Below are 54707 nucleotides of genomic sequence, written 5' to 3'. Positions count from 1 at the left end.
CGTCCTTGGCGAGCGCGGCGTCGGCGGCCTCGCTCTGCAACTGGTACACCATGCCGCCGACCAGCCGGGCGGTGATCGCCTGGCGGGCCCAGTTCATCGCCCAGGCCAGCACCGCCGCCGCGACCACGAACAGGCACAGCAGCAGGCCCGGCCCGCTGCCGCCGCCGGCCTGGTCGATCAGGCGGGAGACGACGATCGGCACCGAGGCGGTCAGCAACACCGAACCCGCGACGAGCAGGGCAGAGCCGACCATTCCGGCGCGGTGGGCGCGCAACTGGCGCAGGATGCGGGCCAGCAGGCGGCGGTTGCCGTACACGCGGTCGTAGGCGTCGGCGTGCAGGCCCGCGAACAGGTCGCTCACGGCCGCCGCCGATCCTGGGCGTCATCCACTGTAGATCTCCCGGTAGAGCGCGCAGCGCGCCATCAGTTCGTCGTGCGATCCCTGGTCGACGACCCGGCCGCCGTCCAGCAGCAGGATCACGTCGGCGCGGCGGATCTGGCCGGGGCGGTGCGAGACCAGCACCGTCGTACGGCCCGCCGTCGCGTGCTCGATCGCCTCGGTGATGGCCGCCTCGGTACGGGCGTCCACCGCGCTGGTCGCGTCGTCGAGGGTGAGGATGCGCGGCTCGGTCAGCAGGGCCCTGGCGATGGCCAGCCGCTGCCGTTGCCCGCCGGACAGCGTGGTGCCGCCCTCGTTGAGCGTGGTGGCGTAACCGTCGGACATCGCCTGGACGAACTCGTCCGCGCACGCCTGCTTGGCGACGCGCTGGACGTCCTCGTACCCGGCGGCGTGCGGCGCGCCGAAGGCGATGTTGTCCAGCACGCTCTTGGAGAACAGGAAGATCTCCTGGTCCACGTGGCCGATCTGGCGGCGCAGCGCGCCCGGCTCCCACTCCCGTACGTCCCGACCGTCGATCAGCACGCGGCCGCCGGTGGCGTCGTACATGCGGTTGACCAGCTTGATCAGCATGCTCTTGCCACTGCCGGTGGGGCCGACGACGGCGAGGGTGCGCCCGGCGGGCAGGTGGAAGGAGACCTCGCGCAGGATGTCCCGGCCCTCGTGGCGCAGCGAGACCCGGTCGAAGGTGATCGCCCCCTGGACGGCCTGCGTCGTGCCGTGCGTGTCCTCGCGCTCGCCGGGGGCGCCGTCGATGATCTGCCGCATGCGGGCGGCGGCGGCGAACCCCTCCTGGATGACCGGCACGGCCTGCTCGGACATGGTGACGGGCTGCGCGAACAGCAACAACCAGCCGAGATACGTCACCACCTGGGCCAGGGTGAGCTGCCCCTGTGAGTAGAGGTAGAGCGAGTGCAGGGAGCCGGTCACCATCGCCAGCGCGAAGCTCAGCGCGGGCAGGTAGACCGCCTGCGCCCGGCCGCGCCGGACGAACGCGTCCCGGTAGGCGGCGGCGGCCGATCTGAGGGCGTGCCGCTCGTGGTCCTCCTGCGTGGCCGCCTTGACGGTGGCGATGCCCGAGAGCGTGGTGGCAAAACGTTCGTTGAGGTCGGCGAAGGTCTCGCGGGTGCGCATGACCAGCGGGTAGAGCCGCCGCAGGTGGTAGCGCAGCGCGTAGGCGAACACCAGGACCAGTACGCCGGGGGCCAGCAGCAGCCGCGGGTCCAGCGAGGCGATGAACAGGATCGGGACCAGCAGGGCCAGGACTCCGTTGGCGGCGGTGGCCGCGCCTGGGCTGAGCATGTAGTCGACGAGCCTGGCGTCGTTGATGGCGCGGGCCAGGATGTCGCCGATGCGCTGCTGGTCGTGGAAGGACATACGTTTGGCCAGCAGGCTGCGGTACAGCTCGTCCCGCAGGTCCCGTTTGACGCGCTGGGCGACGACCTCCATCGAGCCGTTCGACAGCAGGTCGGCGACGAACCGGCCGGCCGCCAGCAGCGCGGCGGCCACCGCCGCCGCCCCGACCGCGCCGAGGTCGTGGCGGGGGCCGGTGGCCTCGGCGAACGCCGCGCCGATCTGGACGGGGACGAGCGTGGAGCACAGGCTCGCCGCCACGGCCGCCACGGTGAACAGCAGCAACGACGGCCGCTGCCGCCGCAGGTGACCGGCGACCCATCGCCCTGCGCGCGGTGACGCGACCGGCCGCCCGCTCGCAGCCGGTCGCGCCCGTTCAGTCATGCCTCCCCCTCTTGGTCAACGGCCCCCGCCTAGGCCGAGGCCCGGACGGAGTCGGTCAGGTAACCGAGGCCGTTCGTCGCGGCGGCGTCCAGCTCCGCCATCACCCGGTCGCACAGGGCCGAGGCGGCGAGCGCGTCGGAGATCGACGGCACGCCCTTGACCGGGGCACGACCGCCCGTGTGAGGCTCGGACTGCTGCCCGGCGCAGGCGTCCACGAACGCCTGGAGCTCCGGCCCGAAGCCGCTGCGCCCCCACCCGTGGTCCAGGTTGCGGGTGGCGTGCAGCTCCTGCCCGTACGGCAGCCCGTCGGACAGTTCGAGGGTCACCCGTTCCAGGGACGGCGCGCTGTACCTGCTGCCGTCCATGCCCTGCACGGTGACGCCCACCAGGAACCGCTTGACGTGGTTGCCCATGCGCAGCGTCGACAGCGAGCCGTCGTGGTGCCGCAGGAACAGGTTGACCTGGAACCGGTCGGCGTCGCCGATGGCGTGCGCGTCCAGCTGGACGACCGGCGACGGCGTGAACCACCGGGCCAGGTCGAGGGCGTGCACCCCGTTGTGCCGGATCCACGCCTCCAGGGTGGTGTCCACCCCCCACTGCGGCGCCGACGGGTGGCGGCTGTAGAAGTCGACGGTCACCGAGCACGGCGTGGCCCGGATCTCCTCGCTCAGCTCGTGCAGCCGCTGGAGCGTCTCGGCGTAGCGGAAGTTGAAGCCCACCTGGACGTGCCGCCCGCTGCGGCGCACCACGTGCTCCAGGTCCTGGAGCGCGGGTGTGGACGGCCCGGCCGGCTTCTCGACGAAGCAGTCGATCCCGCTCTCGGCGAGCTGCCGGACCAGCCGGTACGACGGCTCCGGCGGTACGGCCAGCACCGCGGCGTCCACGGTCTCCAGGTCCAGGTCGTCCACCGACGACGCGCAGGTCGCCCCGCCGGCCAGCGACTGGACGTCGGCGGCCAGCGACAGGTCGGGGTCGACGCAGGCCACGACCTGGTGGCCGCGGATGCGTTGCAGGAACGGGAACAGGTTCTGTTGCATCTGGCGGCCGCAGCCGACCAGGGCCAGGCGCAGGAGGTCAGCCACGGCCGGCCCCCGCGGTCGCGTTCCACGCCTCGAACGCCTGGCGGGCCCGCTCGCGCAGGTCGCCCCAGTCGATGTCGCGGTGCGCCAGGCACACGAAGGACGGGTGGCCTTCGAGCAGCAGGATGCCGACGGCGGCCAGCTCGGCCAGCAGCGCCTCACGGCGCTCCTTGTCGCCCAGCAGCTCCACGTCGTGGTAGACCAGCTCGAACATGCCGCCGCCGAGCACCGGGCGGGCGCCGACCAGGGCCTCGACCCCGGCGTCCGCGGCGGCCGCGGTGAAGGCGGCGGCCGTCTCCGTGCCGATCCGGCCGATCTCGGTCCACCCGTCGGGCGCGTCGCCGACCGGCTTCTCCAGGATGTCGCGGGTGGCCAGCGCGGCGTAGACCGCGATCATCTCCTTGGAGAACGTGCCGCTCAGCCGGGCCCGCTCGGCGAGCGCGAGCAGGTCGGCGTCGCCGGCCAGGATGCTCAGCGGGGCGCCGTTGGCCAGCGCCTTGCCGATCACGATCAGGTCCGAGCCGAGGGCGTTGTCGTGGTCGTAGCCGAGCGCCGAGATACGGCCGCCGGTCTTGGTCTCGTCGAAGACCGTGAGCAGACCGGCCTCGCGGCACATCGCGACGGCCTGGCGCAGCACGTCGGGCGTGGTGAAGGAGGCCAGGTAGGCGTCGAAGACGAAGCAGCCCAGCCGGCCGCGGTGCCGTTCGAGCAGCTCGGCGAGGGACTCCAGGCGCAGGTCCACCCAATTGGCGACCGGCTCGGTGTCGCCGATGCCGCGCATGCCGTCGGTGTAACGGAGCTTGTTCCGCAGCGGGGAGTGCAGGGGCTCGTGCCACTTCAGGGAGTCGGCGATCTGCGCGTCGTGCCAGCCGACGTAGCCGCTGCGGATGATGCCGAGCCGGCCGGTGCGCATCGCGGCCAGCCGGAAGGCGGCGGTGACGGCCTCGGAGGCGGTCTTGAAGAACGCGCCGCGGTCGCCGGGCCGCTCGCCGAGCAGCCGGTCCAGGTATTCCTGGTGGAACGTGGTGTAGCCCGGCAGCATGACGCCGTTGCCGAGATAACCGCACAGAATTTCGTTGAATTGGGCGTCCGCGTGACCGATTATCACTGGGCCATAACCCATGACGAAATCGATGTACGGCACGCCGTTCGCGTCCGAAACCTCGCCCCGCCGCCCCCGCGAGAACAAGAGCTGCTGCCCCGCGGACCGGAACTTACGAGTGATCTTCGAATGAGCGATGCGCTCATATTCTGACAACGATCCTCCCCCCATTGGGATTCTTAATAAGATCGGGAATTTCAATTTCTGAAGACAGTACCGTCAGGCTGCCGGGCTCCGTCAAGTACTCTTTCTTCCAGGAGTCACGGGCCGGACCGGCGACATATCAAGACCGCGAGAGCCCCGTCAAGTGCACCTTTTTCCAGGGTCACGTCTCCTTGACAATCGGGTACCCGCAATATCAAGTTGTGTGGGCCATTGTCGGTGGATGGAGGCGACGTGGATTACGGATCCGATCCGGGAAGTCCGGCCGGTGCGGGAGAGCCGGATATCGTCGGACGCAGTAAGCGTCTGTGGCTGCTGCCCGGCGGGCGGTGCCTCGTGCAGATAATCCCCAGCCTGCGCAGTTTCACGTACCACCGTGATGAAATCGTCGAGCGCACCGGGCCGCTCCGGCTGGATTTCTATGAAAGGGCGGCGGGCCGGCTGGCCGACGCCGGGGTGCCCTGCGCGTTCAGGGAACGTGTCTCGGCCGACTCGTACGTGGCCGACTACTGCCCGGCGCCGCCGTTCGAGGTGATCGTGAAGAACCGGGCCACGGGATCGACCACCCGCAAGTACCCCGGCCTGTTCGAGGACGGCGCCCCGCTGCCGCGCCCGGTGGTGAAGTTCGACTACCGGACCGACCCGGAGGACCAGCCGATCGGCGAGGACTACCTGCGGGCGCTCGGCCTGCCGGTCGAGGAGATGCGTGAGCAGGCCCTCGCCGTCAACGACGTGCTGCGGGCCTGGCTGAGTCCGCTGGAGGTGTGGGACTTCTGCCTCATCTTCGGGCAGACGGAGGACGGCGGGCTGACCGTCATCTCCGAGATCTCCCAGGACTGCATGCGCCTGCGCCACCAGGACGGCTCCCCGCTGGACAAGGACCTGTTCCGGGACGGCGTCGCGGGCGAGGAGATCGTGAACCAGTGGAGCCGCGTCCTCGATGTCATCACATGAGACCCCGCCCGCCGAGAGGCCGGGCAGCGGGGGGCCGTACGGGAAGAGGCCGGGAGCCGGGAGGCCGGTCGCGTTGGTCACCGGGAGCAACCGCGGCAGTGGCCGGGCCATCGCCGAGGAGTTGCGCGAGCGCGGCTACCGCGTCTTCTCCCTGAACCGCTCGCTCGCCGGCGAGGACTGGCTCGGCGAGCGCGAGTGCGACCTCGCGGACCCCGCGCAGATCAGGGAGGCGGCCGGCCAGGTGCTCGACGAGGCGGGCCGGCTCGACGTCTGCGTGTCCAACGCGGTGGACCGGGTGCTCGACCCGATCGCCGACCTCAGCGGCGAGGACTGGGAGCGGCTGGTCGCGATCAACCTGAGCGCCTGCTTCCACCTGCTCAAAGCCGTCCTGCCGGCGCTGCGGGCCGCCGGCGGGATGTTCGTCGCGATGGGCAGCCACGCCGGCACCCGGTACTTCGAGGGCGGCGCCGCCTACAGCGCCACCAAGGCCGGGCTGAAGGCGCTGGTCGAGACGCTGCTGCTGGAGGAGCGCCGCAACGGGGTGCGTGCCTGCCTGGTCTCGCCGGGCGCCATCGCCAACCTCGACGGCGACGGTTCGCCGCACAAGATGAGCACCCGCTCGGTCGCCCGCTGCGTGGGCACCATCGTCGACTCCTGGCCGGGCGACCTCGTGGTGGGCGAGATCGAGGTGCGGCCGTCCTGCCTGCCCGAGCCGCCGATCATCGGCATCGACCGGCTGCTGCACGTGTGAGCCCGTGTCCCCTTCGCCCCCGCCGCGCCCGCAAGGAGGAACCATGATCTCGCTCGCCCTGCCGAAGGGGTCGCTGGAGCGGCGGGCCCTGGAGCTCTTCGCCGCCGCCGGGCTGCCCGTACGGCGGCGCTCGGAACGCTCCTACCGCGGCACGGTCGACCACACCGGCGTGTCGCACGTGGCGTTCTACAAGCCGCGCGAGATCCCCCTGGTGGTCGGGGACGGCACGTTCGACCTGGGGCTGACCGGCGCCGACTGGGTGGAGGAGACCGGGGCCGAGGTCGAGGTGGTGGAGTCGTTCGACTACTCCAGGAACACCGAACGGCCCTGGCGGCTGGTGCTCGCGGTGCCGTCCGGCCATCCCGCGCGCAGCGCCGCCGACCTCGACGACGGCGTCCGGGTGGCCACCGAGTACCCGAACATCGGCCGCCGCTTCTTCCGCGAGGCGGGCCGGCGGGCCGAGGTGATCGTGTCGTACGGCGCGACCGAGGCCAAGATCCCCGAGCTGGCCGACGCCATGATGGACGTCGTCGAGACCGGCCATTCCCTCCGCCAGAACGACCTGCGCGTCATCGAGACCGTACGGACCTGCGGCGCGCAACTCGTCGCCAACCCGGCCGCCTACGCCGACCCGGCCAGGCGCGGCGTGATCAGGAACGTCGCCCTGCTGCTGCGCGCCGCCTGGGTGGGCCCGGCCCACGTCCTGCTGACGGTCCGCGCGCCCGCCGACCGGCTGGCCGAGGTGGTGCCCGCCATGCCGGGGCAGTCCTGGCGCGCCGGGCCCGGCCTGGCGGACGCGACCATGGTCGTCCTCCAGGGTGTCCTGCCCAGGCGGGACGTGCCGGAGACGATCGACGCACTGCTGTCGGCGGGGGCCGTCAACGTCACCGAGTCGGGTATCGGCATCTTCGCCACGGGAGAAGCGGGTTGATCGGCGCCGCCCGCATGGCGAAGATCGGACGTGGGAACCCTGGCCCGCGCGACGCAGTGCGAAGGAGACTCATGGACCCCCGGCCGGTGGCAGACATCTCGGAGGCGCCCCCTCGGCGCTCCCCTTGGCTGACGATCCTCATCGTCTACGCCGGCGGGGTGGTCGCGGCGGTGAGCCTCGGCAAGTTCTCCTCGGTCGGTCCCGACGTGGCGGCCCAGCTCGGGTTGTCGCTGTCGGAGCTGGGCTGGGTGATCTCGGCGGTGGTCGGCGTCGGGGCCGTCGTCGGCCTGCCCGCCGGCTACCTCGTCCGCCGTTTCGGCACCGAGAGGTCGCTGGTCGCCGGGCTGGCCACGATCGCCCTGGCGGGCGCGGCGAGCATGGCGGCGAACGACTTCGCCTGGCTGCTCATCGCCCGCGGCGTCGAGGGCGTCGGCTACGTCCTGGTCACCATCTCCTGCCCGGCGCTGATCCTGCGCCTGGCCCACGAACGTGACCGCGGCACCGCCCTGTCCGTGTGGGCCACGTTCGTCCCGGTGGGGCTCGGGGTCGCCACGCTGGCCGGGGGCGCGGCGGGCTCCGCGCTGGGGTGGCGCGGCTGGGTGGGGCTGATCGCCGGGCTCACGCTGCTCATGGCGGTGGTGAGCTGGGTGCGGCTGCCGCGCGCCGCCGGGGGGCAGGCCGCCGGGCCGGTCCCCCGGGCGCGGGAGCTGGCCTGGCCGGGCGTGCTCGCCGGGGCCTTCTGCCTGACCGCGCTGGTGACCATCCCGGTGGTCGTGCTCCTGCCCACCCTGCTCATCGAGCAGTACGGCCGCTCGGCCGCCGCCGCGGGCGCGCTGACCTCGGTCATCTCGCTGCTCGGCGTGGCCGGCGGGCTGGCGGTGGGCGTCCTGCTGCGCAGGGGCGTACGGGTTGGCGTGCTGGCCCTGTCGGGGCTCCTCGTCGTACCGGCCGCCTGGATCCTCTACTCCGGCGGCTCCTCCAGCGAGGCGCTCACCGGCGCCGGCGTCATCTCCATGGAGAACGGCTTCCTGGGCGCCCTCGTCTTCGCCGCGCTCCCCCTGGTCCTGGAGCGTCTCGACCACGCCGACGTCGGCAACGGCGTCATCGCCCAGGCCGGCAGCCTCGGCTCACTGCTCGGCCCCCCGATGTTCGGCCTGGTGGCGGGCGAGCTGGGCTACCCGGCGCTCATCCCCGTCATCGCCGTCGGCAGCCTCGCCGCCGTCGGCGCCCTGCTGCTGATCGGCAGGCGGGCGGCCCGGCCGCTCCCGGCCGCGGACTGACACGGACCGACGCGGACCGACCTCGGCGGGGCAACCCATCGCGGAGTACGCAGGAAGGTGCGACCATGCGCGGAGACGACCCGCTCGACGACACCGAACAGGCCCTGCTGCCCGCCCCCGCCCGGGGCCTGGCGGTCGCGCTGCTGCTGATCGCCGTGGCCGGCGTGGCGATCCTGCTCGTGTTCGGGCCGGGCGCGCAGCCGGCCGGGCACGCTGCCGCGCCGGCCCCGCACGCGGGGGTGGCCCCGGCCCAGGCGATCCTGCGGTTGTCCCTCGCGGTGGCGGTCATCGGCGGGCTGGCCTCGCTGGGCGGCGTCCTGGCGCGCCGGGCCGGGCAGCCGTCCGTGGTGGGTCAGATGGTGGCCGGGCTGCTGCTGGGGCCGTCCGCGCTGGGGTCGCTGGCGCCGGGCGTGTCGGCGCTGATCCTGCCCGGGTGGGTCGCGCCGCAACTCGAACTGCTGGCCCAGGCCGGGCTGGCGATCTTCATGTTCACCGTGGGCCGGGAGTTCGATCCCGCCGCCCTCGGCCGGCAGCGCACGGTGGTGGGCGTCGCCGCGCTGGCCATGATGGTCGTGCCCTTCGCCCTGGGGACGGTCGCCGCGCTCCCGTTCGCCGACGCGCTCGCCGGGCCGTCGGCCTCGGGCACGGCGTTCGTGTTGTTCGCCGGGACCGCGTTGAGCGTCACCGCGTTCCCCGTGCTGGCCAGGATCCTTCAGGAGGCGGGGCTGACCGTCACCCGGCTGGGCTCGCTGGCCATCCTCTGCGCGGGCCTGGCCGACGTGCTCGCCTGGTGCGCGCTGGCCGCGGTGATCGCGCTGGCCCACGCCGGCTCCCCCGCGGGCGTGCTGACCTCGCTGGCGCTGGCCGCCGCCCTGGTGCTCGTCGTGGTCCTCGTCGTACGCCCCGGGCTCGCCGCCCTGGCCGCCCGGTACGACGGGCGCAGGCTGCCCACCCCCGCCGCGCTCGCGATCGTCCTGGGCCTGATCTTCGCCCTGGCGGCGGCGACCGACGCCATCGGCGTGCACGCGATCTTCGGCGCGCTCCTGGCGGGGGTCGCGTTCCCGCGCGAGACCCGGGTCCTCGGCACGGTGCCGGAACGCCTCGGGTCGCTCAACCGCGCGCTGCTGCTGCCGGTGTTCTTCGCCTCGATCGGGCTGCGCACCGACGTGCACCTGGCCTTCGGCCACCCGGTGGTGCTGCTGGGTGGGGCCGTCCTGCTCGCCGCGGCGGTCCTCGGCAAGCTGGGCGCGGCCGGGGTGATCGCCTGGGCGGGCGGCATGCCGGGGCGGCTCGCGCTCGGGCTCGGCGTGCTCATGAACGCCCGCGGCGTCACCGAGATCGTCGTGCTCAGCACCGGGCTCAGCATGGGACTGATCGCGCCCGGCACGTTCACGGTGCTCGTGCTGATGGCCCTGATCACCACCATGATGACCGCCCCGGCCCTTCGCCTGCTCGACCTCTACGCCCCGGCCAGGGCCGAACCGAGGACGCCGCAACCGGCCTGAGCAGCGGCTACTCGGCCCCCGCGGCCCGGACGGCGGTGAGCACCAGGACGTCGTAGTGGACGGTGAACGCGCCGCCCGCCGCGTCGACGGCGGCGCCGAGGCCGTCCAGCAGTTCCCGAAGCTGCTCCGGCGGCAGCCCGGTGGCGGGGCCGTGCGTGGGCACCTGCTCCAGCCACTCGTCACGGGTGTAGACCCGCTCCCAGTCGTACCGCCACTCCTCCGGCTCGCCGAACGCGCCCGCCGCCCGGATGCCGTCGGCGATCTTGTCGAGCAGCGACAGGTACATGCCCACGGCCGGACCGGCCTGGGCGAGCGAGGGCATGCCGGGCAGCACACGGCGGTAGACCTCGGCGAAGGCGTCGCCCAGCGCGGCGGGCGGCTGGAACACGTTCCAGAACAGCGCGAGCCGGCCGCCGGGCCGCAGGACCTCGGCCGCCTTGGCCGCGCCCGCCACCGGGTCGATCCAGTGCCAGGTCTGCCCGGCGACGACCCCGTCGAACGTGCGCCCGGCCGGGTCCCACGACTCGAAGGCGGACACCTCCACCTCGATGCCGTCACGGCGGGCGAGCCCGGCCATCCGGGCGTCGACATCCACCCCGAACACCTCACAGCCGGCCGCCTGGAACTGCCGGGCCGCGATGCCGGTGCCGATGCCGACGTCGAGCACGTACGGGCCGGGCAGGGACGCGGCGACCCTGGTCACCATCGCCTCCGGGTAACGGGGGCGGGTCCGGTCGTAGCGGTCGGCGTCGGCGCCGAAGGACTCGGCCATCCGGCGCTGCTGGTGTGGCTCGTTCCGGGAGGGCTCTGGGGCCCCTGTCGCAGTAGTGGGCATGCGCCCACTCTAATGGGCACGCGCCCACTCGTCTAGGCTGGGCAGGGGTTCGCCGGAAGAAGGAGACAGGCTCGGTGCCCACAGGCGTAGCGCTCCGCGACGTGCGCGAGCAGCTCTTCGACGCCGCCGAGCGCATCCTGCTCAGAGACGGCCCCAACGCGCTGACCAGCCGCGCGGTCACCGCCGAGGCGGGCTGCGCCAAGGGCGTGCTCCACCGGCACTTCGCCGACTTCGACGCCTTCCTCGCCGAGCTGGTGACCGACCGCATCCGCCGGGTCGAGGCCCAGGCCGCCGCCCTGCGCGAGGACGCCGGCACGGCCACCGTCGCCGAGAACCTCACGCTCGCGCTGCTGGAGCTGTTCGGTTCGGTCGCCGTGGCCGTCGTCAGCCTCGTCATCGCCCGCGACGGGCTGCGCGCCCGCCTGCGCCTGGCCGGGTCCACGGGCATCCCGGTCCTGTCCGAGGCCACGTCCATGATCGCCGCCTACCTGACCGCCGAGCGCGAGATGGGCCGCATCGCGGTCGACGCCGACGTCGACGCCCTGGCGCTCACCCTGATCGGCAGCGGCCACCTGCTGTTCGCCGGCCGCGAGGACGATCCGCCCGACGCCGCCGCCGTCCAGTGGATCGTGACCACGGCCATCGCCGACGTGGTGCAGAGACGCCTGCTCTGACCCGTCCGGATCAGGCCGGCCGGACGGGGGCGCCGGAAGGGATCTTGGGGCTACGATCTTTCAGGTAGTCCCTTTCGTCCGGAAGGCGTCGCGATGAGCGAACGTTCGCTGAACACCGATGTTCCGAGCCCAGCCCGCATCTACGACCTGTGGCTGGGTGGCAAGGACAACTACGAGATCGACCGGGTGGTGAGCGAGCAGATCCTGGCCGCCGTACCGGACCTGCCGGTGCTGGCGCGTACGAACAGGGAGTTCCTCGGGCGGGCGGTGCGGTACATGGCCGGGGAGGCGGGCATCCGGCAGTTCCTGGACATCGGCACCGGCATCCCCACGGCGGACAACACCCACCAGGTCGCCCAGGCGGTGGCCCCCGACAGCAACGTCGTGTACGTCGACAACGACCCCATGGTCCTCGCGCACGCGCGGGCGCTGCTGCGCGCCGCGCCCACGGGCACGACCGCCTTCATCGACGCCGACCTGCGCGAGCCCGGCAAGATCCTGGCCGCCGCCGGCGAGCACCTCGACTTCGACCGGCCGATCGGGCTGACGCTGCTCGGCGTCGTCGACTTCCTGCCCGGCACCGACCAGGCCCGGTCGATCATCGCCGAGCTGCTGGCCCCCATGGCCCCGGGCAGCCACCTGGCCATCTCCCACGGGCTCGTCGGCAGGCAGCTCGAAGAGGGCGTCCGCCACTGGAACGAGAGCGGCGGCGCGCCCATGACGCTGCGCACCCTGGAGGAGGTCACGAGCTTCTTCGACGGGCTGGAGCTGCTGGAGCCGGGCGTGGTCCCGCTGCCGCGCTGGCGTCCCGCCCCCGAGACGCTGTACGCCGACCGGGAGGCCGTCTACTACGCGGGCGTCGGCCGCAAGCGCTGAGGCCCGCGTTTTCCGGCCGTACCCGGGGTTCTCGACCGGCGGACGCCATCGAGTGGGCGCGCGTACCCTGAGTCCTCGATCGACTTCGCTGGGTTACGGGACGGGTGCGCATGGACGAGGGGTTCGGGGCAAGGCTGGGGCGAGCGTGGGGGCGATGCGCACGGGATCCGTGCCTGTTTCCCGGGCCGTTCGCGGCGGGCGGGACCGGGTGGTTCGCCGTCGTCCGGGAGGTGCGGGGGCTGCTGCTGGCGCTCGCGGCGCTGGTGGTGGTGGCCGGGGCGGCGGCCGGGCTGGCGTGGCGGGAGAGCGGGCGGGCCGACGCCGCGCGCGTCACGGCGCTCGCCGAACGGGCCGCCGACCAGGCACGTGCGCTGCGGGCGACCGATCCGGAGCTGGCCGCGCAGGTGTCGGTGGCCGCCCACGACCTGGCCGACACCCCGCGGACCCGCGGCGCGCTGCTCAACAGCGCCGAGCCGTACGCCACCCGGCTGCGTTCCTCCGGCGACCGGCTGCGGATGATCGCGTACAGCCAGGACCGCGCCGTGCTCGCGACCGGCGCCGACAACGGCGTGGTCGAGTTGTGGGACGCCGCCGACCCGCGCCGCCGCACCCCGCTCGCCACCCTGCCGCGCACCGCCGGCGGGCCGGTGGGCGCGCTCGCCTTCCGTCCGGCCGGCGGGGACCGGGTGCTGCTCGCGGCCACCCGGCGCGGCGTCGAGTTGTGGAACGTCGTGAACCCCGCCCGCCCCCGCCACGTCGCCGCCCTGCCCGGCGCGGCCGCGGCGGCGTTCACGCCGGACGGCCGCACGGTGCTCGCCGCCGCCGCGCGCGGCGTCCGGCGGTGGAGCCTGGCCGGCAAGCCGGTCCCGCTTCCTTCGGTACGCACCTCCGCCCGGGTCACCCGCTTCGCCGTCGGCGACGACACGGTGGTCACCGGCCACGGCGACGGAAGCGTACGTGTGTGGGATCCCGCCACGCCCGCCACCCCCGCGGACACGATCAGGACCGGCGCCAGGAACGGCCCCGCCGCGCTCGCGATCAGCCCCGACGGCGGCACGCTGGCCTGGTCCGCCCCGGAACGCGGCACCTGGCTCTGCCGCCTCGACGCCCGCCGCTGCGGCAGGCCCACCCGGTACGGCGCCCCCGCCGGCGCCCTGGCGTTCAGCCCCGACGGCGCCACCCTGGCCACCGCCGGCGACGACCGGACGGTCCGCCTGTGGAGCCTCGCCACCCGCGCGCAGGTCACCTCGTTCCGGCACCCCGACCGGGTCCTCGGCCTGGCCTTCGCCTCCGACGGGCAGGCGCTGGCCGCCGGGTCCGTGGCCGGCGCCTTCTACCAGTGGCACCACGCGGCCCGCGTGCCCGACCCGGCGACCGGCCTGGTCCTGAGCCGGGACCGGACCTTGATGGCCACGACCGGCGCACGCGGCGGCGCGCTGTGGGACGTCCGTGACCCCTGGCACCGCATTCTGCTGTCGCGCTGGAACGTTCCACCAACCACCCGGATGGCCATGAGCGGCGACGCCCGCCGCCTGGCCACCGTCGAGGACGGCGAGGCCGTGACCGTGTGGGACCTGCGCGACCGGTACGCCCCCGCCCGGCACGCCCGCCTGCCGGTACGTGGGCTCGCGGCCGCCGCGCTCAGCCCCGACGGCCGTACCCTCGCCACCGGCGACCACGCCGGCCGGCTGCTGCTCTGGGACGTCGCCGCCCGGCCCCGCCGCCTGGCCGCCCGGGACGGCTTCGGCGACGTCGGCGCCCTCGACTTCAGCCCCGACGGCAGCCTGCTGGCCAGCGGCGGGGCCGACCGCGGCGTACGGCTGTGGGACGTACGCCGGCGCGCCCTCGACGAGGTCGCCCACCACGAGGAGCACGAGGACGCGGTGGCCGGCGTGCGCTTCGGCCCCAAGGGCGACGTGCTCGTCAGCACCGGCCGCGACCGGACCGCCCGCGTCTGGAGCATCGCCGACCCCCGGCACGCGCCGCGCCCGGCGGCCCTGCGCGGCCACGGCGACACCGTGGGGGTCGCCGGGTTCAGCCCCGACGGCGCGGCCCTGGCCACCACGGACGTCTCGGGCACCACCCGCCTGTGGGACCTGCGCGCCGGGCGGCTGATCGCCGAGCTGACCCACCCCGACCTGGGCACCGTCCTGTACGCCGACGACCGCACGCTCGTCTCGGCCGCCGGGCGCGACCTGCGGTTGTGGGACCTGCGGCCGGAGGGGGTGGCCGCGCGGGTGTGCGAGGTCGCCGGGGTGCCCCTCACGCGGGTGGGGTGGCGGCGGTACTTCGGCGACGTCCCGTACCGGCCGCCCTGTCCCTAGGTTCGGCAGGGCGCTGACAGAGATCTGGCAGCGGGCCCTGGCACGGTCGCCGCATGACAGACAGGACGGACGTGCTCATCGTCGGCGCCGGACCCACCGGCCTCACCCTCGCCGTGGAGCTGGCCAGGCGCGGGATCGCGCACCGCGTCGTCGAACGGGCGGCGGCGCCCTCGCCGGGTTCCAAGGGCAAGGGCCTGCAACCGCGTACGCAGGAGATCTTCGACGACCTCGGGATCATCGACCGGGTGCTGCCGGCGACGACGCTCTACCCGCCGATCCGGGTCAGGATCGGGCGGCTGCCGGTCTACCGGGGACGCATGCACAAACCGGCGGCGGCGACGGACGAGGTGCCGTACCCGGCGGTGCGCATGCACCCGCAGTGGCGCACCGAGGCGGTGCTGCGGGAGCGGCTGGCCGAGCTGGGCGGCACGGTCGAGTACGGCGTCGAGCTGGCCGGGTTCGAGCAGGACGCGCAGGGCGTCACGGCCCGGCTGGGCTCCGGGGCGCGGCTGCGGGCCGGCTATCTGGTCGCGGCCGACGGCGGCAGGAGCACGGTCCGCAAGGCGCTCGGCGTCGGGTTCACCGGCGAGACCCGCGAGGAGCAGCGCATGGCACTCGGCGACGTGCGCGTCGAGGGGCTGGACCGGGAGCACATCCACGCCTGGGTACGGCCGGGGAAGGGGATGGTGGCGCTGTACCCCATGGCCGGCACCGACGCCTTCCAGTTCATGGCGCCGCTCAAGCCGGGCGCGACGCCGGACCTGACGCTGGACGGCTTCCGGCGCATCCTCGCCGAACGCTCGATGCTGCGCGGGCTGCGCGTGACCGAGTTGTTGTGGTCCTCCCTCTACCGGGTCAACATCCGCCTGGCCGACGCCTACCGTTCGGGCCGCGTCCTCCTGGCCGGGGACGCCGCCCACGTGCACTCCCCGGCGGGCGGCCAGGGGCTCAACACCGGGGTGCAGGACGCCTACAACCTGGGCTGGAAGCTCGCCCGCGTGCTCACCGGGGGGCCGGCTTCGCTGCTCGACACGTACGAGGAGGAGCGCCGGCCGGTCGCGGCCCTCGTGCTCGGGCTCAGCACCGACCTGCACGACAGGAAGTCCTTCAAACGGGACGAGGAGACCTACCAGCTCCGGATCGGCTACCGGGGCGGCTCGCTGGCCCGCCACGGCGGCGAACGGGTGCCCGACGGGCCGCTGCGCCTGGCCGACGGCTCCCGCGTGCGCCTGTTCGACCTGCTGCGCGGGCCGCACTTCACGTTGTTGTCGCCGGATCCCGCGCCGCGCGTGCCGGGCGGGCCGGAGGTGCGGGCGTACGCGCCGGCCGGACCGTACGGCGGGTTTCGGCACACGCTCGTACGGCCGGACGGCCACGTCGGCATCGCCACGGACTCGGCCGAGGAGCTGGCCGCCTATCTGGAGCTGGTGTGAGCCCCCCCTGCGGCTCAGCCGCAGACGGGCCGGTAGGGCAGCGCGGGCACGTACGTGCGCCACTCCCGTTCGGTCAGCGCGCGCCCGGCGCGGTCGCAGACCATCCGCTCGACCAGGCCGGCGGCGGCCGGGACCCGCCCGACGGTGCCCCCCGCGTCCACGGTCAGGACGTGCGAGCCGTCGGGGGTGAAGGCGACCGACAGCAGCTCGCCCTCGTCCCGGTCGAGGCCGCCGCCGGGGTCCGCGGACCGGCCGAGGTCGGCGCCCGTACGCGGGTCGATCAGGCGCACGCGCCCCTCCCCCGCGTCGACCGCGACGAGGTCCTCGGCCGGCGAGTACGCGGGCGTCCCGGCGTAGGCGAACCCCTCGGTCTCCTCGACCAGGCGCCGGCCGCCCGCGTCCCACGTGCTCATACGGCCGCGCGAGTCGAACACGACCACCCCGTCCCCCGCGTGCGTGAAACGCACCCAGTTCCCCAGCACACCCTGGCCGTACGCGCCGAACGGCGAGCCGGCCGCCTTGCCGTCCGCCGCCCGCAGCAGGCGTACGTCCAGCCCGGTCAGCGCCAGCCGTCCGCCGTCGGGGGAGAACGCCAGGTCCACGACCCCGCCCGCGCGCGTGCTCCACAGGCGGCGCCGCGCCTGCCAGTCCCAGAGCTCGACCGCGTCCGTGCCGCTTCCCGGGCCGTCGAGCACGAGCGCGACCCGGCCGCCGTCGGGGCTGAAACGGACGACCTGGGGCCGTGTGCCGCCCGTACCAGCGGTGAAAGCGGCCACGGGCTTCCTCGTCGCGGTGTCCAGGACGGTGACGTCGTGCCCGGACAGCAGGGCGAGCCGCCGGCCGTCGCGGCTGAAGCCGAGCGCGTCCGAGGCGGGCAGGCGTCCGGACGTCCCGCCCTGGACCGGGCCTCCCTTGCCGACCGGGTGCAGGGTGCCGTCCATGACGAGGTGCAGCCCGTCCTCGCCGAAGTCGGCCCGCTCGTACGGCGGGCCCTCGGCCGGCTCGGTCAGCAGGTCGGCGACGTCCACGGCGAACACCTGGTCGCCGACGAGGTAGCGGAAGGTCGTACCGTCGAAGGCGGCGGCCGGCGGCGTCCCGGTGTCCCCGTCGCCGCGTACCGGGACGGCGCTCAGCAGGTGGGTGTCGGGCAGGCGCCAGAACTGGACGGTGGTGTCGGTGACGGTGGCCAGCAGCCGGCCGGAGCGGTCGAAGACGGGGCCGCCCTTGTTCCAGGCGCCTTCCGTGCCCTCGCCGACCTCCTCCGTCCAGCCCTCCTTGAGCTGGGTCAGGGTCAGGGTCCCGTCGCCGGACATGGCCAGCCACCGCCCGTCGGGGCTCTGCGTGCCGCGTCTGGCGGCGGGATCGGCGGCGTCGGCGACGTTCCACTGCCCGCTGTCGTCCGGTCTGACGATCACCTTCCTGCCTTCGTGCCGGCGGACGGCGTCCGTCCAGCCCTCGGTCAGGTCACGGGACCGGCGGCGCGGCCAGGTGGAGATCGGCCGTCCGGTGGCGGTGTCCCAGGCGCGGGCGCGGCGCGCGGTGGCCGCGACCAGCGTGCGGCCCGAGGGGGACAATCCGATGTCGGTCACCCGCTCGCCGCCGAGGCCCAGGCCGGAGATCAGCGTGGTGCGGCGGCCCGTGCGCACGTCCCACAGCCGGGCCGCGTCCTGGCCGACGCTGACCAGCGTGCGCCCGTCGGCGGCCAGCGCCCGCAACGTGCCGCGCGCGGCGGCCGGGTCGCGGAACATGCCGCGCTCGCGCCGCGCGAGCGCGGCGGTCAGCGCCGCCCTGGCCTGCGGTGTCGCCCGCAGCCGCCAGGCGGCGACGGCGAGCAGCCCGGCGAGCACGGGATCGTCGCGCCCGGCCGCCTCGGAGCGCGCGGCCAGGCGCGTGGACTCCGACGTCGTCAGGCGGTCGTGCAACTCGTCGGCGCGGGCGGCGGCGACCCGGCTCTGCTGGACGGCCATGCCGCCCGCGGCCAGCGCGACCACCAGCAGCCCCGCCAGGCTCAGCGTCAGGAGCCGGGCGCGGCGGGCCCGGCGTTTGCCCAGCCGCGCCGACGACTCCAGGAAGTCGCGCTCGGCCTGGGACAGCCTGATGTCGCGGCGGACGGTGGCGGCCCAGTTCAGGGCCTCGTCGAGCATCGTGCCGTGGAACAGGCCGCCGTCCCTGCGGCCGCCCTCGTCCCAGCGCCGGACGGCGGCCAGGATCGGCGCGTGGACGGCCAGTCCTTCCCTGTTGGCCTCGATCCAGCGCCGCAGCCGCGGCCAGGCGTGCGGCAGGGCCGGGCGGGCCAGCCAGACCTGCTCGCCGTCACGGCCCAGCAGGTACGCGAACACCTCCAGGATCCTGGTCACCGCCGGGACCTCGCCCGCCGGCCTGCCCGCCACCAGCTCGTCCAGGCGGGCCCTGCGGATGGTCAGCTCGCCCTGCCCGTCCACGGTGAACAGGCGCAGGAACACCTCGGGCGCCAGCTCCCGTTCGGCCGGGGCGAGCAGCTCGTAGGAGTCCTCGGCCAGCGTGCCGAGCGCGGGGTCGCCGCCGGTCCCGGCCACGCGCGCGGCGGCGCGTCCCCGTTCGAGCAGGCGTCCGGTGTCCAGGCCGCCGTCCCCGCTGACCAGCGCGAGCAGCAGTTGGCGGGCCTCGGGACGCAGGCCGGGCTCCTTGCTCAGCGCCGCCGACACCAGCGGGCGCAGCGACTCCGGCACCGCGGACAGGTCGGGGGTGGCCGACAACACCCGGTGCATGACCCCGCCCAGGCTTTCGGCCTCGAACGGGTCGGTGCCCGTGGCCGCGTACAGGACGACGCAGCCCCAGGCGAACACGTCCGCGGGCGCGCCGGCCCGCTGCCCGCCGAACACCTCGGGCGCCATGTACGTCGGCGTGCCGGTGACCAGGCCGGTCGCGGTCAGCGACATCTCGGCGGTCCGCGCGATGCCGAAGTCGATGACCCGCGGGCCGTCCGGGCCCAGCAGCACGTTGTCCGGTTTGAGGTCGCGGTGCACCACGCCGGCCTCGTGGATGGCGGTGAGCGCCGTGGCCACCGCCGTGGCCAGGCGGTGCAGGTCGCCGCCGAGGAACCGGCGGCCCCCGGCGATCGCCTGGCGCAGGCTCGGGCCGGCGACGTACTCGCTGACGATGTAGGGCCGCGGGCCGTCCAGCTCGGCGGCCAGCACGCGGGCGGTGCAGAACGAGGCGACCCGGCGCGCCGTCTCGGCCTCCTTGGCCAGCCGTCCGGCCTCGTCGCCGTGCAGGACCTTGATCGCCACTCTGGCGCCGTCCTCGGCGTAGCCCTCGTAGACGACGCCCTGACCGCCGACGCCCAGCCGTCCGGCGAGCCAGTAGTCGCCCAGGCGTTGCGGATCTTCCGCGGTCAGCACGTTCACGGCACGTTGGATGCGGTGATCGACCAGAAAGTTGCGATCATTTTTCCCGAAATATCCGCCCTTGACAGGGTTCTCGGAGCGTGACCTATGATCACCGCCGTGCTCATGACCTTGACGCTCAGCGCCGCGCTCGTCCTGACCGGAACGCCCGCGCAAGCCACGAAGTCCGTATCGTTCCAGGGGTTCACCATCCAGATCCCGGCCGCGTGGAAAGTGAAGAAAGACCCGGTGGGCGGCCTGGAGGTGGTGACCGGCGCCTGCTCCAAGCGGGCGACGGAGTGCCCCGGGTTCTCCATCGGCGGGGCGCGGGACATCGCCTACGCCTCCGAGGGCGGCCCGTACAAGGTGGGCGCGCCGTACCACCCCAGCAGCGGGGTGATGGAGTGCGTCCCCGACAAGCGTTACTGGGAGGGGGTTCAGCCCGTCAAGCCCGCCCGTACCTCGACCGTCGCCGTGGGGGCCGGGCGTACGGCCCGCTTCACGGAGTGGAGGCTGACCTGCCAGACGAAGACGAGCAAGCCGACCTCGGTGGCCTACACCCAGCGCATCTGGTACCTGCGCAAGGAGAAGGTGCTGGTCGTCGACCAGTGGAAGACGCCCGGACTCGGGAACATCCTGGCCAAGGCCGTCTGGAAGTGACCGGGTTGCCCGCCCGCCCTGCGGGCAGGGGTCCGTCATGCGCAGCAAGCGGCTCTCGACGGTCGAGGAGCAGACGTACGCGGTCGTCCTCGACCGCGGCGACGAGGTGGTCGAGAGCCTGACGGAGTGGGCGGCCGAGAACGGGATCCGCGCCGCCCGGCTCACCGGCATCGGCGGGTTCCGGCAGGTCACGCTGGGTTTCTTCGACCCGGAGACGCTCGACTACCGCCGGATCCCGGTGGACCGCCAGACCGAGGTGCTGTCCCTCATCGGCGACTTCGCCATGGCCGAGGACGACGTACGTCCGCAACTGCACGCCCATGTGGTCGTCGGCCTGCCCGACGGCACGACGCGCGGCGGCCATCTGCTGTCCGGCGAGGTCTGGCCGACCCTCGAAGTGCTCGTCACCCAGTCGCCGCGCTACCTGAAACGCCGCCACGACCCCGCCACCGGCCTGGCCCTCATCGACCTCGGCTGACCCCCGCCCCCGGGGGTTCAGCGAGAGCTCTGGCGCAGCCCCAGCAGGGCCAGGACCACCGAGACGAACGGAATGAGGTCCGGCCAGGCCAGGACGATGACGATCACCGTGGCGGTGAGCACCGCCTGCGTGACGTCGGGGCGTTCCCTCCGCGGCTCAGGAGGGAGGGGGTTGCGGGGAAGCGGTTCGTTCATGATGCCCGCCCGTCATTTCTATATAGAAGTTGGAGGACAAGCGCACCACACCCATCGCAGAGCGGTCTATATCTAGCAGGTCAGGGTGATGTGGACGAGAAGACTGGAGAAATCGTCCAAGAGGTCTACGATCGGGGGAGCGTCCACTTCTGTAGAGAAAAACTGGGAGCCTCCACTCGTGACGGCAAGCCGTACACCTCCTTCTCGGCGTGCGATGTACGAGCGCATCGCGGACGACCTGCGCGACGCGATCCGCAACAACACCCTGAGAGACGGCCAGAACAATCCGACCGATCAACTGCCCGGCGAGATCGCTCTCGCCGAGCAGTACGGCGTATCTCTCGGTACCGCCCAACGCGCCCTCAACCAGCTGAGGGACGAGGGCCTCATCGATCGCACCCCCAAGCGGGGCAGCCGGGTCAGGCAGGCCCGCAGGAAGTTCCTCCGCGACGGCATCCGGCGCCTGGAAGGGGACTCCGAGCACCGGTTCATGCTCGCCGACATCGACACCCGCCAGTTGCAGGTGCGGCACTTCGAGTCCGGCAGCCGTACGGCGGAGGTGCACGAGGAGGAGATGGTCCGCTGCTTCGGCAGCCACATGCGGCTGCTCTACCGGCATCGCGTGTACGAGGTGGACGACAGCCCCGCCTCCCTGGCCACCAGCTACCTGCCGCTCTACCTGTTCCCCGACGGCGGCGAGGCCCTTCTGCGGCCGGACTCGGGCAGCGGCGGCATCTGGGCCCGGCTGGCCGAGGCCGGACACGAGGTCGTGGACGCGGACGAATATCTCGACTGCCGCATGCCCACCGCGGAAGAGGCCCAGGAACTGCGGATCCCTCCTCGTACGCCGGTCTTCGTCCTCTACCGGGTCGCGGAGAACAGCCGCGGGCAGGTCGTCGACCTGGCGGTCATCGTCCTGCCGGGCGACCGGTGGCGACTTCGTTACAAGGTCCTCCAGCAGGTGCCGGCCAGGAACGCCGAAGCCCGCGGCTGACCGTCGGACGGGGAAGGGGGCGTCCTGACACTGGGTGAGACGCCACAACCTCGGGACGCCCCCTTCTTGCCCGAACTGTAGGCAGAAGAGCGTTTTCCGACAGGGCCCTCAAGGGCGACATTCGCCTGGCGGCCTTCGCGCGGGCCCGCGGCTACTCGAAGTCGTCCGGGTTCAGTTCCTTGAGGTGTTCGAAGCGTTCGCGCTCCTCGTCGTACGGTTCCTCGTCCTGCGGACCTTCGAGGTCGGCCGCCGGTGTCTCCGGCTCCTCGGGTTCCTTGCGTCGCATCATCGTCATCCCCCCGGAAGATGGGCGCGGGGGCGCCCCCGTGCCCTCGTTCCGGCTACCCCCGCGACCTGCGGGCAAACGGGTACGCCGCCGGATGCCGACCGGCGCTTGTTGACCGGCTCTTGTGCAGGCTCGTGGGGGCCCTTGGCGCGGCGGAGGGGAGGTTTCCGGGCGATTGTTCCGACTATCTGAGGAGATGTACGTGCCAACCAAACGTGCCACCAAGCCCACCCGGTCGAAGCCCGACAGCCAGCCGTGGCTGCACGTCAACGGCGTGGAGATCCAGGAGTTCGGCAGCGTGCGGATGTTCCCGCTCGGCCTCTCCCGCGACGCCCGCGAGTACTCCTGCCAGCGGCTCAACCAGATCCTGGCCGACACCCAGATCCTCTACAGCCTCTACAAGAAGCACCACTGGCTGATGCGCGGCCCGACCTTCTACCAGCTCCACCTGCTGCTGGACAAGCACGCCTCGGAGCAGGTCGAGCTGGTGGACGAGATGGCCGAGCGCGTCCAGACCCTCGGCGGCGTCGCGGTGGGCGACCCGCGCCACGTGGCCGAGATCACGGTGATCCCGCGTCCGCCGAACGGCTGCGAGGAGGTGCCGGCCATGCTCTCGCGCCTGATCGAGGCGCACGAGACCATCCTCGTGGCCGCCCACGACGCGGCGAACCGGGCGCAGGAGATGGGTGACGACGGCACCAACGACCTGCTGGTCTCCGACGTCATCAGGACGAACGAGCTGCAGACCTGGTTCCTGATCGAGCACCTGGTCGACACCCCGCTGGTGGAGAAGCCGGGGAGGTGATCGGGGGCCCCGGTAAGCCGGGAGCCGATCGCAGGTGAAGGAAATGTCTGGATTTCTGTGGACATCGCCCTCCGGGCGTAACGGTTCATTCCGGGCGCAGTAAGGCACCGCATCGAGCCTGCGCCCCCGGGTACGGGAGGAGCGCGGGCCTGTGGGGGGCGCCGGCGAAACCGCCCGCGCCACCACAGAGGCACGCCCACGAGGCGGGGACGCCCTCCGACCAGGACTGCCCCGGACCGGGGGCCACTTCCGACCGGGAGCGACGGAGAACGACATGACCGAACCGCTGACCTCACCGCCCGCCCCCGCACACGGCGTCGCGGAACGGGAGCGGCGGCCATGAGCCTGTCGGACCGCGAACGCCGCATCCTGGCCGAGATCGAGCAGGATCTGCGCTGGCAGGACCGCGACTTCGCCTGCCGCATCGACGCGCTCAACGCCAAGCCGGCCCGGCGCCGCCGCTGCCCGGTGACCCGGCGGGAGATGGCGTTCGTCCTGATCATCGTGGTCGCCATGTCGCTGTTGTCGGCGGTCGTGTTCGTCGCGGCCGGCCGCCCGCGTACGCCGCCCGCGCCGCGTCCCACCCGCGAGGTGGTGACCACCTCGCCCCAGGTCACCTGGCATTGACCGGACGCCGGGGAAGCACGCCTCCGGCCCGCGTCCCGTGGCGGAGCGCCGCCCGGCCTCCGTACGGGCAGCGCTCCCGGGGGTCTCACAACCCGGCGGCTCCGGGCACGGCCTCGCTTGACTTCCCAACCCCGGAATACTCGGTCACCAGCCGGGTCCCGCCGGTGCGGACGTCCACCGCGTAGGCGCGGACGACCTGCCCGCGCTGGACGAGGAGCGTGACCTCCGACGGGCTCTGCCAGATCGTGGTTCCGCGGATGCCGGCGCCCTTCGGCAGGCCCTTCACGGCCACCTTCCGCAGGGTGCGGCCGGACCGGGCGTCGAGCAGGGTGAGCCTGCGGGTGATGTATTCGGGCGTGCCCTTCCCCTTGTCCGGGAACTCGAAGGCGGCCACCGTGCGGCCGTCCGGGGCCAGCTCGCTGAACATGATGAAGACGCCGTCGAAGCGCACCGGCCGGCCGCCGCCGGTGACCGGCATCAGCAGCAGGTCGGTCTTGACGTACCGGACGAGTTCGGCGACGCCGTCCTTGATGCTGACCGGTTCGTACACGCCGGGCACCGACACCGTCTTGCCGGTCCGCATGTCGATCAGCAGGCCCGGGTCCTTGGTGCCCTCGCGCGGGTCGAAGGCCACGTAGCGGCCGTCGTCGGAGACCACGAGCATGGAGCCGCGGCCGATCCGCTCCTCCGGCACCGCGACCGGGGAGACCGTCTCCGCGCCGGTCACCATGTCGCGGACGACGTGCGCCCCCGCCTCCCTGCTGTAGTAGGCGAGCATGCGCCCGTCGCGGCTGATCGCGACGGGCACCTGCCACCTCTTGGTCTCCGCGAGTGCCTGGGGCATCCGGTACGTCACGCCGTCGCGCGTGACCACCAGCCATTCCGCCGCCGTGCAGTCGGCCGGCCCGCCCTTTCTCTCGGGCGGCCGGCAGCCCGGCCTGTAGGCGTGGCTGAGCACCCCCACCTGGCCGGTGGGCAGCGTCGGCACGGCGGCCGGGCTTCCCGCCGCGGCGCTCTCCATCCGCCGCGGCATCGCGAGCAGCACGGTCGCCGTCACCCCGGTCAGCACCGCGACCGTCGCGACGGCCGCCAGCGTCGCCGTGGCCCGGCGTCTGCGCCGGTATCCGGTCACGGCCAGCTCGGCCAGCTCCGCCAGGTTCGCCGGAGGGGCCTCCCCGGCGATGCCGTCGAGTGCGTCACGCAGTCTGGTCATCGGGCCATCTCCTGAGCGGCTCGTGAGTCCATCAGGTCGGGAGCGAGTTCGCGCAGGCGTGCCAGCGCGTGGTGGGTCTGGCTCTTCACCGTGCCGACCGCGCAGCCGAGCACGTCTGCCGTCTGGGCCTCGGTGAGGTCCTCCCAGAAACGCAGGACGATCACCGCGCGCTGCTTGCGGGTCAGCTTGCCCAGCGCCTGGCGGAGCACGATCCGGTCGAGCGCGGCCTCGTCGTAGCTGATCCCGTGCTCGGGCGGGTCGGCGCTCGGCAGCTCGCGGCTCGGGCGCCGCCGCCACGAGATGTACTGGTTGACCAGCGCCCGGCGGGTGTACGCCTCCGGGTTGCCGTCCCGCGCCAGCCTGGGCCAGTGCGCCACGATCTTGACCAGCACGCTCTGGAGCAGGTCCTCGGCCTGGTGGGGGTCGCCCACGAGCAGATAGGCGGTCCGCATCAGCGCCTGTTGCCGGGCGATGACGAACTCGCGGAAGCCGTCATGAGCGTCCAAAATAGTGATCTCCCTTCGCCCGTTCCCAACGCGGACGGCGGGGCAAAGGGTTGCAGAAGTCACCCAGGTTTCTACGGCCTCACGGGACCCGCTGGGCGGGCCGGCTCCCCCACGTGGCCCAGCGCCACAACCACTCCATCGGGCCGAAGCGGTACCGGCGCAGCCAGAGGGTGGACCACACCCATTGCAGGACCAGGATGACGGCGGCGATCGACACGATCGTGGCCAGCGACCAGCCCTCGGGCCTTCCGCCGACCACCTTGCCGACGATCAGGACCAGGGCCGTGGCGCTCAGGTAGTTGGTCAGCGCCATGCGGCCCAGCGGGGCGAACAGGGTGCGCAGCACCGGGCGCAACGGGGTCCTGAGCAGGACGAGCAGGGTGCACACGTACAGGCCGGCCATGGCCAGGCCGGACGCGGCCATCGGGAGGCCCTCCGCGCTGCCCTGAAGGACGAGGGTGGCGGCCGTGCCCGCGCCGAAGAGCAGGGCGAGGAGGGCCGGGACGAGGGTGGAGCTCTCGATCCGGGCGATGACGCCGTACCTGGTCAGGGCCGAGCCCAGCAGGAACAGGCCAGGAACGATCATGGTGCCGCCGCCGAAGACGATCATCGCCGCGGCGACCAGCACGACGGCGAGCCCGGCCACGGCCCAGCGCGGCAGCCAGGTCGAGGGCAGCAGCACCACCAGTCCGACGAGCGCGTAGATCGTCAGGATGTCGCCGCGCCACAACAGGAACATGTGCGCCAGACCCATGACGAGCAGCACGAGGAGCCTGCGTACGAGCAACACCCGCGGACGGGGTACGCGCCGGCCCGCGGAGTCGAGCAACAACGAGAAGCCGACGCCGAACAGCAGCGAGAAGATCGGGAAGAAGCGCTGCTCGACCAGCAGGCCCAGCCATCGGGCGGCGTCGTCGATCGTCGCCTGCGCCTCGGTGACGGCGGTGGTGCCGATGTGGGAGATCGGCTGGACGTTGGCGAGCAGGATCCCGCACAGGGCGAACCCGCGTACGACGTCGAGCGCGATGATGCGCGGACGGCCGGGGGCGGCGGGCGGGGGCAGGGTGCGGGCGTGCCGCGGGTCTTCTTGGGGCATGGGGCCTCATCCTGCGGTGGCGGCGCGGGGCGCGGGGAGGGTCGAAAGCAGGGTTCGGGCCGGCTCGACCGTACTTTCGGCCGGTGTGGCGGACGGGCCCGGCTCCCTAGCCTGGAGACGTGAACGTGGGGAACCTGCCGGCGTCCGCCTGGCCGGGCGGGCGGGCCGGGCACGGCGGCGCGGCCGTGACGGCGGAGGTGGCGCTCGGGGTCGCGGCCGTCGTCGTCCTGGTCTTCTGGGCCCGCCTGATCGCCGCGAGCTGGGGCGGCGGCTACTGGGTGTTCGACATCGCGGCGGGAGCCGCGGTGTGCGCCCTGGCCCTGACCCGCCGCCGCGGCCGGGTGTGGACGGCCGCGGCCGGGCTGGGGATCGCGGTGGTGGCCGTCGTGGTCGCCGCGGCCGCCGATCTGCCGAACGAGCCGGGGCCGGGCATGGCGCTGGGCCTGTCCGTGCTGGTCGGGTCGGCCGTCAGGACGCTGCCCGCGCGGCCGGCCGGCGCCGTCGCGGCCGGTGGGCTCCTCGTGGCCGCCGCGAGCGCGCCCATGGCGCACAACGGGTCAGTGGTGGTGCTCAACGCGGGCGGCTGGCTGGCCGCCGTGACCGTGGGCGGCGGCCTGAGGCTGCTGGCCGAACGCCGCCGGGCGGCCGCCGACCGGGTACGCCACGACGAGCGCCGCCGCCTGGCCAGGGAACTGCACGACGTGGCCGCGCACCACATGACCGGCATCGTGCTGCAGGCCCAGGCCGCCAGACTGCTGGCCCGCAGGCGTTCCGGCCTTCTGGAGGAGTCGCTGGAGGACATCGAGGAGGCCAGCACCGGGGCCCTGTCCGCGCTGCGCCGCGTCGTCGGCCTGCTCCGCGAGGCGGCCGACGACGTACCCGGGCCGCCCGGCCGTCTCACCGACCTGATCGACCGCTTCGACGGCCCGCCCGTGACCCTGCGCGGCCCCGCCGACGCGGAGGACTGGCCGCCGGAGGTGACCAGCACCGTGTACCGGATCGTCCAGGAGTCGCTGACGAACGTCGCCCGCCACGCCCCCCGCGCCCGCTCGGTCACCGTCGAGATCGCCGGTGGGGGCGGCACGGTCGTCGTCGAGGTCGCCGACGACGCCCCGCCCACGCCGCCGTCCCGGAACCGCGGCGGCTACGGCCTGCTCGGCATGCGCGAACGCGTCGAGGCCCTCGACGGCACCCTGCGCGCGGGCCCGCGCCCGGAGGGCGGCTGGTCGGTCCGGGCCGCGCTCCCCCTCGGAGCACGCCGATGACGATCGGCGTGCTGCTGGCCGACGACCAGGCGATGGTCCGCCGGGGCCTGCGGCTGATCCTGGAGGACCAGCCCGACATCCGCGTGGTCGCCGAGGCCCGGGACGGCGAGGAGGCCGTGGAGCTGGCCCGGCGCGTACGCCCCGACGTGTGCCTCGTGGACATCCTGATGCCCGGCATGGACGGCATCGCGGTCACCCGCGCCCTGGCCGGCCCCGGCGTGCCCGACCCGCTGCCCGTGGTCGTGGTCACCACCTTCGACCTCGACGAGTACGTCTACGACGCGCTGCGCGGCGGCGCGGCCGGGTTCGTGCTGAAGGACGCCGGCCCGGCCCTGCTCGCCGAGGCCGTACGGGCGGCGAGCGGCGGGGACGCCCTGATCTCGCCGTCGATCACGCCGCGCCTGCTGGGCCGACTGGCCGGGCGGGCGCCGCGGGCCGAGGGGGCGGTGCGTCCGCTGTCGGAGCGGGAGACCGACGTGGTGCGGGCCGTGGCGGCCGGGCGTACCAACCGGGAGATCGCCGGGGACCTGTGCATCTCGCTGAGCACGGTCAAGGGCCACATCTCCGCCGTCCTGGACAAGCTGGGCGTGCGCAACCGCGTCGAGATCATCGCGTGGGCCTGGGAGAACCGGGTGGCGGGCTAGCGGGACTCGTCGCCCAGCCGCACGCTCGCCCCGGCGATGTCGGCCAGGGTGATGTCGGCCAGCATCATCTCCTCGTGGTCGCGCAGCGCGCTCCACACCTCGGCGAGCGGGCTGGCGACCCCGGGGTATCCCCCGTGGTCGCCGCCCTCGGAGACCCCTTCGACGATCACCACGATGTCGGCGAGGGTGATCTCGCCGGCGGGCCTGGCCAGCCAGTAGCCGCCGTCGGGGCCGCGCTGGCTGTGCAGCAGACCGGCCCGGCGGAGCTGGAGCAGGATGTTGTCGAGGAACTTGCGCGGGATGCCCTGGGCCGTGGCGATCTTCTCGGCGGGCATGGGGCCCGGCGGCGCGGCGGCCAGTTCGGCCGCGGCGCGCAGGGCGTACTGAGTTCTGGCGGAGATCCGCATGACCGTCTACTGCTCAGGTGCTCACCTGGTGCAGGCCCCAGCGGCGGCGCAACGCGCCGTCGGCCACGCCGAAGACGCGGTCCACCACGATGCCGATGACCAGAATGACGATCATGGTGGCGAGCAGGCCGGGTGAGTCGGCCAGCTCGCGGGCGTAGTGGAGCTGCTCGCCCAGCGAGGCCTGGTTGGCGATGATGACCAGCAGCTCGCCGGCCATCAGGGAGCGCCAGGCGAAGGCCCAGCCCTGCTTGAGCCCGGCCAGGAACGACGGCAGCGAGGCCGGCAGGATGACGTGCCGGTAGAGCGAGATCCGGCGGAAGCCGAGCATGTGCCCGGCGCGCAGCAGGATCGGCGGCGTGTAGTCCACCCCGGCGATCAGGCCGTTGGCGATGGACGGCGCGGCGCCCAGCACCACCACGAACAGGATCGCGCTCTCGGACAACCCGAACAGCAGGATGGCCAGCGGGAACCAGGCGATGGACGGCATCGTCTGCAACCCGGTGATCAGCGAGCCCGTGGCCCGGCGCAGCGGCCCGATCCGCGAGACCAGCGCGCCGACGACCAGCCCGACGGCGATGGCCAGCGCGAACCCGGTCACCGCGCGGCGCATGGTGACCGTCAGCGCCGTGTAGAACTCGGGGTCGCCGAGCCGGTGCCCGAGCTCGGAGAGCGTGGTGACCGGGCCGGCGAAGACGTACTCGGGCCACCAGCCGGCCCACACCACGGCCTGCCAGATCGCCAGCACGATGACCACCGCCGAGGCGATCGGCCACAGGCCGGACCACAGCCGGGAGGCCAGACCGGCGCGGTGGCCGGTGCCCAGTTCCAGCGCGTCGAGGCCGGCGAGCTGCTGGGCGTGGGTGTCCGTCGTCGTCATGCGGGCTCCTCCTGGCGGGCGTGGCGCAGGACCTCCTGGCGGAGGCGGCCGGTGATCTCCCCCGCCAGCTCGGCCACCTCGCCCGAGTCGGTACGGCGGGGCCGCTGCAGCTCGACGGGGAAGTCCTCCACCACCCGCCCCGGCCGGCTGGACAGCAGGACGACCCGGTCGCCGAGCCGTACGGCCTCGCGCACGTTGTGGGTGACGAACAACACCGACAGAGAACGTTCCCGCCAGATGCGTTCGAGCTCGTCGTGCAGCAGGTCGCGGGTCATGGCGTCCAGGGCGCCGAACGGCTCGTCCATCAGCAGCACGTCGGCGTCCTGGGCGAGCGCCCTGGCCAGGGCGACGCGCTGGCGCATGCCGCCGGACAGCTCGTGCGGCCGCTTCTTGCCGAACCCGCCCAGGTGGACGATGTCGAGGAACTCGGCGGCCCGGTCCCGGCGTTCCTGCTTGCCCACGCCCTTGGCGCGCAGCGCCATCTCGACGTTGGCCGAGACGGTCAGCCAGGGGAACAGCGCGGGCTCCTGGAACATGAGCGCGACGCGGCTGTCGTCGGCGTCGATGTGGCCGGCCGTGGCCCGGTCGAGCCCGGCCACCAGCGAGAGCAGCGTGCTCTTGCCGCAGCCGGAGGCGCCGAGCAGGCAGACGAACTCGCCGGGGGCCACCGACAGCGAGACCTGGTCGAGGGCCAGCAGGGCCGTCCGGCCCTGGCCGTAGATCTTGGAGACGGCCTCCAGCCGGATCGCGGGACGCTGCCCCTCGATCCGGCCGGTGGCCTGCTCCGTGAGCGGAGCGGACATCGTGTACGCCTCCTACTTGTCGGAGATGGCCTGCTGGCCCTTGGCGGCGAGGACCTCGTTGAGGACCTTGAGGTCGTAGATGCCGTTCAGGTCGACCGGGTCGAGGAGGCCGACCTTCGTCGCGTGCTCGGCGCTGCCCACCAGCGACGAGGCGATCGGGTCGTTGGTGAAGGTGATGTTCTTGAACGCGCTGTCGAGCACCTCGGGCTTGAGAGCCTTGCCGGTGAGCTTCTGCAGGGCGGCGTTGGCGGTCTGCGCGGCGCCGGCCGGGTCCTTGGCGATGACGTCGTTGGCCTCGACGTGCGCCTCGATCAGCTTCTTGAGCAGGTCGGGGTGCTCCTTGGCCCACTCCTGGCGGACGATGAGGTGGGTGATCACGAACTGCTTGTTCGGCCACAGGTCACGCTCGTCCACCAGCACCTTGCCGCCGCTCTCCTTGATCAGGCGGCTGGCGAACGGCTCGGGCACCCAGGCGCCGTCGATGTCGCCGGTGGCGAAGGTCTGGATGGTCTGGGAGTTCTCCTGGGGCACGATCGAGACCTCGCCACCGCCCTTGGTGTCGGTCTTGATGCCCTTCTCCGTCAGCCAGTAGCGCAGGGCGACGTCCTGGGTGTTGCCGAGCTGCGGCGTGGCGATCTTCTTGCCCTTGAGGTCCTCCACCGAGTTGATCCCGGGCTTGACCACGAGGAACACGCCGCCGGACGCCGCGCCCGCGACGATCTTGATGGCCTGGCCCTTCGACTTCGACCAGGCGTTGATGGCCGGGTTGGGGCCGACATAGGTGGCGTCGATGGCGCCGGAGAACACGGCCTCGATCGCGGCCGGACCGGCGTTGAACGTGCTGGTCCTGGGCGCGGTGCCGAGGTACTTGGTGAAGATGCCCTTCTCCACGCCGACCAGGGCGGTGGCGTGGGTGATGTTGGGGAAGAAGCCGAGACGCACCTGCGTCGTGTCGGCCCCTCCGCTCTTCGCGCCGGTGTCCGCAGGGCTGCCGCTGCCCCCACAGGCGGCCGCCATGGTCGTGAGCGCCAGGGCGGCCAGGGTGGCCACCGTTACGCGAACCCTGCGAGCGTTCATTGCTTCTCCCTATTTCCCACTTATTTAGTGGCTTTAGAGTGTTTATAGGAGGAAGGGAGGAGGCCCGTCAAGCCCACCGAGGGTCACAGACTCGCCACGAAAGGCAGCCGCCCGCCGGCGTTCACCCCTTCTGGCGCGGCAGGCCCGGCGGGTTGATCCTGGACTCGGGCACCGCCTCGTTGCCCAGCCCCCACCGGTCGAGCACCTGCTGGTACGTGCCGTTCCTGATCACCGTGTTCAGCGCCTCGCCGACCGGCCCGATCAGGCCGTTGCCCTTCTTCGTCATCGCCGCGATGAGCCCCTGGAGGCCCGGCCCGGCGCCCGAGGCGGTGCCCACGATCCTGGAGTCCCCGCTGATCGCGACGTTGTAGGCGATGGTCGGATTGGGCCCGAAGTACGCCTGGACGCGCCCCGACTTCAGCGCGAGCAGCACGTCGCCGTACTTCTGGTAGTAGAGGATCTCGACCGGTCTGCGGCCGGCCTTCCTGTTCTGCTCGTCCCAGTCGAGCAGGATCTTCTCCTGGTTGGTGCCCGAACGGACCGAGACGCGCAGCCCGGCGATGTCGGCCGGTACGGAGATCTTCCTGATCGGGCTGGAGCCGGGCACCTGCCAGCCGAGCTGATCGACGCGGTACGTCGCGAAGTCGTAGACGTCCTTGCGCTCCTCGGTGACGGTGACGTTGTTGAGGACGAGCTCGTACTTGCCGGACCTGGCGCCGAGGAACAGGTTCTCCCAGGACGACCGCTCCGACCACAGCTCCAGGCCCAGCACGTCGGCCACGAGCTGGGCGAGGTCGGTCTCCACGCCGATCAGCGTGGTGTCGTCACTGGCCGGGAAGACCAGCGGCGGCGTGCCGTCGCCGCCGCTGAAGCCGACGGTGAGCAGGCCGTCCCGCGCGATCTCGGCGGGCACCCGGGCGGCGATGCCCGCGACCTCGGCGGTGCGCACCCGCTTCTGGTCGGGACCGGTGTCGATGGTGCGCCCGGCGGGGGCGGGGACGGCCTCGGGGACGAGCGCGGGCTCGCCCGCGCAGGCGGCGGCGGACAGGAGCAGCAGGAGTGCGGGCACGGCGATGAGACGCATGGCGGTTCCTTGGGTCAGAGGACCTTGCCGATGAAGGCGCGGGTGCGTTCGTGACGCGGGGCGTCCAGGACCTGGGCGGCCGGGCCGCGCTCGACGATGCGGCCCTCGTCCATGAACACGACGGTGTCGGCCACCTCGCGCGCGAAGCCGAGCTCGTGCGTGACGACGATCATGGTGGTGCCGCTGCGGGCCAGGTCCTTCATGACCTCCAGGACCTCGCCGACGAGCTCGGGGTCGAGCGCGGAGGTGGGCTCGTCGAACAGCACCACCTTGGGCTCCAGGGCCAGCGCCCTTGCGATGGCGACGCGCTGCTGCTGGCCGCCGGAGAGCGTGCGCGGATAGGCCGCGGCCTTGTCGGCCAGGCCGACCCGGTCGAGCAGGCGGGCGGTCAGCTCGGCCACCTCGGCGCGCGGGCGGCGCTGGGCCGACAGCGGGGCCTCGGCGATGTTCTGGCTGACGGTCAGGTGGGGGAAGAGGTTGAAGTTCTGGAAGACGAAGCCGATGCCGGCCCGTTGGCGGAGGATGTCGCGTTCGGGCAGCTCGTACAGCCTGTCGCCGGACCGGCGGTAGCCCAGCAGCTCGCCGTCGACCGTGACCGTCCCGCGTTCGATCTTTTCCAGGTGATTGATCACGCGTAGCAGGGTGGACTTGCCCGAGCCGGACGGGCCGAGCACCACCGTCACCTCGCCCTGACGTACGCGCAGGTCGATGCCCTTGAGCACGTGCAGCGCGCCGAAGCTCTTGTGCACGCCGGCCAGCTCGACCATCATGAGCGGCCCCTGCCGTAGTGGCGTTCCAGGAAGTGTTGCCCGATCGAGAGCGTGGTCGTCAGGACGAGGTACCAGATGGTCGCGACCAGCAGCAGCGCCATCACCCTGCCGTTGCGGTTGTAGATCACCTGCACCTGGTAGAACAGCTCGGGCAGGGCCATGATGTAGACCACCGAAGTGCCCTTGACCAGGCCCACGATCTCGTTTCCGGCGTTCGGCACGATCGTCCGCATGGCCTGCGGGAGGATGATCCGGAACAGTCTGCGGACCCTCGGGATGCCCAGTGCCGCCGCGGCCTGCCGCTGGCCGGGATCGACCGACAGCAGGCCGCCGCGGACGATCTCGGCGGCGTAGGCGGCCTGGTGCAGCGAGAGCCCGAGCGCGGCGGCGGTGAGCGGCCCGATCAGGTCCATCGTCCCGACGTCGAAGAAGGCGGGCCCGAACGGCACCCCGAACGACAACCTCGGGTACAGCAGCGCCAGGTTGTACCAGAACAGCAGTTGCAGGATCAGCGGCACCGACCGGAACAACCACACGTACCCCCACGCCACCGACGACAACAGCCGGTTGGGCGACAGGCGCATGAGGGCGAGCACCGTGCCGAGCGCGAACCCGAGCCCGATGCCGAGCGCGGTCAGCTCCAGCGTGAGCAGCACCGAACGCACCACCGAGGGCGCGAACAGGTACGCCCCGACGACGTCCCACTCCCACGCCGGGTTGGTGACCAGGGCGTTGGCCGCCATCGCCAGCAGCACCAGCACGCCGAGCGCGGCCAGCAGGCGTGACGGATGGCGGGCGGTCACGACCTTCGGCGCGGGCTCCTGCCGTCCGGCCGCCGGGACGGCCTCGGCCGTGTCATGCAGCGTCATGGTCCGCACGCGCGGCGTCGCGCCTGGCCACTTCCGCGCGGACGAGCGGGATCACGTGGCGGCCGAAGTCGACGGCGTCGTCCAGGATGGCGTAGCCGCGGGCCGAGAGGATCTCCACACCCAGGTCGTAGTAGTCGAGCAGGGCCTGCGCCACGGTCTCCGGGGTGCCGACGAGGGCCGTCGAGTTGCCCGCGCCGCCGGTGGCCGCCGCGGTGGGCGTCCACAGGGCGCGGTCGTGCCGCTCGCCCCTGGCGGCCACCTCCAGAAGCCGTTGCGACCCGGCGTTCTGCGGCGGTCCCGCGGGACGCCGCCGCGGGTTCGCGCCGGCCTGCCGCAGGTCGCCCAGGATCCGGTACGCCTTCTCCCAGGCCAGTTCCTCGGTGGGCGCGATGATCGGCCGGAAGGCCACCTGGATGCGCGGCACGTCGGAACGCCCGGCCGCGCGGGCCGCCTCCTTGACCGCCTCGATCTGCTGCGCGGTCTCGGCCAGCGGCTCGCCCCACAGGCAGTAGACGTCGGCCTCGGCCCCGCCCGCCGCGTACGCCGCCGGCGAGGAGCCCCCGAACGAGACCTGTGGCCGCGGCTGCTGGACCGGGAATACGTCGGAGACGAAGTCCCTGAAGGAGTAGTGGGCGCCCTCGTGGTCGAACGGCTCCCTGGAGGTCCAGCCGCGCTTGACGATCCGGATGTACTCCCGCGTCCGGGCGTACCGATCGTCCTTGGTCAGGCGGTCGCCCTCCCTGCCCTGCTCGTGGTCGTTGCCGCCGGTGATGAAGTGCACGGTCAGGCGGCCGTCGCTGATCTGGTCGAGGGTGGCGAAGGTCTTGAGCGCGTACGTCGGGTAGGACACGTTCGGCCGGTGGGCCAGCAGGATCCGCAGGTCCTCGACCCGGCTCGCGACGTAGGCGGCGACCTGGGCGGGGTCGGGCGCGCCGGAGCCGTAGGCGAACAACACCCGGTCCCAGCCGTACTCCTGGTGGGCCCGTGCGAGCCTGAGCGTGTACTGCTTGTCGAAGGACGGGCCCGAGCGGGGCGTGGTCTCCGAGCCGTCGTTGGTGCCGCCGATACCGAGAAACTCCACAGGCATGTCGAGCCCTTTCTCGCGTCCGTGAACGCCCTTCACCCCAGCACGGTGATCGTATTCCGTCAAGCCCTACCAATTTAGTTGGTTTTTATTTACGGTGGAGGCGTACGGAAGGAAGGACACCATGCCATCCCTGACCATCACCCCCGTCGCAGGCCGTATAGGCGCCGAGATCACCGGCGTGCGGCTCGGCGGCGACCTGCACCCCGACGTCGTCGCCGAACTCCGCCAGGCCCTCCTCACCCACAAAGTGATCTTCCTGCGCGGTCAGGACCACCTCGACGAGCAGGGCCAGGTGGGCTTCGCCCGGCTGATCGGCGAGCCGACCGCCGCCCACCCGACCGTCCCCGCGCTGCACGGCAACGCCCACATCCTCGACCTCGACTACAGCAACGGCCACAAGGTCGACCGCTGGCACACCGACGTGACCTTCGTGGACCGGCCGCCGCTGGCCTCGGTGTTGCGGGCGGTCATCGTGCCGGAGGCCGGCGGCGACACGTTGTGGGCCAACACCGTCAGCGCGTACGAACATCTGCCCGTCGAGCTGCGCGACCTGCTCGACCGGCTGCGCGCCGTCCACACCAACCAGTACGACTACGTCCGCGCGGCCACCGTGGACGAGCGGGCCCGCGAGCACGCCGAGGTGTTCACCTCCACGCTGTTCGAGACCGAGCACCCGGTGGTACGCGTGCACCCGGAGACCGGGGAACGCTCGATCCTGCTCGGCGACTTCGCCAAGCGCCTGAGCGGGCTGTCCGCGCACACGTCCGGCTCGGTCATCCGGCTGGTCCAGGAGCACGTCACCGAGGTGGAGAACACCGTGCGCTGGCGCTGGTCGCCCGGTGACGTGGCGATCTGGGACAACCGGGCCACCCAGCACCGCGTGGTGCACGACTTCGGCGACCGTCCTCGCCGCCTGCACCGCGTCACGATCGCCGGGGACGTCCCGGTGGGCGTGGACGGCCGTGCCAGCACCGTGCTGTCCGGGGACGCCGCCGCCTACTCGCCGATCGCCGCCTGACCCTCCACCGGGCCGCCCCGGCCGCGAACGTCGCCGTGGCCGGTGCACGCGATCGGCGTCAACCGTGCGGGCGGGGTTGGCTGGGCCCCGCCCGCACGTTCCACCCCCCACGAAAGGCACGTACATGAGCACCGACGAATCCCCCACCGCACGCGAGAGCCGCGTCGCGATCAGCGAGGACTGGGCCGCCACGGCCGTCGGCCTGATCCTGCTCGTCCTCGTCCTCACCGGCGTCGTCCCCGTCGGGCTGGTGCCCTGATGAGCGCCGGAACCGCCACCAGGGACCGCCTCACCTGGCAGGAGACGGCGCTCGGCGTTCTGGTCGTCCTCGTGCTGGCCGCCGCCACGCGTTTCCTGGAGAAGGGCGTACCGGGCTGGTTCCCGGACTCCGGCCTGGCCAAGGCCGTCGAGTTCCCGGTCTACGCGATCGCCCTCGGGCTGCTCGGCAACGCGCTGCTCACCGCCACCGGCCTGCGGGACCGGCTGGCCGGCGGGTTCCGCACGGAGTTCTTCATCAAGACCGGGCTGGTCCTGCTCGGCGCCTCCATCAACCTCAAGGTCATCGTGACCGCCGCCGGGCCGGCCGTGCTCCAGGCGATCGTGCTGATCAGCGCGGTGTTCCTGTTCACCTGGTGGCTCGGCGGCCGGCTCGGGCTGGACGACCGGCTGCGCGCGCTGCTGTCGTCGGCCGTGTCGATCTGCGGGGTCAGCGCCGCCATCGCGGCGGCGGGGGCCGTACAGGCCAGGAAGGAGCAGCTCGCCTACAGCGCGAGCCTGGTGATCGCGTTCGCGCTGCCGTCGATCTTCATCCTGCCCGCGCTCGCCTCGCTGTTCGGGCTCTCGCCCGAGGTCGCGGGGGCCTGGATCGGCGGCAACATCGACACCACCGCCGCCGTCACGGCGGCGGGCACGATCGCGGGCGAGGACGCCCTGGCCATCGCCACGATCGTCAAGGTCACCCAGAACGCGCTCATCGGCGTCGTCGTGGTCGTGCTGACCGCCTGGTTCGCCTTCCGCGTCGAGCGCCGGGCCGACGCCGAACGGCCCGGCCTGATCGAGTTGTGGCGGCGTTTCCCGAAGTTCGTGCTCGGGTTCGTGGCCGCGTCGGTGATCGCGACCTGGTGGCTCACGACCGTCCCGGCCGCCGAGGGCAAGGCGGTCATCGGGGTCGCCAACGACCTGCGGACCTGGTTCCTGATCCTGGCGTTCGTCAGCATCGGGCTGGAGTTCCGGGTGTCGGCGCTGCGGGAGGCCGGGTGGCGGCCGGTCGTCGTGTTCGCCACCGCGACCGTGGTCAACGTGGTCGTCGCGCTGGCCCTGGCCCTGGCCCTGTTCTCCGGCTTCACGGCCGGCTGAGGGCCGGCCCCGCCTTCGGGGGGCGGGGCCGTCCTGCTACGCGACGGGCAGCCCGGCGGGGTCCGCCACCCGCACGATCGAGCCGCTGATCTCCTGCGGGTTGCGGATCAGGTTGAGGATCGGGCACACCCGTTCGACCTCGGCGTGCAGCCTGGCCAGGTCCTCGTCGGAGGCGGGCGAGGCGATCTGCACCTCGTAGGCGAAGTTGTGCGGGTGGACCGGGACGCCCTGGTCGCCCGGGAGCTGGGCCCTCGGGTCGTACTCGGCGCGTACGTCCACCTCCAGGGAGTCGATCGGCACCTCCAGCTCGGCCGCCTTGATCAGGAAGATGTGGGTGACACAGCTTCCCAGCACGCCGGCCTGCAACTCCGGCGAGCCGGGGCCGAGGTCGTAGCCGGCGAAGTCGGGGCCGCTGTCGCTGATGATCTGGAAGTCCCTGATCCTGATCCGCCGGATCCCGCTGCGGCCCTCGGCCGTGACGTGGGCGTGCAGCGGCACCGGGCCGTTCGACGGGGCCTCGCGGCGGGCCAGCAGGGCGGCGCGCTTGTGCGCCAGGTACTCGCGAAGGGTGCTCATTGGTCTTTCTCTCTCGAAGGGTTCAGCTCAGGGTCACGTGGCCGAGCGGCGTGTCGATCACGGCCCGCAGACGGGCCTCGGGCCCCTCGGAGACGTCGAGCGTCACGCCGAGCGCGGCCAGGTCGCGCCGCAGCGCCTCGGGGTCGGGATGGACGGCGGCGAAGGAGACCAGGCCGACCTGCGGGAGGTCCGTGGCGGCCGGGTGGGTGGTCGTGCCCCAGTCGATGAGGAAGGGCACGGGCCGGACCGCCGCCGGGTCCTCGCGCCGGGTGAGCCGCCACTCCAGCAGCTCCCCCGACGGCGTACGCCGGGACAGCGGCTGCACGTCGCCGGGGTCGTAACCGCGCTCGCGGGCCAGCTCCACGGTCTTGTCGATGTCCTCGGGATGCACGGCCCAGGCGGCCAGGCGCGGCTCGGTCAGCGTCTCCAGCCCGAACGCGCGCGGCCGCACATCGGCCTCCGGGTCCGGCCCGATGATCTCCAGGTACTCGGTGGGCCCGAAGCGCACCAGGTAGTTGGCGGTGCCGCCGGGGTGGCTGCCGCCCGCGACCGGCCGTACCCCGGTGCGCGCGGCGAAGTCCTCGACCCCCGCGAGCAGGTCGGGAACGGCGTAGACGAGGTGGTCGAGGTGACGGTCGGTCATCGGTGGTCCTCCGGTTCTCCGAGTGAGAGCATGAGCCGGTTCGCCCAGTTGAAGAAGGCGGCGGCGTGGATGGTGTCGCTGATCGCCAGGTCGTCGAGCCCGGCCGCGCGCAGCGCCGCGATGTGCTCGGGCCCGAACTCGACGGGCGTCGCGGCGAGCGCGACCGAGGCGTCGATGACGGCCCGCCAGCGGCCTTCCTGCGGCGCGTCCACGCCGTCGTCGAGCAGCCGCTGCACGTCCTCGTGGCGCTTGGAGTGGTGCGCGGCGAAGCGGGCGTGCACCGACGCGCAGAACACGCAGCCGTTGCGCCGCGAGGTGGCGGTCGCGGCCAGCTCGCGCTCGGCGCGCGGCAGGCCGCCGTCGGCGTTGTAGAAGATGTCGTTGTCGGTCTTGGTACGCGCGTGCAGGATCTCGGGGTCGCGGGCCAGCAGCAGGAAGTACGGCGACGACGCCCGTGCCCGATCGACCAGCGCCTCGTAGTGGGCCTCGGTCAGCTCCTCCGGCGCGAGCGGCGGCAGCCAGGGCTTCCAGCCGAGCTGTTCCTGGGTGAATCCGGTCGTCATGCCGCGACCTCCGCGTTCAGCAGCCGGAGCCCGCCGACCACGCGTACCTGGAAGGCGAGGAAGGCGACGAGCTGCGACAACGTCACCACGCCCGTGGGGCCCCAGCCCGCCGCGGCCAGCGCCTCCAATGCCTGCCCGCTCGCCTCGCGCGGCCGGAAGACCAGCAGGTGCGCGTGCTCGAACGCGGCGGTGAGCCGGACGCCCAGATTGCCGGGTTCGCGCACCTGGTAACGCAGGCCCTCGTCGCTCTCGGCGGCCAGCGGCGCGGGATAGACCCCGTACGGGCCCGCGGTGGCGCCCGCCTCGATCTCGGCCTCGACGGCCTTGAGCAGGCCGGGGGCCAGGTCGGCGAGCCGGTCGGCGTAGAAGCCGGCGACGACGGCGTCGCGGTGGAGTCCGGCCACGAAGGCCGCGACGGCGTCGCGTTCGACGAGGGGGACCTCGCCCTCCTCGTCGGGCGTGAACAGCGCGTCGAAGCCGCGCTGGGCGTGCTCGCGCGCGGCCGGCCGCAGGTCGCGCAGCTTGTCCAGGCGGGAGCCCGGTCTTATCCCGGCCAGATGGTCGATGACGTCGTTGATCATGTCGAGCTCATTTCGGTGGAGGGGAGCCAGCCGAGCGCGGGCGCGACCTCGGTCGCCAGCAACTCGATGGAACGCAGGACGAGCGGATGCGGCGGGTCCACCGAGTGCACCTGGAAGACCAGGTCGGTGGCCCGTTCGAGGGTCGGGTCGGCGCGCAGGCTGTCGATGACGTCCTGCGGGGTGCCCACGTGCACGTCGAAGGCGGCGATGCGGCTGTCGAGGTCGTCGGCGGGCAGCTCCCACGGCAGCCGGCCGCGGCCGAGGCCCAGCTCGGCCAGGCGCAGCGCCTCGGCGCGGCTGTCGGCCACGAACGCGGTCCGCGAGGCCACGATGCGCGGGACGGCGCCCTCGGGCAGGTTCTCGTGGTACGCGTCCACGATCGGCCGCTGGAGATCGGCCAGCGTCGCCTGGGGATCGTCGGCCGGCCGCGGCTGCGTGCGCGACAACATGAGCCCGTTGCCCGCCCGGCCCGCGCGTGCTCCCCCGGAGGCCGAGAACGTCGCCTCCCAGATCGCGCCGAGCAGCCTGGGCGCGGGCGGGTAGAGCCGGCTGCCGCCGCCCAGGTCCTCGCCCGACCAGGCCCTGACCAGCACCGACAGGTGCTCGGCGTACAGGGTGGCGCGGTCCGCGCTGTCGTGCCCGAACGGCCCGAACGACGACGGCGTGCCGCCGCTGCCGACGCCGACCTCTAGCCGCCCGCCGGTGAGCAGGTCGAGCACGGCGGTGTCCTCGGCCACCCGTACCGGATGCTCTAGGGGCAGCGTGATGATGCCGGTGCCGAGGCGGATGCGGCTGGTCCTGGCCGCCACGTGGGCGAGGAAGACCAGCGGCGCGGGCAGCCCGCCCTCCGCGCCGTCGAAGTGGTGCTGCGCCACCCAGGCGGTGTCGAACCCGAACGACTCCGCGTGCGCGATCTGCTCGGCGGCCAGCCGGTAGCGCTCCGCCGGGGGCGCCTCGTCCAGGACCCGGGTGAAGAAGCCGAGCCTCATCGGACCGGCTCCGGGATGGCGGCGAGCAGCTCGCGGGTGTAGTCGTCGGCCGGGTCGGTGAAGACCCGCCGGGTGGATCCTGATTCCACGATGCGTCCTTTGTTCATGACGGAGACGGTGTGCGAGATCTGCCGCACCACCGCCAGGTCGTGCGAGATGAAGAGGTAGGTCAGGCCGAGGTCGCGCTGGAGCTGTTCGAGCAGGTCGAGGATCTGCGCCTGGACCGTGACGTCGAGCGCCGAGACGGCCTCGTCGAGGACGAGCACCTCCGGGCCGGCGGCCAGCGCGCGGGCGATCGCCACCCGCTGCCGCTGCCCGCCCGACAACTCGCGCGGCCTGCGGGACAACACGTCCTCGGGCAGCGCCACCCGGTCCAGGAGCTCCCGCGCGCGGGCCCGGCGGGCGGCCCGGTCGCCGAACCGGAAGTTGCGCAACGGCTCCTCCACGATGTCGGCGACCGCCTGCCGGGGGTCCAGCGACCCGTACGGGTTCTGGTGCACGAGCTGGACGTGGCGGCGGAAGCCGCGGCCCTCGGGCGCCCCGGCGACGGTGACCGTGCCCGAGGTGGGCTCGGCGAAGCGTACGACCATGCGCGCGGTGGTGGTCTTGCCGGAGCCCGACTCCCCCACGAGCGCGTGCGTGGTGCCGCGCGGCACCTCGAACGAGACGCCGTCCACGGCCCGGAAGGCCCGCGGCCCGGACCGGAACTCCTTGACCAGGTCGCGCACCACGATCGCGGGCTCGGCCGCCACCGGCTCGCGGAAGGGACGGGCCGACAGCGCGGGGGCGTCGCGCAGCAGCCGCCCGGTGTAGGCCGCGGCGGGCGCCGCCAGGATCTCCCTGGTCGGGCCCTGCTCCTCGACGCGGCCGTCCTTCATGACGACCAGCCGGTCCGAGCGGCTCGCGGCCACGCCGAGGTCGTGGGTCACCAGCAGCACGGCCGTGCCGAACTCGGCGCGCAGGTCGTCGATGAGGTCCAGGATGCGCCGCTGCACGGTGACGTCCAGGGCGCTGGTGGGCTCGTCGGCGATGATCAGACGGGGTTCGAGGGCGACGGCGATGGCGATCAGCACGCGCTGCCGCATGCCGCCGGACAGCTCGTGCGGGTACTGGCGGGCCCGCGTCTCCGGGTCGGGCAGGCCGACGCGGGTGAGCAGCTCGACGACCCGGCGCCGCACGGCGGCCCGGTCGCCGCGCTTGTGGATGCGCAACACCTCGGCGATCTGCGCCCCGACCGTCTTGACCGGGTCGAGCGAGTTGGACGGATCCTGCGGGACCAGCCCGATCTGCGCCCCGCGTACGGACTCCATCCGCCGCGGCGACCAGGTGGCCAGGTCGTTCTCCCCCAGCAGGACACGGCCGCCGTCGAGGGAGGCGTTGCGCGGCAGCAGGCCGATGATCGAGTGCGCGGTCGTGGTCTTGCCGGACCCCGACTCGCCCACGACCGCGACGACCTCGCCCGGCTCGACGGTGAAGGAGACGCCCCGGACCGCCGGGCGGCCGTCGTAGGAGACCGCGAGGTCGCGGACGTCGAGCAGGCTCACGAGGACTCCTTGGCGATCGAGCGGCTGATCCGGCCGGCGGCGAGCACGACCGCGACCACCACGGCCCCGGGCAGCGTGGTCAGCCACCACGAGGTGGCCAGGTAGTTGCGGCCCTCGGCGATGAGCAGGCCCCACTCGGGCGTGGGCGGCTCGGCGCCGTAGCCGAGGAAGCCGAGCGTCGAGATGGCCAGGATGGCCACGCCGAACTGGAGCGCGGCCAGCGCGATGACCGGACCGAGGGAGTTGGGCAGCACGTGCCGCCACAACACGGCGGGGAAACGCCCGCCGCTGCCGAAGGCGGCCTCGACGTAGTCCGTACGGCGCACCCGCACGACCTCGGCCCGCGACAGCCGGGCGAACGCGGCGACCGAGCCGATCCCGACCGCGACGGCCACGTTCACCGTGCCGGGACCGAGCAGGATGATCACGACCAGGGCCAGGAGCAGCCCGGGGACCGACAGCAGCACGTCCACGACCCGCATGACGGCGGCGTCGAGCACCCCGCCCGCCGACCCGGCCAGCAGCCCGAGCAGCGTGCCGAGCAGCAGGCCGACCGCGACGGCGACGAACGCCCCCGACAGCGAGTGCACGGCTCCGTACACCACCCGCGCGAACACGTCGCGCCCGACGGCGTCGGTGCCGAACAGGTGCTGCCCGCTCGGCGCCCGCAACTTCTCGACCGGTACGCCGGCGATCGGGTCGTAGCCGGTGAACAGGCCGGGGACGACCGCCCACAGCAGCACCACGGCGATCACCGTCCAGGACAGGATCAGGCCGGCCCTCACGACGCCGCCTTCAGGCGCGGGTCGAGCACCGGGAACAACACGTCCACCACCAAGTTGACCAGGACGAACACCGCCGCGGCGAGCACCACGACGGCCAGCATCACCGGCGTGTCCTGCGCGGTCACGGCCTGCTCGGTGAGCCGGCCGACGCCGTTGCGGCCGAAGACCGTCTCCGTCACGACCGAGCCCGCGATCAGCTCGCCGAACGTCAGGCCCGCCACGGTCAGCGTCGGCAGCACGGCGTTGCGGGCCACGTGCCGCCACAGGATCCACCAGCGGGTCGCGCCCTTGGCCGCGATCACCGGCACGAACGGCTGCGCGTACACCTGGTCGATGCCGCGCGCCAGCACCTGCGCGATGGGCGCGGAGATCGGCACCGCCAGCGTCAGCACGGGCAGGACGAGCTGTTGCAGCTCACTGCCCCCGATGACCGGCACCAGCCGCAGCCGGAACGAGAACACCTGGATCAGCAGGATCCCCAGCCAGAACGCCGGGACCGAGATGAACAACGACGGCACCGACAGCAGGGCCCCGCGCAGCCACGACGTCCTGCTGTAGCTCGCCACGAAGGCGATGACCACGGCGAGCAGCACCGCCAGGACGAACGCCGCCGAGGCCAGCCGGGCCGTCTCGGGCAACGCCTCGCCCAGGCGCTCGACCACCGGGGCGCCGGTGTCGATCGAGTAGCCGAAGCCGCCGGACAGGAAGCCGGACAGGGTGCGGAAGTACTCGGCGACGGGCGAGCCGCCGCTGTAGTACGCCCGGATCTCGGCGATCTGCTGCGGCGACAGGCCGAGCTCCGGGTTCTGGAACTTGATCAGGATCGAGTCGCCGGGCAGCAGTTGCAGCAGCGCGTAGCTCGCCGTGAAGGCGGCCCACAACACCAGCACCGCCTGCCCGGCCCTCGTCAGGACGTACCTGGTCATTGCTGGGTCTTCCAGGTCGAGTAGAACCACGGGCGGGCGACCGCCTCGAAGGCCACACCCTGGACGTACGGCGCGCCGCCGTACACCTGGGGCTCCTCGAACAGGGGGATGGCGTAGCCCTGGTCGATCACGTACCGCTGGATCTCGCCGACCTTGGCGTTGCGCTTGGCGTTGTCGGGCTCGGCGGACTCCTCCTCCAGCAGGCTGTCGAGCTTCTTGTCCTTGGAGAGGATGACGTCACGGTTCTGGCTGTGGAAGTGGCTCTTGATCACGTCCTGGTCGGCGCGGCCGACCATGCTGTGGGCGACACCGGTCTTCTCGGCGTCCTTGATGTCGACGGCCTGGGTCCCGGCGTCGGCGGGACGGATCTCCAGTTGCACGCCGAGCTTGGCCCACTGCTGGCCGACGAGTTCGAGTGTCTGCTTGGACAGCGGCTGCGGGCCGGCGACGAAGACCCCGAGCCGCAGCTTGGCGCCGTCCTTCTCCCGGACGCCGTCGGCGCCCTTGGCCCAGCCCGCCTTGTCGAGCAGGGCGTTCGCCTTGGCGGGGTCGTAGACCAGGTCCTTCGACAGGTCGGCGTACCCCTGGGCGAGGTGGCTGAGCACCGAGGTGGCGCGCGGGTAGCTCGCGGTGAACAGGGTGTCGACGACCTCCTTGACGTCGGTGCCCGCCTGGAGCGCCTTGCGCACGTCGAGGTCCTTCAGGATGCTGTTGGACGGCCGCAGGTACAGGCCGTTGTTCACACCCCTGGTCGGCTCGGCGTAGATCTGGAAGCCGGCGTCCTTGACGGTCTTCTCGTCGTACGCCTGGACGTAGCGTACGAAGTCGGCCTGACCGGACGTCAGCGCACCGACCCGCACGTTGTCCTCGGGCGTGACGATGATCTTGATCTCGTCCAGGTACGCCCGCCCCTGGTGCTTGGAGGACGGCGGCGCCCAGTTGTAGTCCTTGCGCGCGGCCAGGTCGATCTCCTTGTCGACGACCTGGTTCTTCAGCGTGAAGGGCCCCGAGCCGACGATGTTCTTGAGCTGGCACTGCTGCTCGTACGGCAGCGAGATCGTCTTCTTCGACACCAGCCCCGCCCCGATGACCGAGGTGCCCTGGAGGAACCCGGGCGAGGGCTTCTTGAAGTGGAACTTCACGGTCAGCGGGTCGACGACCTCGCTGCGCTCGTAGTTGTTGACGAACTCGGCGACGGGCAGCTTGAGCGCGGTGTCACCGAGGCCGTAGACGTCGAAGTTGGCCGCGACGGTGGCGGCGTCGAGCGGGCTGCCGTCGCTGAAGGTCACGCCCTGGCGCAGGTGGAAGGTGTACTCGGTGGCGTCCTCGTTCACCTCCCACTTGGTGGCGATCCACGGCTCGATCTCCAGCGTCTGCGGGTTCTGCCAGGTCAGCTTGTCGGTGATCTGGTTGAGGATGCCGCCGTTGGGATAGAAGCCGGCGGCCGGCAGGTAGAGGCAGGTGGGCGGCTGGTGCTCCAGGTAGGTCAGCGTGCCGCCGTAGACCGGCTGACCACTGGTCGGGGCCACGCCGGCAGCACCCCCTTGACCGCCACAGGCGCCGAGGAGCCCCACGACGGCGAGCATGACGGCTGCGGTGCGCAAGTTGGATGAGGACATGGGGGTACTGCCTTTCAGACAAAACATACCTAAAAAGTAGGAAAAGGCTACAGCAATCGTGGGACCGAAGCCACCAGGGCCCTCGTGTAGTCGTGCCGCGGCCGGGTGAACACCTCGCCGACCTCGCCCTCCTCGACGACCTGGCCGTCCTTCATGACCAGTACGCGGTCGCTGACGTGGTGCACGACACCCAGGTCGTGTGAGATGAACAACATCGCCGTACCGTCCTCGGCCTGGATGTCGGCGAGCAGGTCGAGCACCTGCGCCTGGATCGAGACGTCGAGGGCGGAGACCGGCTCGTCGCAGACCAGCACGTCCGGGCGCGGGCCCAGGGCCCGCGCGATGGCGACGCGCTGACGCTGCCCGCCCGACAACTCCCGGGGACGGCGGCCGGCCGCCTCTGGGGGCAGGCCCACGCGGGCCAGCAGGTCGAGCACGCGGGCCCGGCGCTCGCCGGGCGGCAGCCGTAACGGCTCGGCGACCAGGCGGCCGACGGTGTGGCGGGGGTCGAAGGAGTCCAGCGGGTTCTGGGAGACGAGCTGGATCCTCGGCCGCAGCGGGCGGCGGCGGCTCTCGGGCAGGTCGCTCCACGGGCGTCCGTGCAGGCTGACCCGGCCGCCGTCGGGCTCCAGCAGGGCCAGGGCCAGCCGGGCGAGCGTGGTCTTGCCGGAGCCGGACTCGCCGACCACCCCCAGGGTCTCGCCCTCGTGCAAGGTGAAGGAGACGTGGTCCACCACGACCCGCCGCCCGTACGAGCGGGTGAGGTCCGTACCGGCCAGCACCTGCGCGTACGGGTCCGGCTCGCGTACGGCGATCGGCGGGCCGCCGGTGAGCCGGGTGCCCCGGGAGGCGGCCGAGGGCACGGCGGCCAGCAGCGCGCGCGTGTACTCGTGCGCGGGCGCGCCCAGGACGTCCCGGGTCCGGCCTTCCTCGACGACCAGGCCGTCCTTCATGACCAGGATGCGGTCGGCGATCGAGGACACGACGGCCAGGTCGTGGCTGATCAGCAGCAACGCCGTACCGGCCGCCTTGCGTTCGGCCAGCAGCCGCAGGATCTGGGCCTGCACGGTGACGTCGAGCGCCGTGGTGGGCTCGTCGGCGATGATCAGCCGGGGGTCGGCCGCGATGGCCGAGGCGATCAGCACGCGTTGCCGCAGCCCGCCCGAGAGCTGGTGCGGGCGCTGTCCGGCGCGCAGGGCGGGCTCGGGCACGCCGGCCGCCGCCAGCAGGTCGAGCACCCGTTCCGCGCGCCGGGCGCGGGGCACGACGTCGTGCGTGGCCAGCACCTCGGCGATCTCCGCGCCCACGGTGCGCAGCGGGTCGAGCGAGACGAGCGCGTCCTGGAGCACCAGCCCGGCGAACCGGCCGCGCAGCCGCCGCCACTCCCGCTCGCCGAACGCGAGCGCGTCCTGACCGGCGACCGTGAACGAGGACGCCGACACGGCCGAGCCGGGCCCGGTCAGCCCGAGCAGGGTACGCGCGGTGACGCTCTTGCCCGACCCCGACTCCCCCACGATCGCCACGCACTCGCCGGCGGCGACCGACAACGAGATCCCGTGCACGACCTCGGCCCCGCCGAAGCTCACCCGCAATCCCTCGACGGCGACGAGCGCGGCCGAGGACGCGGGCTCGGGTGGTGCGGCGGGCGCGGTGTCCTCGCCCCGGACGGCGGTCATGAGCTTCTCCCCTCGAAGCGGCGCTGGAACCGGCGTCCCACGACGGTCAGGCAGACCACGGTCAGCGTGATCGCGATGCCCGGGAACAGCGCCTCCCACCAGGCGACACGCAGGTAGTTGCGGCCCTCGGAGAGCATCGCCCCCCATTCGGCGGCGGGCGGCTGCGGCCCCATCCCGAGGAAACTGAGCCCCGAGCCCGCGATGACCGCCGTGCCGAGCCCGATCGTGGCCAGCACGGGGATGGGTCCGAGCACGTTCGGCAGCACGTGCCCGAACGTGATCGCCAGGCGGCCGCGGCCGAACGTGCGCGCCTGCTCCACGTAGCCCGAGTGGCGCACCACGAACGTCTGGGCGCGGATCACCCGGGCGTAGTTGGGGATCTGCGCGACGGCGATCGCGAAGATCACGTTGACCGTGCCCGGCCCGGTGATCGCCACGACGAGCAGGGCGAGCAGCAGCTCGGGCAGCGTGGACAACACGTCGAACGACCGGGCCAGGGCCTCGTCCAGCCATTTCGGCGACAACCCGGCGGCCAGGCCGAGCAGCACGCCGGCGACGACCGCGAGCACGGTAGCGCCGACGCCGATGCTGATCGAGTGCCGGGCGCCGTGCACGACCCGGGAGAGCACGTCCCGGCCGAGATGGTCGGCGCCGAGCGGGTGCGCGCCGCCCGGCGGGGACAACGCGCCGAGCGGGTCGGCGGCCAGCGGGTCGACCCCGGTGAGCAGTTCGGGCGCCAGCACGGCCAGCGCCAGCACGGCGAGGAACAGGACCGGCACGGCCACCCGGAGCCCGGCACGGGCCGGACGGCGGCGCGGCAGCACGACAACGGGCGCGCCCATCGCCGCTCAGCCCCTCGTCCGCGGGTCGATGACGCGGTAGGCCAGGTCGAGCAGGGTGCTGATGGTCACGTACGCGACCGCGGACAGCAGCACCACGGCCATCACCACCGGCATGTCCCGTCCCGTGACGGCCTCCATGGCGACCCGCCCGAGCCCGGGACGCCCGAACAGCACCTCGGTGATCACCGCCCCGCCGAGCAGCGTGCCGGTGAACCATCCGGCCAGCGTCACGGCGGGGATCAGCGCGTGCCTGAGGGCGTGCCGGGCCACCAGCGCGCGCTCGGTCAGCCCACGGGCCCTGGCGGTGACCGCGAACGGCTGCTCCAGGGCCCGTTCGAGCCCGCCGCGCAGCACCTGGCCGAGCACGCCCGCGATCGGCAACCCCAGCGAGAACGCGGGCAGCACCAGCGCGATCGGCCCCGTCGCCCCCGAGACCGGGAACCAGCCGAGCGTGAAGGAGAACACCGAGAGCAACACGATCCCGATCAGGAACGGCGGCACCGACACCGACACCAGCTCGGCCAGCGAGGCCGCGCCGCGCAGCAGCCGCCCGCGCCCGGCGGTGACGATCGCGATCACCCCGGCGAGCACCACGCCGACCCCGGCCGCCGCGAGCGTGAGCTGCGCGGTGGGCAGGATCTGCGTGGCCAGGACCTCGCCCACCCCGAGCTGGAGCTGGTACGAACGCCCGAGGTCGCCGTGCACCAGCCGCCACAGGTAGGACAGGTACTGGACGATCTCCGGCCGGTCGAGCCCCCATTCCTGGACGATCCGCGCCCGGATCTCCGGCGTGTCGGCCCCGTCGCCGATCAGGATGTCCACGGTGTCGCCGGGAGCGAGCAGCAGCGCGAGGTAGGAGGCCGTGGCCGCCGCCCACAGGACGGCGAGCCCGGTCCCGAGCCGTCCGATCACGTCCCGATCCGTACGTCGTAGGCCCCGGCGGGCGTGCCGGACGCGGGGTCGAAGCCGAGCCCCTGGACGCTCTTCCGCGCGGCGATCTGGTCGGCCGGCACGTAGAGCGGGAACACGACGGCCTTCTCCCGCACCACCGCCTGCTGGACCTGGGCGTAGAGCTTCTTCCGCGCCGCCTGGTCGGAGGTGGCCGACGCCCGCGCGAGCCATCGGTCCACCCGGCCGTCGGCGAAGTGGGTGCGGTTGATCGCGCCCTCGCCCGGCAGGATGAGGTTGAGCGCCGCGCCGACGTCGGAGTCGCCGCGCGAGTTCTCGAAGATCTCGTACTCGTTCTCCTCGACGGCCTTCTGCGCGCTGCCCTGATCAACGATCTTGACCTGGAAGTCGATGCCCGCGCTCTGTTTGACCTGCGCCTGGATGGCCTGGGCGAGGATGTCGCGGCGGTCGCGGACGAACGGCGCCGAGGCGACCGTGCGCACGGTGAGCCGCCGGCCGTCCTTGACCCGGTAGCCCTCGGCGTCGCGCTGTCTCCAGCCGGCCGCGTCGAGCAGCGCGTTCGCCTTGGCCGGGTCGCCGGCGTAGGCGTTCTCCAGCGTGGCGTCGTAGAACGGGCTGCGCTCGCCGACGACACTCCACGCCCTGGTGGCGGTGCCCTGGTAGACCGACCGCAGGACGGCGTCCACGTCCACGGCCTCGCGGAACGCCTCGCGTACGCGCTGGTCGTCGAAGGGGGCACGACCGGTGTTGAAGTAGTAGGAGAAGGAGGTGCCGGAGTTGAGCGAGGTCCGCAGGGCCAGATCCGGGTCCTTCTGGATCAGGGCCACCTCGGTGGCCGGGACGCCCTCGATGACCTGCACCTGGCCCGACGTGAGCGCGCCCACCCGGACCGCCGCCTCCGGCAGGAACCGGTAGGTGATCTCGGAGAGGTAGGCGGGGCCCTGGTGCGCGGCCCCGGCGGGCGGCCACTTGTAGGCGGGGTTGCGGTGGTAGCGGATCTCCTGGCCGGCCACGTACCGGTCGAGGACGAACGGCCCGGTGCCGACCAGGTCCGTGCCGCCGAACTTGAGATCCTTGGCGTGCTTGAGCGAGGCCGGCGAGATCTGCCCGGCGTACGGGGAGGCGAGGAAGTCGAGGAACAGCCCGTCCGGCTCCTTGAGCGTGATCTTGACCGTGTACGGCGAGACCACCTCGGCCCTGTCGAAGGCCCGTAACTGGATCGCCGAGACGGCCGGGTTGTAGCCGGGCACGCGGAACTGGTCGAGGTTGGCCTTCACCGAGGCGGCGTCGAACCGCGTCCCGTCGTGGAAGGTCACGTCCTGCCGCAGGTCGAGGGTGTAGGTCAGGCCGTCGTCCGACGCCTTCCACGAGGTGGCCAGCCAGGGGTGGAAGGTGCCGTCCTCGGCCCGCGAGAGCAGCGCGTCGAACTGGTTGAACACCAGCAGCCGGACCTTGTTCTGCGCCCACTGCTGAGGGTTGAGGGTGATCGGCTGCGTCTCGATCGCCCAGGTCAGGGTGGTGCCGGGGGCCTGCTCTGCGGGTCCCTGGGCGCCGCACGCGGCCAGCGTGAGCGCCAGCAGGACGGGAGTCAGGCGCCTCACGGTCGTTCCCAGGCTTCGGCGAGCAGCTCGTAGGAGCGCACGCGGTCGGTGTGGTCGTGGGTGATGGTGGTGACCAGCAGCTCGTCGGCCCCGGTGACCCGGCGCAACACGCGCAGCCGTTCGGCCACGGTCTCCGGGGTGCCGACGAACTGGGTGTCGATCCGGTCCTGGACCAGCTCCCGGTCGGCGTCGGACCAGACGTGCGCGGCCGCCTCCTCCGGCGTCGGGTACGGCATCGCGCCCGCCCCGGTCCTGATGCTGCGCACCCACAGCCCGTACGGCGAGGCCAGCTCGCGCGCCCTGGCCTCGTCCTCGGCGACGACCGCGTCGGCCGACACGATCACGTACGGCTCGGCCAGCTCGTCCGACGGCTTGAACGCCTCCCGGTACGCCTCCACCGCCTCCAGCACGCTGGACGGGCTGACGTGGTAGTTGGCCGCGAACGGCAACCCGCGTTCCCCTGCGACCTGGGCACTCTGCCCGCCGCTGCTGCCGAGGATCCAGACCTGGAGGTCGGCCCCCTCCCCGGGCACGGCGTGCGCCTCGTGGGTGCCCTTGAGCAGGGCCAGCACCTCGTCGATCTGGTCGGCGAAGTCGGGTGTCTCCGCTCCCGGCTGCTGGAGCAGGGTGGCTTGGAAGGCCAGGTGCGGATGCCGGGCGAGCCGCGTCCAGTCGAACGGCGGCGGGATGAGCAGCCCGTCCACCACCCTGGCCTCCTGCCGTTCCGGAGGCCGGGCGTGGGCCAGTTCGGCCCTGCGCTGCCCGGACCGCCCGATCCCCAGATCGAGCCGCCCCGGATACAGCGCGTCGATGAGCCCGAACTGCTCGACCACCGACAGCGGTGTCTGGTGACCGAGCTGCACGGCTCCCGAGCCGACCCTGATCGTCGAGGTGGCCGCCGCCACCAGGCCGATCAGCACGGCGGGGGCCGAACTGGCCACACCCCGGGCGAAGTGGTGCTCGGCCAGCCAGTAGCGGCCGTAGCCGAGCGCCTCCGCACGGCGGGCGAGGTCGATGGTGTTGCGCAGCGCGTCGGCCGCGGTGCCGCCCGAGCTGATGGGGGCCAGGTCGAGGATGGACAGGCTCATGACGTGCTCCCCGGGAACGGGCGGCTGGGGATCTCCTTGCGCAGCACCGGCGCGATCTCGGCCTGGAACAGCTCCAGCGTCTCCCTGTGCTGCCCCGGCGTGAGGCCGTCGGCGTCGGCCTGCAAGTGCATGACCTCGTGCCCGAACCGCTTGTGGTACCGCAGCACCTTGTCGATGATCTGCTGCGGGCTGCCGACCAGGATCGAGCTGCGCTCGACGGCGTCCTCCAGCGTGGGGAAGACCGGCTCCACGCCGACCCGCCGGAACGTCTCCAGGCGGGCCTCGTAGATCGGCCGGTAGACGGCGAGGGCCTCCTGCGAGGTGCGGGCCGCGTAGAAGCCCGCGGTGCCGGCCCCGACCAGGGCGTCCGCGGGGTCGTGACCGTAGTGCTCCCAGCGCTCGCGGTAGTGGTCGATCAGCTCGGCGTACGGCTCGATGGGGTTGGTGACGTTGGCGGAGAACAGCGGGTCGCCGTAGCGGGCGGCCAGGTCGACCGACTCCTTGCTGGTCGCGCTGCCGTGCCAGACCCTGATCGGGCGTTGCAGCGGGCGCGGCCAGGTCTCGGCGTCGGTCAGCGAGGGACGGAAGCGGCCCTCCCAGGTGACCTTGTCCTCCCGCCAGAGGCGGCGGAACAGCTCGTACGACTCGCGGTTGCGCTCCCACTGGTCCTCGGTGGTGACGTGGAAGAGCTTGGCCTGCGCCGCGCCGTTCCCCTTGCCGACGATCAGTTCGAGCCGGCCGCCCGACAGGTGGTCGAGCGTGGCGTAGTCCTCGTACGCGCGGACCGGGTCGAGCAGGCTCAGCGTGGTGACCGCGGTGAACAACCTGATCCTGGACGTCCTGGCCGCGATGTTGCTGAGCACGACCGGGGGCGAGGAGGAGATGAAGGGGCGCTCGTGCCGCTCGCCGACCCCGTACCCGTCGAAGCCCAGTTCCTCGAAGAGCACCGCGTTCTCGACGACCTCGCGGAAGCGTTCTGTGGGTGATCTGCCATCGTTGTGGACAATCAATGTGATGCCCAGAAATTTCATGACACCTCCGCGTACCTGCTCGCCGGGCGCGGCAGGCCGAGGAGCCCGCGTAACGTCCCGGCTTCGTACCTGCTCCTGAATGCCCCGCGCCCGCGCAGCTCGGCCGTCAGCTCCCGGCTGATCCGCTCCAGGTCGTACGGCACCGCCCCCGGCCGCAGCCGGAACCCCTCGATCCCGGCCCGCTGCCACTCCAGCAGCAGCCCGGCCAGCTCTTCTACGCTCCCGGTGAAGATCGCCGCGTCGGAGGCCAGTTCGGCCCCGTCCAGCTCGTCGAGCCGGGCCTTGCGCCGGGCCGCGTCCGGGCCCAGGAAGACGACCAGGTCGGCGAAGATCTTCAGCTCGCCGGACAGGCCCCTGACCTCCTCGACGACGGCCCGCGCCTGCTCGGCCGAGTGCGGCGTGACGAAGACGACGTCGGCGCCGCTCGCCGCGAACTCGTACGGCAGCCGCGCGTGCGCCAGCGCGGTCACCACCGGCTGCCCCTGCGGCGACCGGGGCGTGATGGACGGGCCCTTCACCGAGAAGAAGCCGCCCTCGAAGTCGATGTAGTGGAGTTTGTCCCGGTCGATGAACCGGCCGGTGGCCACGTCCCTGATCTCGGCGTCGTCCTCCCAGCTGTCCCAGAGCCGCCGGACCACCTCCACCGCGTCGGCCGCCTCGGCGAACAGGGCACGTACGTGCGGGTCGGCCGACAGGTCCACGCCGCCGGGCCGGTTCAGCACCTGGTCGAGCGGGGGGAACCGGCGCCGTCCGAAGTGGGCCGCCTCGGCGGCCCGCGCCGAGACCTGCGGCCGCCAGCCCGCCCGGCCGCCGCTGACGTGGTCGAGCGTGGCGATGCCGATGGCCACGTGGAACGGCTCGGTGTGCGTGGTGGTGGCCGTCGGCACCAGCCCGATCCGGCTGGTGAGCGGCGCCAGCCGGGCCGCGAGCAGCACCGCGTCGAACCGGCCGCGTACCTGGTCGGTGCGGTCGTCGGGGCCGTCGGGCAGGGTGGACTGCAGTCCGAGGGCGTCCTCGATGGTGACGAAGTCGAGCAGCCCGCGCTCGGCCTCGGCGACCAGGGCCGCCCAGTGGCGGGCCGAGAACAGGTCCGCGGCGGGGGCCTCGCGCCAGGCGGCGGGGTGCCAGCCCGCGCCGTCCAGCGCCACGGCCAGGTGCAGCGTCATGACAGCTCCAGGTGGTCGCGCAGGGTGGTCCCGGTGTACTCGGTGCGGAAGACGCCGCGTTCCCGCAGCACGGGCACCACCCGGTCCACGAACTCGTCCAGCCCGCCGGGGGTCAGGTGTGGGACGAGGATGAACCCGTCGGCCGCGTCCGCCTGCACGTGCTCGTCGATCTGCCGGGCCACGCTCTCCGGCGTGCCGACGAACGTCTGCCGCCCGGTCACCTCGATGACCAGCTCGCGAATGCTCAGGCCCTTCTCCCCGGCCAGCGCCCGCCATTTGGCCGCCACCTCGGCGCGGTCCTTGATCGGCACCCGTCCTTGGGAGACGCCTTCCGACAGGTCCGGCTCGATGTCGGGGAACGGTCCATCCGGGTCGAAGCCCGACATGTCCCGCCCCCACACCTGCTCCAGGAACGCGATCGCGGTCTGCGGGCCGACCTGCTGCCGACGGATCCGGGCCGCGTTCTCGGCGGCCTCCTCCTCGGTGTCACCCAGCGCGAACGTCACGCCGGGCATGATCTTGAGCTGGTGGGGTTCGCGGCCGTACCTCGCCAGGCGGCCCTTGACGTCGGCGTAGAAACGCCGGCCGTCCTCCAGCCTGCCGTGCGGGGTGAAGATGACGTCGGCGTTGGCGGCGGCGAACTCGCG

Annotated in this window: 55 protein-coding genes (2 of these 55 running past the window's edge); 19 read left to right on the top strand and 36 right to left on the bottom strand. The window is 72.8% G+C overall.

The annotated features are described in order from the left end of the window. The 4 genes in view from IEZ27_RS27745 to IEZ27_RS27730 are tightly spaced (at most 29 nt apart) and all read right to left on the bottom strand, a layout consistent with a single transcriptional unit that may run on beyond the window. Positions 1-361 carry the 5' portion of an ABC transporter ATP-binding protein gene (locus IEZ27_RS27745; RefSeq protein ID WP_189649918.1) on the bottom strand. The gene continues 1418 nt to the left of window position 1, outside the view, so only the first 361 of its 1779 coding nucleotides appear in the window; its start codon is at positions 359-361; the stop codon falls past the left edge of the window. Positions 362-382: 21 nt separating this feature from the next. Then, entirely contained in the window at positions 383-2134 is a 1752-nt protein-coding gene (locus IEZ27_RS27740) for an ABC transporter ATP-binding protein (RefSeq protein WP_189649917.1), read from the bottom strand. Between the two features lie 29 nt (positions 2135-2163). After that, positions 2164-3216, bottom strand: coding sequence for a Gfo/Idh/MocA family protein (locus tag IEZ27_RS27735; protein ID WP_125632060.1), 1053 nt, complete (start codon positions 3214-3216; stop codon positions 2164-2166). Continuing rightward, entirely contained in the window at positions 3209-4486 is a 1278-nt protein-coding gene (locus IEZ27_RS27730) for an aminotransferase class III-fold pyridoxal phosphate-dependent enzyme (RefSeq protein ID WP_229824393.1), read from the bottom strand. The genes IEZ27_RS27735 and IEZ27_RS27730 overlap by 8 nt, the downstream gene beginning before the upstream one ends. 327 nt (positions 4487-4813) lie before the next feature. On the opposite strand from IEZ27_RS27730, the gene IEZ27_RS27725 reads away from it, so the two are divergent. From IEZ27_RS27725 to IEZ27_RS27705, 5 genes are all read left to right on the top strand, one after another. Beyond that, positions 4814-5431 carry a phosphoribosylaminoimidazolesuccinocarboxamide synthase gene (locus IEZ27_RS27725; RefSeq protein ID WP_221762046.1) on the top strand — a complete coding sequence of 206 codons (618 nt, stop codon included), beginning with the start codon at positions 4814-4816 and terminating at the stop codon, positions 5429-5431. Next, positions 5418-6182, top strand: coding sequence for an SDR family oxidoreductase (locus IEZ27_RS27720; RefSeq protein WP_189649915.1), 765 nt, complete (start codon positions 5418-5420; stop codon positions 6180-6182). The genes IEZ27_RS27725 and IEZ27_RS27720 overlap by 14 nt, the downstream gene beginning before the upstream one ends. A gap of 43 nt (positions 6183-6225) precedes the next feature. Beyond that, positions 6226-7113, top strand: coding sequence for an ATP phosphoribosyltransferase (gene hisG, locus IEZ27_RS27715; protein ID WP_189649914.1), 888 nt, complete (start codon positions 6226-6228; stop codon positions 7111-7113). Between the two features lie 71 nt (positions 7114-7184). After that, a complete protein-coding gene (locus IEZ27_RS27710; RefSeq protein WP_189649913.1) occupies positions 7185-8393 on the top strand; it encodes an MFS transporter in 1209 nt (402 codons plus the stop codon). Between the two features lie 65 nt (positions 8394-8458). Beyond that, positions 8459-9898, top strand: a complete 1440-nt coding sequence (locus tag IEZ27_RS27705; RefSeq protein WP_189649912.1) for a cation:proton antiporter — start codon at positions 8459-8461, stop codon at positions 9896-9898. Between the two features lie 7 nt (positions 9899-9905). On the opposite strand, the gene IEZ27_RS27700 is transcribed toward IEZ27_RS27705, so the two are convergent. Beyond that, a complete protein-coding gene (locus tag IEZ27_RS27700; RefSeq protein WP_229824392.1) occupies positions 9906-10670 on the bottom strand; it encodes a class I SAM-dependent methyltransferase in 765 nt (254 codons plus the stop codon). A gap of 137 nt (positions 10671-10807) precedes the next feature. On the opposite strand from IEZ27_RS27700, the gene IEZ27_RS27695 reads away from it, so the two are divergent. From IEZ27_RS27695 to IEZ27_RS27680, 4 genes are all read left to right on the top strand, one after another. Further along, on the top strand, positions 10808-11407 hold the full coding sequence (locus IEZ27_RS27695) for a TetR/AcrR family transcriptional regulator (RefSeq protein ID WP_189649910.1): 600 nt from the start codon (positions 10808-10810) through the stop codon (positions 11405-11407). A 93-nt stretch (positions 11408-11500) separates the two neighbouring features. After that, a complete protein-coding gene (locus tag IEZ27_RS27690) occupies positions 11501-12283 on the top strand; it encodes an SAM-dependent methyltransferase (RefSeq protein WP_189649909.1) in 783 nt (260 codons plus the stop codon). Positions 12284-12513: 230 nt separating this feature from the next. Continuing rightward, a complete protein-coding gene (locus tag IEZ27_RS27685; protein ID WP_189649908.1) occupies positions 12514-14607 on the top strand; it encodes a WD40 repeat domain-containing protein in 2094 nt (697 codons plus the stop codon). A gap of 53 nt (positions 14608-14660) precedes the next feature. Beyond that, positions 14661-16040 (top strand): FAD-dependent monooxygenase, encoded by a 1380-nt coding sequence (locus IEZ27_RS27680; protein ID WP_189649907.1) that lies wholly within the window; start codon positions 14661-14663, stop codon positions 16038-16040. 14 nt (positions 16041-16054) lie between these two features. Here the strand turns inward: IEZ27_RS27680 and IEZ27_RS27675 are convergent, their stop codons facing one another. Continuing rightward, positions 16055-19426 (bottom strand): serine/threonine-protein kinase, encoded by a 3372-nt coding sequence (locus IEZ27_RS27675; RefSeq protein WP_189649906.1) that lies wholly within the window; start codon positions 19424-19426, stop codon positions 16055-16057. A gap of 99 nt (positions 19427-19525) precedes the next feature. On the opposite strand from IEZ27_RS27675, the gene IEZ27_RS27670 reads away from it, so the two are divergent. Continuing rightward, a complete protein-coding gene (locus IEZ27_RS27670) occupies positions 19526-20065 on the top strand; it encodes a hypothetical protein (RefSeq protein ID WP_189649905.1) in 540 nt (179 codons plus the stop codon). A 37-nt stretch (positions 20066-20102) separates the two neighbouring features. Beyond that, positions 20103-20543 (top strand): PPC domain-containing DNA-binding protein, encoded by a 441-nt coding sequence (locus IEZ27_RS27665; RefSeq protein WP_189649904.1) that lies wholly within the window; start codon positions 20103-20105, stop codon positions 20541-20543. Between the two features lie 17 nt (positions 20544-20560). On the opposite strand, the gene IEZ27_RS27660 is transcribed toward IEZ27_RS27665, so the two are convergent. Then, positions 20561-20737: a hypothetical protein gene (locus tag IEZ27_RS27660; protein ID WP_185844514.1), complete on the bottom strand. Its 177-nt coding sequence runs from the start codon at positions 20735-20737 to the stop codon at positions 20561-20563. A gap of 214 nt (positions 20738-20951) precedes the next feature. Between IEZ27_RS27660 and IEZ27_RS27655 the strand changes: the two genes are divergently transcribed. Beyond that, positions 20952-21731: a GntR family transcriptional regulator gene (locus tag IEZ27_RS27655; RefSeq protein ID WP_189649903.1), complete on the top strand. Its 780-nt coding sequence runs from the start codon at positions 20952-20954 to the stop codon at positions 21729-21731. A gap of 151 nt (positions 21732-21882) precedes the next feature. Here IEZ27_RS27655 and IEZ27_RS27650 read toward each other — a convergent pair whose 3' ends face one another. Next, positions 21883-22026 carry a hypothetical protein gene (locus IEZ27_RS27650; RefSeq protein WP_185844516.1) on the bottom strand — a complete coding sequence of 48 codons (144 nt, stop codon included), beginning with the start codon at positions 22024-22026 and terminating at the stop codon, positions 21883-21885. 193 nt (positions 22027-22219) lie between these two features. Between IEZ27_RS27650 and IEZ27_RS27645 the strand changes: the two genes are divergently transcribed. Both IEZ27_RS27645 and IEZ27_RS27640 read left to right on the top strand, forming a co-directional pair. Continuing rightward, a complete protein-coding gene (locus IEZ27_RS27645; protein WP_229824391.1) occupies positions 22220-22822 on the top strand; it encodes a Dps family protein in 603 nt (200 codons plus the stop codon). A 339-nt stretch (positions 22823-23161) separates the two neighbouring features. Beyond that, positions 23162-23449, top strand: coding sequence for a DUF3040 domain-containing protein (locus IEZ27_RS27640; RefSeq protein ID WP_189649902.1), 288 nt, complete (start codon positions 23162-23164; stop codon positions 23447-23449). A gap of 85 nt (positions 23450-23534) precedes the next feature. Here IEZ27_RS27640 and IEZ27_RS27635 read toward each other — a convergent pair whose 3' ends face one another. From IEZ27_RS27635 to IEZ27_RS27625, 3 genes are all read right to left on the bottom strand, one after another. Next, entirely contained in the window at positions 23535-24662 is a 1128-nt protein-coding gene (locus tag IEZ27_RS27635; RefSeq protein WP_189649901.1) for a hypothetical protein, read from the bottom strand. Then, entirely contained in the window at positions 24659-25168 is a 510-nt protein-coding gene (locus IEZ27_RS27630) for a SigE family RNA polymerase sigma factor (RefSeq protein WP_189649900.1), read from the bottom strand. Before IEZ27_RS27630 ends, IEZ27_RS27635 begins: the two co-directional genes overlap by 4 nt. 79 nt (positions 25169-25247) lie before the next feature. After that, positions 25248-26264 (bottom strand): DUF418 domain-containing protein, encoded by a 1017-nt coding sequence (locus IEZ27_RS27625; protein ID WP_189649899.1) that lies wholly within the window; start codon positions 26262-26264, stop codon positions 25248-25250. A 119-nt stretch (positions 26265-26383) separates the two neighbouring features. Here IEZ27_RS27625 and IEZ27_RS27620 point away from each other — a divergent pair, with 119 nt between their 5' ends. Then, on the top strand, positions 26384-27529 hold the full coding sequence (locus IEZ27_RS27620; protein ID WP_229824390.1) for a sensor histidine kinase: 1146 nt from the start codon (positions 26384-26386) through the stop codon (positions 27527-27529). Continuing rightward, on the top strand, positions 27526-28173 hold the full coding sequence (locus IEZ27_RS27615) for a response regulator (RefSeq protein WP_189649898.1): 648 nt from the start codon (positions 27526-27528) through the stop codon (positions 28171-28173). The genes IEZ27_RS27620 and IEZ27_RS27615 overlap by 4 nt, the downstream gene beginning before the upstream one ends. Here IEZ27_RS27615 and IEZ27_RS27610 read toward each other — a convergent pair. From IEZ27_RS27610 to IEZ27_RS27575, 8 genes are all read right to left on the bottom strand, one after another. Next, positions 28170-28580, bottom strand: coding sequence for an RrF2 family transcriptional regulator (locus IEZ27_RS27610; RefSeq protein WP_125632096.1), 411 nt, complete (start codon positions 28578-28580; stop codon positions 28170-28172). The genes IEZ27_RS27615 and IEZ27_RS27610 overlap by 4 nt on opposite strands. 13 nt (positions 28581-28593) lie before the next feature. Continuing rightward, complete coding sequence (locus tag IEZ27_RS27605; RefSeq protein WP_125632098.1) at positions 28594-29457, bottom strand: ABC transporter permease; 864 nt, start codon at positions 29455-29457, stop codon at positions 28594-28596. Continuing rightward, a complete protein-coding gene (locus IEZ27_RS27600) occupies positions 29454-30260 on the bottom strand; it encodes an ABC transporter ATP-binding protein (RefSeq protein ID WP_125632100.1) in 807 nt (268 codons plus the stop codon). The genes IEZ27_RS27605 and IEZ27_RS27600 overlap by 4 nt, the downstream gene beginning before the upstream one ends. Positions 30261-30272: 12 nt before the next feature. After that, positions 30273-31337, bottom strand: coding sequence for an ABC transporter substrate-binding protein (locus tag IEZ27_RS27595; protein WP_189649897.1), 1065 nt, complete (start codon positions 31335-31337; stop codon positions 30273-30275). Positions 31338-31458: 121 nt separating this feature from the next. Beyond that, positions 31459-32421: an ABC transporter substrate-binding protein gene (locus IEZ27_RS27590; RefSeq protein WP_189649896.1), complete on the bottom strand. Its 963-nt coding sequence runs from the start codon at positions 32419-32421 to the stop codon at positions 31459-31461. A 14-nt stretch (positions 32422-32435) separates the two neighbouring features. Further along, entirely contained in the window at positions 32436-33191 is a 756-nt protein-coding gene (locus tag IEZ27_RS27585) for an amino acid ABC transporter ATP-binding protein (protein WP_379478571.1), read from the bottom strand. After that, positions 33188-34060: an amino acid ABC transporter permease gene (locus IEZ27_RS27580; protein WP_189649895.1), complete on the bottom strand. Its 873-nt coding sequence runs from the start codon at positions 34058-34060 to the stop codon at positions 33188-33190. Before IEZ27_RS27580 ends, IEZ27_RS27585 begins: the two co-directional genes overlap by 4 nt. Then, positions 34047-35147 carry an LLM class flavin-dependent oxidoreductase gene (locus tag IEZ27_RS27575; protein ID WP_189649894.1) on the bottom strand — a complete coding sequence of 367 codons (1101 nt, stop codon included), beginning with the start codon at positions 35145-35147 and terminating at the stop codon, positions 34047-34049. The genes IEZ27_RS27580 and IEZ27_RS27575 overlap by 14 nt, the downstream gene beginning before the upstream one ends. Before the next feature lie 121 nt (positions 35148-35268). Here IEZ27_RS27575 and IEZ27_RS27570 point away from each other — a divergent pair, with 121 nt between their 5' ends. The 3 genes from IEZ27_RS27570 to IEZ27_RS27565 all read left to right on the top strand — a co-directional run bounded on the left by IEZ27_RS27570 (position 35269) and on the right by IEZ27_RS27565 (position 37521). Continuing rightward, complete coding sequence (locus tag IEZ27_RS27570) at positions 35269-36165, top strand: TauD/TfdA dioxygenase family protein (RefSeq protein ID WP_189649893.1); 897 nt, start codon at positions 35269-35271, stop codon at positions 36163-36165. Positions 36166-36289: 124 nt separating this feature from the next. Continuing rightward, positions 36290-36424, top strand: a complete 135-nt coding sequence (locus tag IEZ27_RS55050) for a hypothetical protein (protein ID WP_268246088.1) — start codon at positions 36290-36292, stop codon at positions 36422-36424. Beyond that, the gene (locus tag IEZ27_RS27565; RefSeq protein WP_189649892.1) at positions 36424-37521 is read left to right on the top strand and encodes a YeiH family protein; all 1098 of its coding nucleotides are present in this window, start codon (positions 36424-36426) and stop codon (positions 37519-37521) included. The genes IEZ27_RS55050 and IEZ27_RS27565 overlap by 1 nt, the downstream gene beginning before the upstream one ends. Before the next feature lie 36 nt (positions 37522-37557). Here IEZ27_RS27565 and IEZ27_RS27560 read toward each other — a convergent pair whose 3' ends face one another. The 17 genes from IEZ27_RS27560 to IEZ27_RS27480 form a co-directional block, all read right to left on the bottom strand. After that, positions 37558-38097 (bottom strand): OsmC family protein, encoded by a 540-nt coding sequence (locus tag IEZ27_RS27560; RefSeq protein WP_125632116.1) that lies wholly within the window; start codon positions 38095-38097, stop codon positions 37558-37560. 22 nt (positions 38098-38119) lie between these two features. Continuing rightward, on the bottom strand, positions 38120-38740 hold the full coding sequence (locus tag IEZ27_RS27555) for a VOC family protein (RefSeq protein ID WP_189649891.1): 621 nt from the start codon (positions 38738-38740) through the stop codon (positions 38120-38122). After that, on the bottom strand, positions 38737-39303 hold the full coding sequence (locus IEZ27_RS27550; protein WP_125632120.1) for an alkylhydroperoxidase domain protein: 567 nt from the start codon (positions 39301-39303) through the stop codon (positions 38737-38739). The genes IEZ27_RS27555 and IEZ27_RS27550 overlap by 4 nt, the downstream gene beginning before the upstream one ends. Next, positions 39300-39884 carry a CMD domain protein gene (locus IEZ27_RS27545; RefSeq protein ID WP_189649890.1) on the bottom strand — a complete coding sequence of 195 codons (585 nt, stop codon included), beginning with the start codon at positions 39882-39884 and terminating at the stop codon, positions 39300-39302. Before IEZ27_RS27545 ends, IEZ27_RS27550 begins: the two co-directional genes overlap by 4 nt. Beyond that, on the bottom strand, positions 39881-40873 hold the full coding sequence (locus IEZ27_RS27540) for a putative FMN-dependent luciferase-like monooxygenase (protein WP_189649889.1): 993 nt from the start codon (positions 40871-40873) through the stop codon (positions 39881-39883). Before IEZ27_RS27540 ends, IEZ27_RS27545 begins: the two co-directional genes overlap by 4 nt. Further along, positions 40870-42417 (bottom strand): dipeptide ABC transporter ATP-binding protein, encoded by a 1548-nt coding sequence (locus tag IEZ27_RS27535; protein ID WP_189649888.1) that lies wholly within the window; start codon positions 42415-42417, stop codon positions 40870-40872. The genes IEZ27_RS27540 and IEZ27_RS27535 overlap by 4 nt, the downstream gene beginning before the upstream one ends. Further along, on the bottom strand, positions 42414-43202 hold the full coding sequence (locus IEZ27_RS27530; protein ID WP_125632127.1) for an ABC transporter permease: 789 nt from the start codon (positions 43200-43202) through the stop codon (positions 42414-42416). The genes IEZ27_RS27535 and IEZ27_RS27530 overlap by 4 nt, the downstream gene beginning before the upstream one ends. Continuing rightward, the gene (locus IEZ27_RS27525) at positions 43199-44128 is read right to left on the bottom strand and encodes an ABC transporter permease (RefSeq protein ID WP_189649887.1); all 930 of its coding nucleotides are present in this window, start codon (positions 44126-44128) and stop codon (positions 43199-43201) included. The genes IEZ27_RS27530 and IEZ27_RS27525 overlap by 4 nt, the downstream gene beginning before the upstream one ends. After that, a complete protein-coding gene (locus tag IEZ27_RS27520; RefSeq protein ID WP_229824389.1) occupies positions 44125-45657 on the bottom strand; it encodes a TIGR04028 family ABC transporter substrate-binding protein in 1533 nt (510 codons plus the stop codon). Before IEZ27_RS27520 ends, IEZ27_RS27525 begins: the two co-directional genes overlap by 4 nt. Positions 45658-45794: 137 nt before the next feature. Then, on the bottom strand, positions 45795-47423 hold the full coding sequence (locus IEZ27_RS27515; RefSeq protein WP_189649885.1) for a dipeptide ABC transporter ATP-binding protein: 1629 nt from the start codon (positions 47421-47423) through the stop codon (positions 45795-45797). Further along, entirely contained in the window at positions 47420-48265 is an 846-nt protein-coding gene (locus tag IEZ27_RS27510; protein ID WP_189649884.1) for an ABC transporter permease, read from the bottom strand. Before IEZ27_RS27510 ends, IEZ27_RS27515 begins: the two co-directional genes overlap by 4 nt. Before the next feature lie 6 nt (positions 48266-48271). After that, positions 48272-49177: an ABC transporter permease gene (locus IEZ27_RS27505; protein WP_189649883.1), complete on the bottom strand. Its 906-nt coding sequence runs from the start codon at positions 49175-49177 to the stop codon at positions 48272-48274. Continuing rightward, complete coding sequence (locus IEZ27_RS27500; protein WP_189649882.1) at positions 49174-50775, bottom strand: ABC transporter substrate-binding protein; 1602 nt, start codon at positions 50773-50775, stop codon at positions 49174-49176. The genes IEZ27_RS27505 and IEZ27_RS27500 overlap by 4 nt, the downstream gene beginning before the upstream one ends. Then, positions 50772-51863, bottom strand: a complete 1092-nt coding sequence (locus IEZ27_RS27495) for an LLM class flavin-dependent oxidoreductase (protein ID WP_189649881.1) — start codon at positions 51861-51863, stop codon at positions 50772-50774. Before IEZ27_RS27495 ends, IEZ27_RS27500 begins: the two co-directional genes overlap by 4 nt. Beyond that, entirely contained in the window at positions 51860-52894 is a 1035-nt protein-coding gene (locus IEZ27_RS27490) for an LLM class flavin-dependent oxidoreductase (protein WP_189649880.1), read from the bottom strand. Before IEZ27_RS27490 ends, IEZ27_RS27495 begins: the two co-directional genes overlap by 4 nt. Beyond that, positions 52891-54060 carry an LLM class flavin-dependent oxidoreductase gene (locus tag IEZ27_RS27485; RefSeq protein ID WP_189649879.1) on the bottom strand — a complete coding sequence of 390 codons (1170 nt, stop codon included), beginning with the start codon at positions 54058-54060 and terminating at the stop codon, positions 52891-52893. The genes IEZ27_RS27490 and IEZ27_RS27485 overlap by 4 nt, the downstream gene beginning before the upstream one ends. Continuing rightward, positions 54057-54707, bottom strand: the 3' end of a protein-coding gene (locus IEZ27_RS27480; protein WP_229824388.1) for an NtaA/DmoA family FMN-dependent monooxygenase. The gene runs 672 nt beyond the window's last position; 651 of the gene's 1323 nt are visible here — the last part of the coding sequence; its start codon lies off the right edge, out of view; it ends in the stop codon at positions 54057-54059. The genes IEZ27_RS27485 and IEZ27_RS27480 overlap by 4 nt, the downstream gene beginning before the upstream one ends.

It is taken from the genome of Nonomuraea spiralis (genome assembly GCF_014648435.1).
GTDB lineage: Bacteria > Actinomycetota > Actinomycetes > Streptosporangiales > Streptosporangiaceae > Nonomuraea > Nonomuraea spiralis.
The sequence above is the reverse complement of the archived record's forward strand: the minus strand, read 5'-3'. Positions and strand labels throughout refer to the sequence as shown.

What these genes read in the sequence shown, in the direction of transcription:
- IEZ27_RS27625 (WP_189649899.1), bottom strand. Translation starts at nt 26,264, where the DNA reads ATGCCCCAAGAAGACCCGCGGCACGCCCGCACCCTGCCCCCGCCCGCC.
- IEZ27_RS27650 (WP_185844516.1), bottom strand. Translation starts at nt 22,026, where the DNA reads ATGACGATGATGCGACGCAAGGAACCCGAGGAGCCGGAGACACCGGCG.
- IEZ27_RS27680 (WP_189649907.1), top strand. Translation starts at nt 14,661, where the DNA reads ATGACAGACAGGACGGACGTGCTCATCGTCGGCGCCGGACCCACCGGC.
- IEZ27_RS27510 (WP_189649884.1), bottom strand. Translation starts at nt 48,265, where the DNA reads ATGGGCGCGCCCGTTGTCGTGCTGCCGCGCCGCCGTCCGGCCCGTGCC.
- IEZ27_RS27515 (WP_189649885.1), bottom strand. Translation starts at nt 47,423, where the DNA reads ATGACCGCCGTCCGGGGCGAGGACACCGCGCCCGCCGCACCACCCGAG.
- IEZ27_RS55050 (WP_268246088.1), top strand. Translation starts at nt 36,290, where the DNA reads ATGAGCACCGACGAATCCCCCACCGCACGCGAGAGCCGCGTCGCGATC.
- IEZ27_RS27525 (WP_189649887.1), bottom strand. Translation starts at nt 44,128, where the DNA reads ATGACCAGGTACGTCCTGACGAGGGCCGGGCAGGCGGTGCTGGTGTTG.
- IEZ27_RS27570 (WP_189649893.1), top strand. Translation starts at nt 35,269, where the DNA reads ATGCCATCCCTGACCATCACCCCCGTCGCAGGCCGTATAGGCGCCGAG.
- IEZ27_RS27555 (WP_189649891.1), bottom strand. Translation starts at nt 38,740, where the DNA reads ATGACCGACCGTCACCTCGACCACCTCGTCTACGCCGTTCCCGACCTG.
- IEZ27_RS27560 (WP_125632116.1), bottom strand. Translation starts at nt 38,097, where the DNA reads ATGAGCACCCTTCGCGAGTACCTGGCGCACAAGCGCGCCGCCCTGCTG.
- IEZ27_RS27600 (WP_125632100.1), bottom strand. Translation starts at nt 30,260, where the DNA reads ATGTCCGCTCCGCTCACGGAGCAGGCCACCGGCCGGATCGAGGGGCAG.
- IEZ27_RS27660 (WP_185844514.1), bottom strand. Translation starts at nt 20,737, where the DNA reads ATGAACGAACCGCTTCCCCGCAACCCCCTCCCTCCTGAGCCGCGGAGG.
- IEZ27_RS27720 (WP_189649915.1), top strand. Translation starts at nt 5,418, where the DNA reads ATGTCATCACATGAGACCCCGCCCGCCGAGAGGCCGGGCAGCGGGGGG.
- IEZ27_RS27610 (WP_125632096.1), bottom strand. Translation starts at nt 28,580, where the DNA reads ATGCGGATCTCCGCCAGAACTCAGTACGCCCTGCGCGCCGCGGCCGAA.
- IEZ27_RS27545 (WP_189649890.1), bottom strand. Translation starts at nt 39,884, where the DNA reads ATGATCAACGACGTCATCGACCATCTGGCCGGGATAAGACCGGGCTCC.
- IEZ27_RS27490 (WP_189649880.1), bottom strand. Translation starts at nt 52,894, where the DNA reads ATGAAATTTCTGGGCATCACATTGATTGTCCACAACGATGGCAGATCA.
- IEZ27_RS27640 (WP_189649902.1), top strand. Translation starts at nt 23,162, where the DNA reads ATGAGCCTGTCGGACCGCGAACGCCGCATCCTGGCCGAGATCGAGCAG.
- IEZ27_RS27550 (WP_125632120.1), bottom strand. Translation starts at nt 39,303, where the DNA reads ATGACGACCGGATTCACCCAGGAACAGCTCGGCTGGAAGCCCTGGCTG.
- IEZ27_RS27615 (WP_189649898.1), top strand. Translation starts at nt 27,526, where the DNA reads ATGACGATCGGCGTGCTGCTGGCCGACGACCAGGCGATGGTCCGCCGG.
- IEZ27_RS27575 (WP_189649894.1), bottom strand. Translation starts at nt 35,147, where the DNA reads ATGCCTGTGGAGTTTCTCGGTATCGGCGGCACCAACGACGGCTCGGAG.
- IEZ27_RS27580 (WP_189649895.1), bottom strand. Translation starts at nt 34,060, where the DNA reads ATGACGCTGCATGACACGGCCGAGGCCGTCCCGGCGGCCGGACGGCAG.
- IEZ27_RS27605 (WP_125632098.1), bottom strand. Translation starts at nt 29,457, where the DNA reads ATGACGACGACGGACACCCACGCCCAGCAGCTCGCCGGCCTCGACGCG.
- IEZ27_RS27590 (WP_189649896.1), bottom strand. Translation starts at nt 32,421, where the DNA reads ATGCGTCTCATCGCCGTGCCCGCACTCCTGCTGCTCCTGTCCGCCGCC.
- IEZ27_RS27635 (WP_189649901.1), bottom strand. Translation starts at nt 24,662, where the DNA reads ATGACCAGACTGCGTGACGCACTCGACGGCATCGCCGGGGAGGCCCCT.
- IEZ27_RS27595 (WP_189649897.1), bottom strand. Translation starts at nt 31,337, where the DNA reads ATGAACGCTCGCAGGGTTCGCGTAACGGTGGCCACCCTGGCCGCCCTG.
- IEZ27_RS27485 (WP_189649879.1), bottom strand. Translation starts at nt 54,060, where the DNA reads ATGACGCTGCACCTGGCCGTGGCGCTGGACGGCGCGGGCTGGCACCCC.
- IEZ27_RS27495 (WP_189649881.1), bottom strand. Translation starts at nt 51,863, where the DNA reads ATGAGCCTGTCCATCCTCGACCTGGCCCCCATCAGCTCGGGCGGCACC.
- IEZ27_RS27730 (WP_229824393.1), bottom strand. Translation starts at nt 4,486, where the DNA reads ATGGGGGGAGGATCGTTGTCAGAATATGAGCGCATCGCTCATTCGAAG.
- IEZ27_RS27585 (WP_379478571.1), bottom strand. Translation starts at nt 33,191, where the DNA reads ATGATGGTCGAGCTGGCCGGCGTGCACAAGAGCTTCGGCGCGCTGCAC.
- IEZ27_RS27665 (WP_189649904.1), top strand. Translation starts at nt 20,103, where the DNA reads ATGCGCAGCAAGCGGCTCTCGACGGTCGAGGAGCAGACGTACGCGGTC.
- IEZ27_RS27540 (WP_189649889.1), bottom strand. Translation starts at nt 40,873, where the DNA reads ATGAGGCTCGGCTTCTTCACCCGGGTCCTGGACGAGGCGCCCCCGGCG.
- IEZ27_RS27565 (WP_189649892.1), top strand. Translation starts at nt 36,424, where the DNA reads ATGAGCGCCGGAACCGCCACCAGGGACCGCCTCACCTGGCAGGAGACG.
- IEZ27_RS27710 (WP_189649913.1), top strand. Translation starts at nt 7,185, where the DNA reads ATGGACCCCCGGCCGGTGGCAGACATCTCGGAGGCGCCCCCTCGGCGC.
- IEZ27_RS27690 (WP_189649909.1), top strand. Translation starts at nt 11,501, where the DNA reads ATGAGCGAACGTTCGCTGAACACCGATGTTCCGAGCCCAGCCCGCATC.
- IEZ27_RS27705 (WP_189649912.1), top strand. Translation starts at nt 8,459, where the DNA reads ATGCGCGGAGACGACCCGCTCGACGACACCGAACAGGCCCTGCTGCCC.
- IEZ27_RS27740 (WP_189649917.1), bottom strand. Translation starts at nt 2,134, where the DNA reads ATGACTGAACGGGCGCGACCGGCTGCGAGCGGGCGGCCGGTCGCGTCA.
- IEZ27_RS27700 (WP_229824392.1), bottom strand. Translation starts at nt 10,670, where the DNA reads ATGGCCGAGTCCTTCGGCGCCGACGCCGACCGCTACGACCGGACCCGC.
- IEZ27_RS27655 (WP_189649903.1), top strand. Translation starts at nt 20,952, where the DNA reads ATGTACGAGCGCATCGCGGACGACCTGCGCGACGCGATCCGCAACAAC.
- hisG (WP_189649914.1), top strand. Translation starts at nt 6,226, where the DNA reads ATGATCTCGCTCGCCCTGCCGAAGGGGTCGCTGGAGCGGCGGGCCCTG.